Annotated in this window: 53 protein-coding genes, 1 tRNA gene and 1 pseudogene (2 of these 55 running past the window's edge); 11 read left to right on the top strand and 44 right to left on the bottom strand. The window is 59.9% G+C overall.

Features of this window, described 5'->3' with window-relative positions:
* From BLW55_RS17055 to BLW55_RS16980, 16 genes are all read right to left on the bottom strand, one after another.
* A protein-coding gene (locus BLW55_RS17055; RefSeq protein WP_007009465.1) for an ABC transporter permease crosses the window boundary here: on the bottom strand, positions 1–759 show its 5' portion. It extends 63 nt beyond the left edge of the window; the window shows 759 of its 822 coding nt (coding positions 1–759); the start codon lies at positions 757–759; the stop codon falls past the left edge of the window.
* Positions 760–879: 120 nt separating this feature from the next.
* The gene (locus BLW55_RS17050; RefSeq protein ID WP_007009464.1) at positions 880–1,914 is read right to left on the bottom strand and encodes an ABC transporter substrate-binding protein; all 1,035 of its coding nucleotides are present in this window, start codon (positions 1,912–1,914) and stop codon (positions 880–882) included.
* 78 nt (positions 1,915–1,992) lie between these two features.
* Entirely contained in the window at positions 1,993–2,469 is a 477-nt protein-coding gene (locus tag BLW55_RS17045; protein ID WP_007009463.1) for a DUF3830 family protein, read from the bottom strand.
* Between the two features lie 111 nt (positions 2,470–2,580).
* Positions 2,581–3,339: a gamma-glutamyl-gamma-aminobutyrate hydrolase family protein gene (locus BLW55_RS17040; RefSeq protein ID WP_090329588.1), complete on the bottom strand. Its 759-nt coding sequence runs from the start codon at positions 3,337–3,339 to the stop codon at positions 2,581–2,583.
* Positions 3,340–3,688: 349 nt separating this feature from the next.
* On the bottom strand, positions 3,689–5,269 hold the full coding sequence (locus BLW55_RS17035; protein ID WP_090329587.1) for an ABC transporter ATP-binding protein: 1,581 nt from the start codon (positions 5,267–5,269) through the stop codon (positions 3,689–3,691).
* 87 nt (positions 5,270–5,356) lie between these two features.
* Complete coding sequence (locus BLW55_RS17030) at positions 5,357–6,925, bottom strand: ABC transporter substrate-binding protein (RefSeq protein WP_007009460.1); 1,569 nt, start codon at positions 6,923–6,925, stop codon at positions 5,357–5,359.
* 24 nt (positions 6,926–6,949) lie between these two features.
* Positions 6,950–7,786, bottom strand: a complete 837-nt coding sequence (locus BLW55_RS17025; protein WP_025029256.1) for an ABC transporter permease — start codon at positions 7,784–7,786, stop codon at positions 6,950–6,952.
* Positions 7,786–8,724, bottom strand: coding sequence for an ABC transporter permease (locus BLW55_RS17020; protein WP_177175098.1), 939 nt, complete (start codon positions 8,722–8,724; stop codon positions 7,786–7,788). The genes BLW55_RS17025 and BLW55_RS17020 overlap by 1 nt, the downstream gene beginning before the upstream one ends.
* A gap of 53 nt (positions 8,725–8,777) precedes the next feature.
* Complete coding sequence (locus BLW55_RS17015; RefSeq protein WP_090329585.1) at positions 8,778–9,554, bottom strand: helix-turn-helix transcriptional regulator; 777 nt, start codon at positions 9,552–9,554, stop codon at positions 8,778–8,780.
* A gap of 97 nt (positions 9,555–9,651) precedes the next feature.
* On the bottom strand, positions 9,652–10,497 hold the full coding sequence (locus BLW55_RS17010; RefSeq protein ID WP_090329584.1) for a carbon-nitrogen hydrolase family protein: 846 nt from the start codon (positions 10,495–10,497) through the stop codon (positions 9,652–9,654).
* Positions 10,498–10,512: 15 nt separating this feature from the next.
* A complete protein-coding gene (locus tag BLW55_RS17005; protein ID WP_090329583.1) occupies positions 10,513–11,412 on the bottom strand; it encodes a proline iminopeptidase-family hydrolase in 900 nt (299 codons plus the stop codon).
* 105 nt (positions 11,413–11,517) lie between these two features.
* Positions 11,518–12,153: a GntR family transcriptional regulator gene (locus tag BLW55_RS17000; protein WP_007009455.1), complete on the bottom strand. Its 636-nt coding sequence runs from the start codon at positions 12,151–12,153 to the stop codon at positions 11,518–11,520.
* Between the two features lie 33 nt (positions 12,154–12,186).
* Entirely contained in the window at positions 12,187–13,266 is a 1,080-nt protein-coding gene (locus BLW55_RS16995; protein WP_090329582.1) for an ABC transporter ATP-binding protein, read from the bottom strand.
* The gene (locus BLW55_RS16990; RefSeq protein WP_090329581.1) at positions 13,259–15,001 is read right to left on the bottom strand and encodes an ABC transporter permease; all 1,743 of its coding nucleotides are present in this window, start codon (positions 14,999–15,001) and stop codon (positions 13,259–13,261) included. The genes BLW55_RS16995 and BLW55_RS16990 overlap by 8 nt, the downstream gene beginning before the upstream one ends.
* A 65-nt stretch (positions 15,002–15,066) precedes the next feature.
* Positions 15,067–16,161: an ABC transporter substrate-binding protein gene (locus tag BLW55_RS16985; protein ID WP_090330042.1), complete on the bottom strand. Its 1,095-nt coding sequence runs from the start codon at positions 16,159–16,161 to the stop codon at positions 15,067–15,069.
* A gap of 27 nt (positions 16,162–16,188) precedes the next feature.
* The gene (locus BLW55_RS16980) at positions 16,189–16,986 is read right to left on the bottom strand and encodes an alpha/beta fold hydrolase (RefSeq protein ID WP_090329580.1); all 798 of its coding nucleotides are present in this window, start codon (positions 16,984–16,986) and stop codon (positions 16,189–16,191) included.
* A 1,288-nt stretch (positions 16,987–18,274) separates the two neighbouring features.
* Here BLW55_RS16980 and BLW55_RS16970 point away from each other — a divergent pair.
* The 5 genes from BLW55_RS16970 (at position 18,275) to BLW55_RS16950 (ending at position 23,957) form a co-directional block, all read left to right on the top strand.
* Positions 18,275–19,561, top strand: coding sequence for a hypothetical protein (locus BLW55_RS16970; protein WP_090329578.1), 1,287 nt, complete (start codon positions 18,275–18,277; stop codon positions 19,559–19,561).
* A 172-nt stretch (positions 19,562–19,733) separates the two neighbouring features.
* Positions 19,734–20,576 carry a type IV toxin-antitoxin system AbiEi family antitoxin domain-containing protein gene (locus BLW55_RS16965; protein ID WP_090329577.1) on the top strand — a complete coding sequence of 281 codons (843 nt, stop codon included), beginning with the start codon at positions 19,734–19,736 and terminating at the stop codon, positions 20,574–20,576.
* On the top strand, positions 20,576–21,490 hold the full coding sequence (locus BLW55_RS16960) for a nucleotidyl transferase AbiEii/AbiGii toxin family protein (protein ID WP_090329576.1): 915 nt from the start codon (positions 20,576–20,578) through the stop codon (positions 21,488–21,490). Before BLW55_RS16965 ends, BLW55_RS16960 begins: the two co-directional genes overlap by 1 nt.
* An 8-nt stretch (positions 21,491–21,498) precedes the next feature.
* Positions 21,499–22,347: a protein NO VEIN domain-containing protein gene (locus BLW55_RS16955; protein WP_090329575.1), complete on the top strand. Its 849-nt coding sequence runs from the start codon at positions 21,499–21,501 to the stop codon at positions 22,345–22,347.
* A gap of 374 nt (positions 22,348–22,721) precedes the next feature.
* Positions 22,722–23,957 (top strand): hypothetical protein, encoded by a 1,236-nt coding sequence (locus tag BLW55_RS16950; protein WP_090329574.1) that lies wholly within the window; start codon positions 22,722–22,724, stop codon positions 23,955–23,957.
* A gap of 123 nt (positions 23,958–24,080) precedes the next feature.
* Here the strand turns inward: BLW55_RS16950 and BLW55_RS16945 are convergent, their stop codons facing one another.
* The 13 genes from BLW55_RS16945 to BLW55_RS16885 form a co-directional block, all read right to left on the bottom strand.
* Positions 24,081–24,665 carry a hypothetical protein gene (locus BLW55_RS16945; protein ID WP_090329573.1) on the bottom strand — a complete coding sequence of 195 codons (585 nt, stop codon included), beginning with the start codon at positions 24,663–24,665 and terminating at the stop codon, positions 24,081–24,083.
* 13 nt (positions 24,666–24,678) lie between these two features.
* Entirely contained in the window at positions 24,679–25,758 is a 1,080-nt protein-coding gene (locus tag BLW55_RS16940) for a hypothetical protein (protein WP_143038456.1), read from the bottom strand.
* A gap of 1,025 nt (positions 25,759–26,783) precedes the next feature.
* Positions 26,784–27,857: a type II toxin-antitoxin system antitoxin DNA ADP-ribosyl glycohydrolase DarG gene (darG, locus tag BLW55_RS16935; protein ID WP_244509113.1), complete on the bottom strand. Its 1,074-nt coding sequence runs from the start codon at positions 27,855–27,857 to the stop codon at positions 26,784–26,786.
* Positions 27,854–28,363 (bottom strand): type II toxin-antitoxin system toxin DNA ADP-ribosyl transferase DarT, encoded by a 510-nt coding sequence (gene darT / locus BLW55_RS16930; RefSeq protein WP_210184108.1) that lies wholly within the window; start codon positions 28,361–28,363, stop codon positions 27,854–27,856. Before darT ends, darG begins: the two co-directional genes overlap by 4 nt.
* A 355-nt stretch (positions 28,364–28,718) precedes the next feature.
* Positions 28,719–29,327, bottom strand: coding sequence for a VUT family protein (locus BLW55_RS16925; protein WP_244509112.1), 609 nt, complete (start codon positions 29,325–29,327; stop codon positions 28,719–28,721).
* Complete coding sequence (locus tag BLW55_RS16920; protein ID WP_143038455.1) at positions 29,299–29,658, bottom strand: pPIWI-associating nuclease domain-containing protein; 360 nt, start codon at positions 29,656–29,658, stop codon at positions 29,299–29,301. Before BLW55_RS16920 ends, BLW55_RS16925 begins: the two co-directional genes overlap by 29 nt.
* Positions 29,659–29,663: 5 nt before the next feature.
* Positions 29,664–30,443, bottom strand: a complete 780-nt coding sequence (locus BLW55_RS16915) for an FRG domain-containing protein (protein WP_244509111.1) — start codon at positions 30,441–30,443, stop codon at positions 29,664–29,666.
* Positions 30,440–31,528 carry a hypothetical protein gene (locus tag BLW55_RS16910; RefSeq protein WP_143038454.1) on the bottom strand — a complete coding sequence of 363 codons (1,089 nt, stop codon included), beginning with the start codon at positions 31,526–31,528 and terminating at the stop codon, positions 30,440–30,442. The genes BLW55_RS16915 and BLW55_RS16910 overlap by 4 nt, the downstream gene beginning before the upstream one ends.
* Before the next feature lie 68 nt (positions 31,529–31,596).
* Entirely contained in the window at positions 31,597–31,941 is a 345-nt protein-coding gene (locus BLW55_RS16905) for a hypothetical protein (RefSeq protein WP_143038453.1), read from the bottom strand.
* A complete protein-coding gene (locus BLW55_RS16900) occupies positions 31,941–32,543 on the bottom strand; it encodes a 7-cyano-7-deazaguanine synthase (protein ID WP_090330039.1) in 603 nt (200 codons plus the stop codon). The genes BLW55_RS16905 and BLW55_RS16900 overlap by 1 nt, the downstream gene beginning before the upstream one ends.
* Complete coding sequence (locus tag BLW55_RS16895; RefSeq protein ID WP_090329567.1) at positions 32,540–33,721, bottom strand: PfkB family carbohydrate kinase; 1,182 nt, start codon at positions 33,719–33,721, stop codon at positions 32,540–32,542. Before BLW55_RS16895 ends, BLW55_RS16900 begins: the two co-directional genes overlap by 4 nt.
* A complete protein-coding gene (locus tag BLW55_RS16890; RefSeq protein WP_090329566.1) occupies positions 33,718–34,116 on the bottom strand; it encodes a hypothetical protein in 399 nt (132 codons plus the stop codon). Before BLW55_RS16890 ends, BLW55_RS16895 begins: the two co-directional genes overlap by 4 nt.
* A gap of 56 nt (positions 34,117–34,172) precedes the next feature.
* Positions 34,173–34,772 (bottom strand): 8-oxoguanine DNA glycosylase, encoded by a 600-nt coding sequence (locus tag BLW55_RS16885; protein WP_244509110.1) that lies wholly within the window; start codon positions 34,770–34,772, stop codon positions 34,173–34,175.
* 138 nt (positions 34,773–34,910) lie between these two features.
* On the opposite strand from BLW55_RS16885, the gene BLW55_RS16880 reads away from it, so the two are divergent.
* Both BLW55_RS16880 and BLW55_RS16870 read left to right on the top strand, forming a co-directional pair.
* A complete protein-coding gene (locus BLW55_RS16880; protein ID WP_090329565.1) occupies positions 34,911–35,210 on the top strand; it encodes a helix-turn-helix domain-containing protein in 300 nt (99 codons plus the stop codon).
* Between the two features lie 840 nt (positions 35,211–36,050).
* Positions 36,051–36,335 carry a helix-turn-helix transcriptional regulator gene (locus tag BLW55_RS16870; RefSeq protein WP_090329563.1) on the top strand — a complete coding sequence of 95 codons (285 nt, stop codon included), beginning with the start codon at positions 36,051–36,053 and terminating at the stop codon, positions 36,333–36,335.
* On the opposite strand, the gene BLW55_RS16865 is transcribed toward BLW55_RS16870, so the two are convergent.
* The 6 genes from BLW55_RS16865 to katA all read right to left on the bottom strand — a co-directional run bounded on the left by BLW55_RS16865 (position 36,301) and on the right by katA (position 43,488).
* The gene (locus BLW55_RS16865) at positions 36,301–37,557 is read right to left on the bottom strand and encodes a tyrosine-type recombinase/integrase (protein ID WP_090329562.1); all 1,257 of its coding nucleotides are present in this window, start codon (positions 37,555–37,557) and stop codon (positions 36,301–36,303) included. The two genes, BLW55_RS16870 and BLW55_RS16865, sit on opposite strands and share 35 nt — an antisense overlap.
* Positions 37,558–37,849: 292 nt before the next feature.
* Positions 37,850–39,409, bottom strand: a complete 1,560-nt coding sequence (gene guaA, locus BLW55_RS16860) for a glutamine-hydrolyzing GMP synthase (protein ID WP_090329561.1) — start codon at positions 39,407–39,409, stop codon at positions 37,850–37,852.
* Positions 39,410–39,464: 55 nt separating this feature from the next.
* A complete protein-coding gene (locus BLW55_RS16855) occupies positions 39,465–40,106 on the bottom strand; it encodes a 5'-methylthioadenosine/S-adenosylhomocysteine nucleosidase (RefSeq protein WP_090329560.1) in 642 nt (213 codons plus the stop codon).
* Positions 40,103–40,558, bottom strand: a complete 456-nt coding sequence (locus BLW55_RS16850; RefSeq protein ID WP_090329559.1) for a PaaI family thioesterase — start codon at positions 40,556–40,558, stop codon at positions 40,103–40,105. Before BLW55_RS16850 ends, BLW55_RS16855 begins: the two co-directional genes overlap by 4 nt.
* Positions 40,559–40,576: 18 nt before the next feature.
* Positions 40,577–41,863, bottom strand: coding sequence for an RsmB/NOP family class I SAM-dependent RNA methyltransferase (locus BLW55_RS16845; protein WP_090329558.1), 1,287 nt, complete (start codon positions 41,861–41,863; stop codon positions 40,577–40,579).
* Between the two features lie 119 nt (positions 41,864–41,982).
* Complete coding sequence (gene katA / locus BLW55_RS16840; protein ID WP_007009362.1) at positions 41,983–43,488, bottom strand: catalase KatA; 1,506 nt, start codon at positions 43,486–43,488, stop codon at positions 41,983–41,985.
* 139 nt (positions 43,489–43,627) lie between these two features.
* Between katA and BLW55_RS16835 the strand changes: the two genes are divergently transcribed.
* Positions 43,628–44,539 carry a hydrogen peroxide-inducible genes activator gene (locus BLW55_RS16835; RefSeq protein ID WP_090329557.1) on the top strand — a complete coding sequence of 304 codons (912 nt, stop codon included), beginning with the start codon at positions 43,628–43,630 and terminating at the stop codon, positions 44,537–44,539.
* A 3-nt stretch (positions 44,540–44,542) separates the two neighbouring features.
* On the opposite strand, the gene BLW55_RS16830 is transcribed toward BLW55_RS16835, so the two are convergent.
* Entirely contained in the window at positions 44,543–44,962 is a 420-nt protein-coding gene (locus BLW55_RS16830) for an MAPEG family protein (protein ID WP_090329556.1), read from the bottom strand.
* A gap of 104 nt (positions 44,963–45,066) precedes the next feature.
* On the opposite strand from BLW55_RS16830, the pseudogene BLW55_RS16825 reads away from it, so the two are divergent.
* Positions 45,067–45,750: pseudogene (locus BLW55_RS16825) on the top strand (MIP/aquaporin family protein); the annotation flags it as partial.
* A gap of 56 nt (positions 45,751–45,806) precedes the next feature.
* On the opposite strand, the gene guaB reads toward BLW55_RS16825, so the two are convergent.
* Positions 45,807–47,309: an IMP dehydrogenase gene (gene guaB, locus BLW55_RS16820; protein WP_025030622.1), complete on the bottom strand. Its 1,503-nt coding sequence runs from the start codon at positions 47,307–47,309 to the stop codon at positions 45,807–45,809.
* A 294-nt stretch (positions 47,310–47,603) separates the two neighbouring features.
* Here guaB and BLW55_RS16815 point away from each other — a divergent pair, with 294 nt between their 5' ends.
* A complete protein-coding gene (locus BLW55_RS16815) occupies positions 47,604–49,019 on the top strand; it encodes a DHA2 family efflux MFS transporter permease subunit (RefSeq protein WP_090329555.1) in 1,416 nt (471 codons plus the stop codon).
* 17 nt (positions 49,020–49,036) lie between these two features.
* Here the strand turns inward: BLW55_RS16815 and BLW55_RS16810 are convergent, their stop codons facing one another.
* Positions 49,037–49,759, bottom strand: a complete 723-nt coding sequence (locus BLW55_RS16810) for an RlmE family RNA methyltransferase (RefSeq protein ID WP_090330037.1) — start codon at positions 49,757–49,759, stop codon at positions 49,037–49,039.
* A 10-nt stretch (positions 49,760–49,769) separates the two neighbouring features.
* Positions 49,770–51,290 carry a Ppx/GppA phosphatase family protein gene (locus tag BLW55_RS16805; RefSeq protein WP_090329554.1) on the bottom strand — a complete coding sequence of 507 codons (1,521 nt, stop codon included), beginning with the start codon at positions 51,288–51,290 and terminating at the stop codon, positions 49,770–49,772.
* 157 nt (positions 51,291–51,447) lie between these two features.
* Between BLW55_RS16805 and BLW55_RS16800 the strand changes: the two genes are divergently transcribed.
* A tRNA-Gln gene (locus BLW55_RS16800) sits at positions 51,448–51,521 on the top strand.
* A 338-nt stretch (positions 51,522–51,859) separates the two neighbouring features.
* Here BLW55_RS16800 and BLW55_RS16795 read toward each other — a convergent pair.
* The 5 genes from BLW55_RS16795 to BLW55_RS16770 form a co-directional block, all read right to left on the bottom strand.
* Positions 51,860–52,915, bottom strand: coding sequence for a GNAT family N-acetyltransferase (locus BLW55_RS16795; protein ID WP_090329553.1), 1,056 nt, complete (start codon positions 52,913–52,915; stop codon positions 51,860–51,862).
* Between the two features lie 714 nt (positions 52,916–53,629).
* Complete coding sequence (locus BLW55_RS16785; RefSeq protein WP_090329552.1) at positions 53,630–54,475, bottom strand: fumarylacetoacetate hydrolase family protein; 846 nt, start codon at positions 54,473–54,475, stop codon at positions 53,630–53,632.
* Entirely contained in the window at positions 54,472–55,233 is a 762-nt protein-coding gene (gene cnbZ, locus BLW55_RS16780) for a 2-amino-5-chloromuconate deaminase CnbZ (protein WP_025031186.1), read from the bottom strand. Before cnbZ ends, BLW55_RS16785 begins: the two co-directional genes overlap by 4 nt.
* Before the next feature lie 32 nt (positions 55,234–55,265).
* Positions 55,266–56,081, bottom strand: a complete 816-nt coding sequence (locus BLW55_RS16775) for an aspartate dehydrogenase domain-containing protein (protein ID WP_090329551.1) — start codon at positions 56,079–56,081, stop codon at positions 55,266–55,268.
* Positions 56,074–57,315: the 3' portion of an aldehyde dehydrogenase family protein gene (locus tag BLW55_RS16770; RefSeq protein WP_090330036.1), read on the bottom strand. The gene runs 237 nt beyond the window's last position; the window shows 1,242 of its 1,479 coding nt (coding positions 238–1,479); its start codon lies off the right edge, out of view — the gene reads right to left on this strand; the stop codon is at positions 56,074–56,076. The genes BLW55_RS16775 and BLW55_RS16770 overlap by 8 nt, the downstream gene beginning before the upstream one ends.

The following is a 57,315-nucleotide window of genomic DNA, read 5'->3' as shown; positions in this document are numbered from 1 at the left end:
CAGGATGACAGCCTGGGCTGCGGCGAAGGGCCAGTCGAGCGTCTGCGTGACCGAACGGTAGATGGACGCGGCCAGAACCTGAATGCGGGCGCCGCCCAGAAGGTTCGGCGTGACGAACGAGCTTGCCGAAAGCGTGAAGACCAGCAGCGAGCCGGCGACGATGCCCGGCACGGACAGCGGCAGCACGACCGTGCGCAGCGTCTGCAGAAAGGTACAGCCCATGGTGCGCGCCGCCTCTTCGAGTCGGCTGTCGATGCGGGTGATGACGCCAAGGATCGACAGGGTCATGAAGGGCAGAAGCACCTGGACCATGCCTATGACGATGGCGGTCTCGGTCTGCATCAGGCTGAAATTGCGCCCGACGAGGCCGAGATCACGCAGGACCTCGGGCACGAGGCCGCTGCGGCTCAGAAGCACCATCCAGCCGAAGGTACGCACGACCACGGAGGTCATCAGCGGCAGGATCACCATGATGACCAGCCAGAGCCTCAGACGCGGGCTGACATGGGCCATGATATAGGCCATCGGGAAACCGATCAGCGCGCAGATGAGCGTGATGATCGCCGACAGACGCACGGTGCGCCACAGCACATTGAGATAATAGGGATCGCTCAGGAAGCGCGTGAAATGGGCCAGCGTCAGCCCGTTCTCGCCCGAGACAGACAGCATCAGCATCTGTGCAATCGGCACGAAGAAGGCGAGCACCAGAAGCAGGAGGCCCGGCAGGATCAGAAGCGAGTTTTCCGCGCGGTCTGTCATGGCGATCCTTGTGTCGTCTCTTTTTAAGCTTGCATTGCCCCGGAACGGGCGACTGCGCGCAGGCGCACGCGCAGGGCGCGGCATCGCAAATCACTCGCGATGCCGCAATCAGGTCTGGACCTATCGGGCGATGGTGCGGTTCCACGCATCGACCCAGGCCGAGCGGTTGGCCTCGATCTTGACCGGGTCGAAGCGGATGAGGCCTTTCACCCCTTCCTCGCCATAGGCAACGTCGGCGGCAACTTCGTCGGCTAGCTCGGTCTTCGCATTGGTGGGCGAATAACGAAGCTTCTCTGCGAAGCAGGACTGCGCCTCAGGCGAGATCGACATGTCGATCAGCTGGAGAGCGAGATCCTGGTTCGGCCTGCCGGCCACGAGATTGGCCGTGATGAGGCTGGCCGGTGTTCCTTCAGCACCCTGGGTGAAAGCCGTCGGCAGACCGGCCTTTCGCAGCGTGTAGGCGTAGTCGGACGCGTAGGCGGCAATCCATGCATCGTTCTGCGCGAATTCCTGCTGGATCTCCGGCGAGGTGGAAACAACGATCGCGCCGTTGTCGAGAAGTTTGCTTACCGCATCAAGGCCCGGCTGGATGTTGTCGAGATCGCCACCGTTGACCTGATTGATCATCAGGAAGCCAAGCATTCCATAGCCGTTGGAAATGTCGGTCAGGACGATGTGATCGGCATAGGCCTCGTTGGCGAGATCCTTCCAGGCGGTGGGCTTCGGGTCGGCCGCTTCATTGTTGTAGAGGAGACCGATCGCCGCAATCGAATAGGCGGGGCCTTCGCCCCTGGCAAGATTGGCCCGGGCAAAATCATAAACATCGCCGGCATTGGACAGTTTGGCTTCGTCGATCGGCGAGAGGAGACCTTCCTGCGCAGCCACGATTTCCTGGCCGCCGGAAAAATGGATGACATCGAACTGCGGCGCATCTTTCTGAGCCCGCAACTGGGCGAACGCATCAGCGGAGTACGCCGTGACAACTCGCACTTCAGCGCCGGTCTTCTCCTCGAACGGCGTCAGAATGCACTCGCGGTGCGCTTCTTCATAAGCGCCGCCGAAAGAGTTGATCGTGATCGTTTCGGCCTGTGCAAGTGCGGTGCCGGCCATCAGTGCGCTAACGCCGGCAACGGTGAATTTCGAAATCGTCTTCATGGCTGTTCCCTTGCTTTCTTTATATTTGATATCTGGAGGCTGGGCGACCCGCATCGAAATGGGCGGGCCGCCGGATCGTCAAACGTTGCGGCCGATCTCGACCGTCTTAATGCCTTCCCTGCGGATCAGGCGGCACTGCTCGGCAATCGCATCGAGCCCTTCGGACATGTTTCCGAAGTAGGTGCAGGAAATCCAGCCCGTGGGGCCGAATGTGCGGCCGCCCTCGCCGTAGAACATACCGATCTCCCAGAACTCGTCGGGGTCAATCTTGAAGAAGTTCTTCGGCTGGTAGAACCAGAGCATATCACCGGGCTGCGGGAGAACCGTCTGGTTTTCCGGCGGCAGGCTTGTGGGATCGAAGTTGCGGGCCTCTTCCGGCAGACCCATCATGATCTCAGGGCCAGAGAAGATGGCATGGCTGGCGGGAACCTGAATCGGCTTCTCCAGGGCGCCCCAGATCGCCTCACAGGTTTTCGGTGCGGTATCCCAATAAAGAGAAATGATGCCTTTCACGTCCGCTTCGACGAACTTCAGATAGATATTCTTGTCTGTCATGAACCTAAACCCATTAGAGAAGCCTATATTTCAAGGCAAGTATTGGGTTGTGTCCAATCGCAATGCGGAATTCGGGCTATAAAAAAATTCTATTGCCCTGACTTCGTTTCGTCACGCTCCGTTTGATCTCGCCCCAAGGCGTGCCTGCTCACCAACATAGCGCCAGAAGGCGATATCGTGCGGATGCTGATTCACCGGCCATTCCGGATGCCACTGCACGGCAAAAACCGGAGCTCTTGTTCCCGAGGCCGCGACCGCTTCGATCACCCCGTCATCGGCGTGAACCGTGGCGGCAAGCCCGTGACCCAGCCGGTCGATCCGCTGATAATGGACGCTGTTGACCGCGATCTGGCCTGACACGCCCAGCACCTTTTCGAAAGCGGCACCCGGCACGACTGTCGCGCCGTGCGCGTGGGCAAACATGGCCTCGAGAGAAGCGTCGTCTGGAGCGTGATGGGAGAATTCCTGTGTGCCGATGTCGCGTTCATCGGCGAGCGATCCGCCGAATGCGACATTGATCTCCTGAAGGCCGCGGCAGATTCCGAAGAGCGGCGTCCCGCGTTCGACCGCCGCGTCAATGAGCCGGGCGGTAGCGTTGTCGCGCGTCACGTCGAGCATTCCGCGCTGTGCTTGCGTTGAGCCGTAGCGCGAGGGGGCTATGTTGGAATTGCTACCCGTCAGAAGCAGCGCATCTATCCGCGGCAGGAGGTTGATTACATCGTCTGCGTCAAGATTGTTCGGCACGATGAGAGGCAGCGCATCGGCGTTCTGGCGGACTGCATCCAGGTAGCGTTCCTTGACGATCTGGGCGTCCTCTCCTTCCACGGAGCGCCTGCAGGCAATGACGCCAACGACGGGCAGTGCGGGCATTTTCGTGTTCCTTTTGAGTTCGGGCCTGAGGCATATAGAGCATTATGCGGACCGGCAAAGAGATGCAGTGTCCTTCACGCGCCCAGAGGGACGCATGAAGGACGCTGTAGTGTCTGGCACAATGCCACGAAAATGCGGCACGCTGGGAAAGAGACTGGCCCAATAGCACAGTCGTCAGGCGGGGTGACCCTGTTCTGCGGTTCACCTGTGGCCGCTGCACCGCACGCGAACGGTCAGGTTTTCCGAGATGATGAAAGAGCCTAGGAACGGCGCGCCGAATTCGAGCCGGTCAGGAAGATGGTTGAAAAGCTCAAGCCTCGGGGCGTTGCCGTCCACCGGCCTCTCGCCACTACACGCTGCCACCCGGAATCGCCTGCAAGAGCGCCTGCGTGTAGGGGTGCCGGGAATGGGTGAACAGCTCACGCGGCTCCGCCTCCTCGATGATGCGGCCCCGCTGCATCACGCAAATGCGGTCGCAGAGCGAACTGGCAATGCGCAAATCGTGGGTGATGAAGAGCATCGCAAAACCCAGACGCGCCTGCATGTCACCCAGAAGCTCAAGCACCTGCGCCTGCATCGTCACGTCAAGTGCTGAGAGCGCCTCGTCCGCAATAAGCAGATCGGGGCGAAGGGCAAGCGCCCGTGCTATGCAGATGCGCTGACGCTGACCGCCGGAGAACTCGTGGGGAAACCGATCCAGCGCCGAGGGCTGCAACCCGACGGCAGAGATCAACTCGCGCACACGCTCTTCCGCTTCCCGGCGGGAGAGGCCATTGGCCATCGGACCCTCCGTCAATGCAGAGCCGATTTTCTGGCGTGGGTCGAGTGCGGAATAGGGATCCTGAAACACCATCTGGATATGCCGGCGAAGCGCACGCAAGGGGGCACCTTCCTTGCCGACCAGGTCTTCGCCGTTCAGCATAATGCTGCCGCCATCGACGGTTCCAAGGCGTATGATCGCGCGCGCGAGCGTCGATTTACCGGAACCGGACTCGCCCACGAGGCCGATGGTCTCACCGGGTCGGATGGACAGCGACACATCTTCGAGCGCCGGAATCTCGCGCTCAGGCCATCTCTTTTGCAGATTTTCCGCAACGAGAAAGGGCGGCTTTTCGTTCGCCTGAACATCGCGGGGTGCCAGCCTTGGAACCGCAGCAAGCAGGGCGCGGGTGTATGGATGCGCCGGCGCATTCATGATGCGCTCTTTCGTGCCCTCTTCGACAAGATGCCCCGACTGCATGACGGCAACCCGGTCGGCAATTTCCTCGACGACACCGAAATCATGGGTGATGAACACGACCGCCGTGCCGTGCCGGTCGCGCAAATCCCGGATCAGGTCCAGTATCTGCGCCTGCGTCGTCACATCGAGCGCGGTGGTGGGTTCATCGGCTATCAGAACGGCGGGTTCCAGCGCCAGCGCCATGGCGATCATCACGCGCTGGCACTGCCCTCCGGAAAGCTGATGCGGATACCGCTGATAAATAAGTTCGGGTTCCGGCAGAAGAACCTCGGAGAAAAGTTCGAGCACACGCTCGCGGATTTGCGCGTTCGACATATCGGTGTGCAGCCGAAACACTTCCGCCACCTGCTCGCCGACCCGATAAAACGGGTTGAGCGAGGCGATTGGCTCCTGAAACACCATAGCTATGCGCCGCCCGGCCAGATCACGACGGGCCTTTGACGGCATGGTGAGCAAATCCTGCCCTTCAAACAGGATCTTCCCACCCTCCACCGAAAGGCCGCGCGAAAGCAGGCCCATAATGGCCAGCGACATGACCGATTTGCCGGAGCCGGACTCGCCAACGATGCACAGGATTTCACCTGGCGCCACGGAGAACGAAACACCGGCAACAGCATGCGTGCGGTCGGCGACGCCCGGCAGTGCAATCGATAGATTCTCGACGGAAAGCAGCGGTGCGGATCGGGCCATGATGTTTCCTCAGATGCCTGTCGAATGCGTGAACGCGGGATCGCCCGGACTCTCCGCCGATCGGATGAGCCCGGGTGTGTTTGAGCGTCAGAGCTTCAGGTAACCGGCGTGCAGCCGCATTTCGAACTCCGGCACCGGTACAAAGGAAATGCCATCACGAACCGCCCAGTTGGCGAGCGACTTCCACATATACTGCCCCGGCGTCACGCGCTGCCACTCTTCGGAAAGCTCAAGGAACAGCGCCTTTCGCTCATCCGGGTCGGTGGACTTGGCATAGGCCGTGCCGATCTCGACGAACCGTTCCGTTGGATCCCACGTCTTCCATGAAGCCGACGAGATAACGCCGGTCGGGCTCCAATCGAGCCAGAGCGGCTGATAGGGATCGCCGGGAATGAAGCTGGTTCCGCCGGAAACGGCGAGCATGTGAAACGGCCGCTCATAGGCAAGCTGGAAATTGTCGAGAAACTGCGCCTCGACATTGATCCCGGCTTCCCGCCACATCTCCACCATGATCTCGGCTGCGGCATCGTAGTTCGTCCAGAAACCGCGCGTAATATGCCAGATAAGCGTTTCGCCCTTGTATCCCGACTTTGCGACCAGCGCGCGTGCCGCCTCCAGATCGTATGGCAGGCGGGGCTTTGCCGCCGCATCGTAGAAATTGCCGTATTCCGGGAAATTGAAAGGCACAGCGGGGAAGAAGGTATTGCCGCTGAAGAGCGCCTGCACGATGGCGTCCATGTCGATCGCCTGGATCATCGCATAACGCAGGTTCTGATCTTGCAGCGGATTGCCTTCGGGGTCGTTGCGCGTGTTGAAAAGCACGGCGGTGTAGTTGTTGACCTGCTTGCGGATCAGCGTTGCGCCTTCCATCGTCTCGATCTGGTTTTCCTGATCGATCGGTATGGATGCGATGATGTCGAACTCGCCGGTCGCAAGCCCCGCCAGACGCCCCGCATATTCCGGAACCAGCAGGAAGTTCAGCCGCTCAACCGGCGGCGCGCCGTCCCAGTGATCGGCAAACGCTTCCAGTCTGGCCGCCTCGTTGCCGCGATAGTTCACCACCCTGTAAGGGCCGGTCCCGACGGGGGCCTGGCCGAAACCTTCCACGCCGGTCTCAAGATAGTAAGCCTTGGGAACCACATAGCCGATGAAGCCCGAGAGCTTTCCGGGAATGTTGATGTCCTCATCCGCCGTTTCGATCTCGACGGTCAGCGGCCCCGTGGCCTCGACCCGCACGAAGCCTGCGGTATAGGTGCGGCCACGCGGCTCATAGGGCTCGTCGCCCCAAAGGCGTTCGGCAGAAAGGGTGAAGGCAACGTCTTCGGCGGTCATCGTCTCGCCGTTGTGGAATTTCACGCCCTCGCGCAAGGTGATAGTCCAGACCTTCCCGTCACGCTCCCAGCCGGTTGCAAGGCGCGGTATCAGCGTCTGGCCCGACGGGTCGTTGAGATAGTCGATCTCGACAAGCCGGTCATAGATGTTTGGGAAGATGCGGATCGAAGCGTTCGATATTCCGTTGATCGGCGCGATGTTGTGCCAGAGCGCTTCGACGGCAACGTTCAGCTCGGTGGTGTCCGATGCCAGAGCAAGGCCCGGCATCATGCCCGCCATAAGGCTTGTGCCGGCGATCAGTTTTCCGAATTCACGTCTGTTCATGTCGGTTCTCCCATTGGTTTTGTGTTATTGCCGCACACGTTGCAGTGCCGGATCGAGACGATCGCGCAGCCAGTCCCCAAGCACGCACATCGCCAGAGAAACGAGAAAGATCGTCAGGCCCGGCAACACGGATATCCACCAGGACGTGGACAGGTAATCGCGCCCGTCTCCCATGATCTGACCAAGGCTGGTCATGGGTGGCTGAATGCCTAGACCGAGAAAGCTGAGGGCGCTTTCAAGCAGGATGATCTGCGGAAAGTTCAACGTAAGCTGGACGATGAGAATGCCCGCCACATTGGGCAGCACATGCCGCAGGTAAAGCGCCACTGGCGGCACACCGAGCGTGCGGACCGCTTCCGCCCAGGGCTGGCTCTTGGCAGACAGGACCACACCACGCGAAAGGCGGGCGTAAGAGTCCCATCCGAACATCGCCATGAGAAAGATCAAGAGCCCGAACGAATTGCCGAAGAAGGCGAGCAGCGTCAGGGCGATCAGGATGAACGGCAGGGACGCCTGAATGTCCACGACCATCATGATCGTCTCTTCGACCCAGCCTCTGAAATGCGCGGCGACAAAGCCGAGCGTGCAGCCGAAGAGCGCACCCAGAACGGAACCGAGAAGCGCAATCAGAAGAGATATGCGCAGCCCTTCGGCCATGCGCGCGAGCAGGTCGCGGCCCAGCCTGTCGGTGCCCAGCGGAAACTCGAAGTCGCCTCCGAAGAGCAGCGGCGGCCGCATGCGCGCAAGCAGGTTTTGCTGGGTGGCGGCATGGTCCGAAAGCCAGCCGCCAAACAGTGCGAAAAGAAGGGCGCAGAGGAGTGTCGCGATCGACAGCCATGCAATCGTTGGAATATGGCGCATCATTTGCTCACCCGAATTCGCGGATCGATCAGGGAATAGGTGAGATCGGCCAACAGGTTTGCGAGAACCATGAATGCGGCCATCATCAGGACGAGCCCCTGCACCACCGCCAGATCACGCGAGGCGACCGTCTGCACCAGAAGGCGCCCGATGCCCGGCCAGCCGAACACCGCCTCTACCACCACCGTGCCACCCACCAGCGCCCCAAGATTGAGGCCTAGAATGGTGACGATCGGGATCGCCGCATTGGGCAGCGCATGGCGCAGCACACCGTAAAGAAAGGGCGCGCCCTTGGCCCGGATCGTGCGCATATAAGGGCGCTCCAGAACCTCCAGCATGGCCGAGCGGGTGAACCGCGCGAGCGTTCCCGCAACGTAGAACCCCAGCGTCAGGCCTGGCATGATGAGATGAAGCGCACTGCCCGCTCCCGCGCTCGGAAGCCAGCGCAGATGGAACGAGAAAAACAGGATCATCAGAATGCCGAGGAAATAGTTTGGCAGCGCGAAACCCACGACGGCAAAGGTCATGACGCCCCGGTCGAGCAGGCTGTCGCGCTTCAGCGCGGCGAGAATGCCTGCGGGAATGCCGATGGCCAGCGCCCAGAGATAGGCGACCGCGCCCAGTTGCAGCGTGTTCGGCAGGCGCTCGGCTACTATCGTCGTGACGGCTCGCCCATCCTGATAGGAATGCCCGAAATCTCCGGAGAAAAGATTGAGCATGTAAGCGAGGTATTGCTCGAAAAGCGAACGATCGAGATTCCATTTCTGACGAAACTGTTCGATCTCGGCCGGCAGGGCGTCAGGGCTTAGCAGCGCGACAACCGGATCACCGGATGTGCGCAGAACGACGAATGTGAACGTGACCACGGCCCACAGCGTGATCAGCGTTCGCAATAGCCGCTTTAGCCAAAAGCGTCGTCCCAAAGTCTCCCTCCTCATCCTTCTCAGGGAAAGCCTAGGAAGGGATGGCGAGACAGCCTAGCTGGAAGAACTTACAGGTTGGACTGGTAGGAGGGCGCAGGGTCGAGCAAACCGTAATGGGCGGCGCGGGCCAGTGTCTGGGCGCGGTTGCGGGCACCGAGCTTCTTCATCGCCGACTGCATGTGCATGATCACGGTCGAAAGCGAGCGGTCGAGCGCATGGGCGACCTGCTTGTCGGGACGGCCTTCCGCACAAAGGCGCAGGCATTCCATCTCGCGCGGCGTCAGGCGCACCGCGGTCGTCATCATCGCTTCGTCGTTGATCGAAGCCATGATCTCGTCCTGCAATTCATGCGCCATGAGCGTGAATGCAGCGGCCAATTCATTGTCGAGACGCCTCTCCGGCGGGCGTTCGTTCCAGATGCCCGTTACCGTCGCAAGGCCGCGCGTGCCCCCGCGCACGGCCACGGTCATACCGCGCGCCAGCTTGCGTTCGCGCAGGAAACTGGCCACCTCTGCGGGAATATTCCTGCGATCGCTCAGTTCCGAAGACTCATCTGCATGATAGGACCAGTAGACGGGGCGTGCGCGACCCAACGCAATCTTCTGCACCGGATCAAGCTGGTAGAAGCCGCCGCTACACCAGAGTCTCTCCATTTCTCCAGGAATGTTCCGGGAGGCAAGGACAGTGGGTGTGATCAACTCCCCCTCAGGTGTGAAGGGCACGGGAGAAAAGTCATAAATCAATGCCTGCATTCCGAACTTCGCCACCGAGCGGGCAGCCCGATCGAGCTTTCGATCCAGTTCAGCGTTCGATGGCGTTTTCGGCTTTGTATTCATCACCTTCATCTATTCGGATCTGTCGGGCATCCCAGGCCAGCACTCGTAAAGGCTAAGCGCTGATTTTTGTAGAGGCAAGCCCGATTATCCCGAATACGGCGCACCGCTACGGCCGAGCCATGACGACCCGGGGCGTCCCGATTTCGCGGCGCTGCAACAGCGTTGGCAAGCGGTGACGGGTCGCTGCAACAACCGCGCTGTCGACTTCAGCCATGATGACACACGGATCGTCGCCCGCCGCAGCGATGACTTCGCCGAATGGCGAGATGATCCGGGATTGACCGTAAACCCGCACCCCCTCCCGTTCACCACATTGCGCTGCAGCAATCACATAGGAGCCGGTTTCAATCGCACGGGCTTTCAGCAGGGGTTCCCAGTGCAGCGGCCCCGTCGCCGTGGAGAATGAAGCCGGGATCATCATCACATTTGCACCGACCCCGGCCAGCGCATCGAACAGATAGGAAAAGCGAATGTCGTAGCAGATCGACAGACCGAGCCGGAAATCGCCCATGTCGACGACCACGGCGCCACCCTCACCAGGGGCAACGGCGGCGGATTCCTGGAAATCGGCCGCGCCCCCCAGCTTTACGTCGAATGTGTGCAGCTTGTCGTAGGTTGCCACAACATCGCCCGATGGAGCGATGAGATAGGCTCTATTCCAGATTCGCTGCCCGTTTTCATGACGCACGAGAAGCGAGCCGGCATGTATCCAGATGCCGAGTTCCCGGGCAAGGCGGAGACAGAGCGCCAGTGTCGTATCATCCGCCTCGGGCACACACACCGAAGGGTAACGCAGATTGTCGCGCAGAAGTATGTTGGCTGCCTCCGGAAGGCTGACGAAGGACACGCCCTCACCTGCCACCTGACGAACCATCTCTTCGATCTGGGCATTGTTGGCCTGCACATCACCCGTCGTGTTCAACTGGATCGCAGCAACGTGAAGCTTGCTCATTGGAACCCTCCCTCTCTAATCCAGCCGCGCCAGAAAATCGGCGACGACAGCCATGTAAGAACCGCGTTCCTCGACATGCGGCATGTGGCTCGACGCCTCGAACACCTCCCAGCGAGCTCCCGGAATACGGTCAGCGAACTCGCCCACAGTTGCAGGCGAGGCCTCGTCATACGCTCCCGAGATAACCAGCGTCGGCGCCTGCACCCGATGCAGACGTTCCACCACTGTCCAGTCCTTCAGCGTGCCGACCACATGAAACTCCGTAGGACCGTTCATCGTGTGGTAGACGGTCGGGTCACGGTCGATCCAGTCGAAGGTGCGCTTTACGAAATCCGGCATGGGCTGCAGACGGCAGACATGGCGCTCGTAGAAAACCTGCGACGCCGCCTGATAGTCGGGATGATCATAGGTACCGTCCGCTTCGTGACGGGACAGGGCATCCTGCGTTTCCTGCGGCAGTTTCTTGCGCAACTCAAGACAGCCCTCCACCCATGCTTTCATGGAGCTGGGTGAGTTGGCGATGATGATGCCGTTCAACCCTTGCGGCTGGCGCACGGCGTGCTCGGATCCAAGCATTCCGCCCCAAGACTGGCCCAGAAGATTGTAGCGCTGACGAATGCCCAGATGATCGAGCAGATTGTCGAGCTCTTCAAGAAACAGGTCGACGGTCCAGAAATCGGGACCGGCCTCCGGGAGATGCGTCGAACGCCCGTTTCCGATCTGATCGTAAAAAACGACTGCGCGGCCTGTGGCTGCGATATCTGAGATGCTCTCAAGATAATCATGCGTGCACCCGGGGCCGCCGTGAACAGCCACAAGCGGCACCTTTACGGATTTCAGATCTCCGATGACCCGATACCAAGTCTTGTACTCTCGGAAGGACGCAAAATCTTCAACCACATCGACTGCTGGCATGTGAAAACTCCTTTGGGATTTTAGCAGAGCCTTCACCGCCATCCGCAGCGGCGCAATCTGTAATAAATAGCAGGAGAGAAGGATAACGGGCGCGGAGCTGCGCCGTCATCGCTGCTCTGAAGGCGCCTCGCGCCAGCGTGTCAGATGACGGGTAACGACTTCTGTCATGCGCTCGCGGTCATGCGTCTTCAGCGCCTCAACCATTTCGAGATGGTCCAGACTGCTGGACCTCGCCTTTGCCGGCATTGCCCACTGATTCCACTCACCAGGCAGATTGCGCTCGCGCAGTTCATGGATGAGATCGATCAGCGTGCGATTGCCACAGCAGGCGTAGAAGGCGTGGTGAAAAGCGTGGTTCAGCTTCTGTGCTTCAGGATAGGGAACGGCCTCGAGCGCATCATCGAAAGCGAGCGCAGCGGCTTCTATGTTTGCCACATCCTCTTCGCTCGCCTGCTCGATCACCAGCAGCGCTGCCGGCACCTCCAGCATCAGCCGCGCATCTGTAAGTTCATCGCGCTGCCTGCGATCGGTTTCGGCAACGCGATAGCCGCGATTGGGCACATGGCTGACCATATGCCCCGATGCAAGCCGGGCGAGCGCCTGACGCACGTCAAACCGCCCTACCCCATAGCGTTCTTCAAGATCGACGAGCCGCAGCCATTCGCCCGGCCGATAGAAACCAGCCGCAATATCGGCGCGCAGGCGCTCGCTCAGCCCGTTTCTGATCTCCCTCTTGCTCATCGCTGCCTTCCCCAAACCTTTCGAGGGTTCCCACTACTCTGCGGCAAAGACAAGGGCATCTCCCTCCGCAATGTGTATTTTCCCCGCCCTTTCAGGCACAGGAACATTCACAAGCATGCGAATTTCCTGCCCCGCCAGGGTTAGCTTCTGCTCATAGTGATTGCCCAGATAGCTGGCGGTGGTGAAGTTGGCATCCAGCGTGTTCGCATCACTTCCTTTTGCAACCCGCATACGCTCGCCACGTACCGCCAGCCTGGCTTTGGCCCCGGCGGCCATCGGCACCGCGCTGTGACCGTCGAGCTTCTGACCATCCGCCAGACGCAGGCGCGTAACGATTGTGTCGCCCCTGCGCGCGCTTTGCTCAACGATGCCTTCGATAAGATTGGCGCTGCCGATGAACGTCGCCGCAAAGGGATGCTGCGGACGCTCATAGATTTCCTGCGGCGTTCCAAGCTGAACGATCTTGCCCGCCCGCATGACGGCAATGCGGTCACTCATCGCCAGCGCTTCTTCCTGATCGTGGGTCACATAGATGGCGGTCAGACCAAGCTCGCGCTGAATTTCCTTCAGCCACACCCGCGCACTCTGGCGCAGCTGCGCATCGAGGTTGGAGAGCGGTTCGTCAAGCAGCAGGAGCGGCGGCCGAAACACCACTGCACGTGCCAGCGCAACACGCTGTTGTTGGCCTCCCGACAACTCACCGGGATAGCGCTTGCCGTAGCCTGAAAGCCCGACCAGATCCAGCGCCTCGTCGACGCGTCGCGCGCGTTCTGCCCGGTTCACCTTGCGCAGCTCCAGAGGCATGGAGACATTGCGCTCAACCGTCAGGTGCGGCCACAGCGCATAGGACTGGAACACCACCCCGAAACCGCGCTTTTCTGGCGGCGCAAACTGACCGGTCGCCTCATCGAAAAGCACATGGTCGCCAAAGCGGATGACACCGGATGTTGGCCGGTCGAGACCGGCAATCGCTGCAAGCGTGGTCGACTTTCCGCAGCCGCTCGGCCCAAGAAGCGTGAGGAACTCACCCTGCTCCACCGTCAGCGAAATATCGTTTACGGCGTGAACGTCGCCATAGCTCTTTGTGAGACTTTCCAGAACGAGCTTATTCATAGAGCTTAACTCCAAACACGAGACGGGCGGCGATCAGAAGAATTGCGATCATGACGATCTGCAGGGTTGCGAAGGCGGCGGTCACGCCGGCTGCTCCGTTCTCCCAGAGGCCGAGCATGGTCACACCCATGATTTCCAGTCCCGGCGCCATGAGGAAGATGGCGACGACGTAAGACTTCAGGTGCACGACAAAGAGCAGAATGAAGCAGCCAAGCAGCGCCGGCTTCATGAGCGGGAGGAGAATGCGCCGCATGCTGGTTATCCAGTCTGCGCCCACCGTACGCGCCGCCTTGTCGAGATCTGCGCCGATCTGCACCACCGAAGGCTGCACCGCGCCAAGCCCCAGCGGAATGGTCGCCATCACATAGGCGACAACGAGGATCCAGATGCTGTCGCGCAGCCAACCGAAGGGCGCAAAGACGATCGCGGCATAGAAGACCCCCAGACCAGTGATCAGGCCCGGCACCATGCGCGGCGAATAGGCCAGTGCTTCGAGCGTGCGGCGGAACGGGAAGCTCGACCGCTGGATGACGAGGGCAATCAGCGCAGTGAGAAGCGTGCCGAGACCGGCCGCTGCCACCGAGATGATCAGCGTGTTCCAGAGTGCGCGCATATAGGCGTCTGTCTGGAAGACGTCCTTGAAGTTCTGCAGCGTCAGCACCTGCCAGACCGGAATGAGCGGCGTCAGGTAGCTGGTGAAGGCACGCAGGACCAGCCCCAGGATCGGTACGAGAACAACGAACACGATATAGAGAGCGGCGAGCGTGAAAAGCGGCCATTTGAGCGCGCCAAGCTGCAGCGGCGCGGGCCGTGTGCCCTTCCCCTTCACCGTCTCATAACGATGCCCGTTGGACAGAAGCAATCGCTGTAGCATCAGCGTTGCGCCGACCAGAACCACCAGAACCAGAGCCGAGGCGGCCACCATGCCATGCTGCGGATTAGAGGCCCCGATCCCCTCCAGATAGAGATAGGATGACAGCGTGTCGATGCGCGCCGGCCTGCCGAGAAACAGCGGGATCGAGAGCATTTCCACGGCGATCACGATGTTGAGCGCGCTGGAAGTAACGATGGCCGGCAACATCAGCGGCAGCGTCACACGCCGCATCACGGTCAGCGGTCCTGCACCGCAGGTCCGGGCAGCACTCTCCAGCGTCGGGTCAATGGAGCGCGCCACGCCGTAAAGGCAATAAAGATAAGCCAGCGGAGCCTGCGAGACACCGGCAACGATGGCCATGCCCGGAATGGAATAGAGGTTCCACGGGGCGTCACCGAACATCCGCGCGAAAGCCTGCGTCAGAAAACCGGAGGGGCCATAGACGATGAGCCAGCCGACCACCATGATCAGATGCGAGAGATAGAGCGGCCACATCATCATGTCGCCCATCACCCGGCGACCGGGCATGTCCGTGCGCCCGAAGAGAAGGGCCGCTGCCACGCCGAGCACCTGCGCGATGACCGTCGTCAGGCCCGCAAAGGCCAGCGTCGTCAGCGCAATCTCACCAATGGCCTCATTGCCCAGAAGCCGACCGATATTAGCAAATGTGAAGTGCCAGTCCCGCTCATAGAGAGGGCCGGCGACAAACACCTGAAGCAGGATTGGCAGCGCCGGCGCAAGCACAAGCACCGCCGTGATGATGAAGATCAGCCACTGCGCCATGCTCGAACGGCTGAGAGGCGCGATTGCCGGGCCGACGCGGGGAGGCGTGAGCGTGGTCTCGGCGGATTGCGTATTCATGATCTGGCTTTCTTTCTCGCCATGCGGCGGCCGGCAGCTTTCGAGCTGGCCGCCGCATTGATCGATTACATACCGAAGGCCTTGGCCCAGCGTGCGATGAAGGCTTCATGCTCTGTCAGCATGTTCGGGTCGTAATCGATGAGGATCATCTTGTCCTCGCCGCCAATCTCCGCGATCACCTCGTCAAGAGAATAGGACGTTTCGCCCTCCGGCTTAACACCGGGGCGATAGGCTGTCAGCTTGCCTTCCGCCACCGCATACTGCCCCTCTTCCGAGAGGATGAAGTCGAGCATGAGTCGCGCTGCCGCCGGATGCGGTGCCTTTTCCGTTACGCCGACACCCCGCAGAAAGACAGGCGTGCCATCGGAAGGAAATTTCCAGTCGATGATCTGTCCGACGCCCTGGTTCAATCGCGGGAAGAGAACGGGGCCGGATGCGAAGTAGGACGCCGTGTTTTCACCGCTCACGGTCTTCTCGATCATGCCGCCGGTGCCGCCACCGGGTCGCGTCGACGGGCCGATTGCGTCAAACCATTCCCATGCCTTGTCACCATGGTGACGCACGAACGCAAAGTTGATGGATTCGCCAAAAGCGAACTGGCCGTCATAGGTGCCGATCTTGCCCTTGAAGACGTCCGGGTGCGCGGTGATGTTGGCGAAGAACTCTTCCATCGAGGCCGTGCGCAGTTCCTCGGGAACCAGAACCTTGTTGTACATCAGGATCATCGGGTCGGCGGAGAAGGTGTAGACGCCCGGCATCGGAAGGCTCCACTCCGGCAGGAACCGAGCTTCCGGTGACTTGTAATCAACGACGAGACCGTCATTGGCGGCCTGAATCCAGTCACCGATCGTGCCGGCGGCCAGCATGTCGGCTGTCGCCACACCCGTGCCCGTCTCGGCACGATAGCGCGTGAACACCTCGCCCGGCCCGAGGTCGAGCGTTTCTACCTTGATGTCCGGATAATGCTCGTTGAAGGCGGCGATAAGCGGCTCCCAATTCTCCGGCCCCATGTTGGAATAGATCAGCAGCGAGCCTTCTTCATTTGCCTGTGCGATCAGGTCGGCATAGTCCGCCGGATAGTGGTCAGGCAGCGCCTGCGCCGACGACACGCCGGCAGAAAGCGTCAAGAACGCGGCGGATAGAAGCAATGTGCGAAGCATGGAGATTCCCCTTTTTTGTGTATGCATTCAAAGCCACTTTTCGATGGCGCCGGCTGCGGCCACGGCAACCGGGCCGAGCTCGTGTCCAACACCATCCAGATACTCGAAACCCGGCTTCAGCCCCGATTTCTCAAGACTTTCTTTCAGGGCTTCCATGCGCTGATGACGGTTCGCACCGGCAATGTCGGCGTAAGGCGAGTATTCGGGATGATCCGGTCCCCGCGTCACGAGGCCCTGATCGCTGTCGTTTGCACCGATGAGAAGATGGAGCGGAAGCCCTTCGAGCCCCTTCCTGTCAACCGAACGCCCAATGGCCCTCTCGATACCATCGACGCCGGGCCACCAGGGCAGTTCCGTATCCAGCAATGTTACGGCGCCGGGCGCTGCGATAACCGCGCCGGACAATTTGCCCGCTGCCACCAGAGCATACCGCAGGGCAAACTGGGCCCCGCCAGAAAAGCCGAACAGATAGGCAGGTTGAGACCCTAGAGCGAAGCGCGCCCTGAAAGCTGCAGCCATGCTTTCCAGCAGCATCGCATAATCGATGCCCGGCTCGCGGAGAAATTTGTAACCGTCGGAATAGCCGGGGCGCGTCACGTCTGAAGGGAAGAGTGGCGCAAACACATTGATATCCTGCCGAGCAGCCAGATCGTCAAATGCGTCGCGCGTTTGCAGATGATCGCGTGCACTGCCGTGAACGGCGATCAGCAGGGGGCGATCAGGCCTGCGCGAGGGAGCCAGCGTCCACGCATAAGCAAAACGCGAATCTGCCTCATGGTCGGCCACCCCTTTTTCAAGCGCAATCGCATCTCCCCCCAGTCTCATGCGCGCTCCTCCGAACGGCTTGCAGGAAAAGCATCGGAACGCCTGCAGCTCGATGCCCCTGCTGATCGCAGAACCAACGGCGCGACAGGAACATCACGTCCCCGTGGACTCGGGTCGAAAAATGCCGTGTTCAATGAGGCTGACATTATATGCTCATAAATTTGCGCAACTTTATGCGCAATTAATGCGGCATTTGCCCTGTGCCGTCAATACAGCTTTTTGCAAAGCGCTCGTTGTGTCCGGGTTCTGTACAGGCAACGACAAGCTGCCGGCCCGCAGCACCGGCGCGGGTCTTCCCGCCTCAGTCCGCAGTCTTCGAGAAACATGAGGGAGTGGCCCTTTGCTCGATCAGGTCACCCTCACGGAAAACAGAGCGGCACACATGCCCGTTCCGACATTGACCGACAAAGACTTCCCGCACTCCGCTGGCGATGGAAATCCGAGCGCCGCGGTCGGTTGACCAGCGACCAGCAATGGAAGGCACGGCAGGAAAGAAAGTCCACGTCCCGATTGAGGTCCGCGGCTTCCAGTACCTGCCCGGCATTGCATTTCACTTCGCAGCGGGAAGGTCACGCGAGATGGCGACTGGTGCCGTCTGGCGCTGCCACAGGCTCCTCAATGATCAGGCGTCGCCCTTCCGCAATGGCATATAGGCCGCACTTCGGCAGTGCCCACGCATCGCGAGCTGCGCGCTAAACAGATCAGCAGGCCCCGAAAATACGTCCAGCAGGACCGAATGGCTTGACGGCAATCGCTGGTGGGCTGGGCTTCAGGTCTTCGGCACATCGCCAGACATACCGTCGCGGTGATTTTGATGCCAATCTGGTGCGCGCTGGTCAAAACGGGACCGAGCTGGAAAGGCTTTTATTGAAAAAGGGCCGGCGGAATTTTCTTCACGCCAGCCCCGATTGGAAAACCGCTATTCCCACTCTATTATTTTTTTCGCCCTAAGTATCTGATATGTTTGCGAAAAATAAATTCAGCGGTTGAATATACCGTGAAAGGTACCGTCAGAAACCTAGCCTTTTGATTTTGCTTGGTTTTCAGGGGCGAGCCTAGCTGGAAAAATTCTGTGAACTATCGGCATCTATCGGCCGCTTCGCAGTGAGGCATAGATCGCAAACGTCGAATCTGATGCGCGGATAAAGTACCGTCAAAACCGGTAAAATCAATACTCCCACCTCGATCCCGGATCGCCGGGATCGAGCACATTGCATGGACGACAGAGGTTGAGAGGGTGAAGACAGTTTCTCGGGAAGAGCTCTACGAGCAGGTTTGGTCCAAACCCATGACCAAAGTTGCCGCAGACTATGGCGTTACGGGTACGGCGTTGAAGAAGACCTGCGATCGCCACCACATTCCAACACCTGAACGTGGGTACTGGGCGAAGCTGGAATACGGCAAGCGGGTCAACAAGGAAGCACTACCGTCACTGACCGAACCCAACCTGGCTACGGTCAGGATATCGGGAAGCTCCGAGCAGCATCTGTCTCCTTCGGTCCGCGAAGCCAAGGAAAAAGCTAGAGACAGGCTTCACAAGCATGCCGCGGCTAAGCCGCTTCTGGTCCCTGCATCGCAACCGACGCTGAGCATCGATGAACCGCCGTGTCTCGCTGCCACAAGGCGCGCGATTTCAAAAGCGCGTCCTGACGACCAGGGTTTCGCCGCAGCTCGGTCGAAAGGCGTTGTCCCGCTCAAAAATGCTCCGGCTTCCATTGAGCGGGGAATTCGGGTTCTAAGCCAGTTGTTCGCTCTTGCGGAAACCCAAGGCTATGTGTCCAAGGCGACCGAACACGGGTTGGTCCTCATTGTCGAGAATGAATCAATTTCGTTCGGCCTAGAGGAACAGCCCGAGAAAACCTTGCACCAACCGACATCCGCAGAACTGAAGCGGCGGGATGAAAGGATGCGCTGGGGCTACACCACCGACCCTTGGCCCAAGTACGACCAAGTTCCATCCGGCCGGCTCGCTATCGTTATTCACACCAACCCATATTCAGGTCTTCGCCGCACTTACTCAGACGGAAAGACGCGAGCCCTGGAAAGCATGCTACCGGACATATTGGCAGGTTTCGTCGGGCACGCCGCGTACATTAGTGAGCGCAGGAGAGAATCCGACGAGCGGGAACGCCGCCACCGAGAGGCTGAAGCTCGACGCCAGCGTGAAGAGGCATTCAATAGTCGCGAGAAGCGCCGCATGGAGTTTGTGGATGCGGTCCATGAACAACTGATCCAAAGGGATAAATTGAACGCAGTGCTCCGTCATCTCGAAAAAGCGACGTCCGAGGATGCTGCAAGAGTGAGCGCAATGACGACTTGGGTCCGGCAGCATCTGAAACAGATCGACACCCTGATCAGTCCCCTTTTCCTCGACATTTCGGCGAGATCGTCAAAAGTCGATTTCGCCGAGCCAGACCCTGAACAGGAAGCAGAAAGGGGCAGCTTTTATTATTCGCCCCCTATCACCCTCCAACTCTGGTCTATCGACGACGCAAAGGGGCAAGCCACCTCGTGCTCGCCGCTGGAGTGGACAGACGCCTTGGCCTTGCCGAGTGAGGGAGCCGAAACCGGTTAAATCTCTGAGACAGACTGATACGAAACCTCAGTCTTCAGCCATCGGAATTTGAGGATTTGTATCAAGGCGAAGACCGTGGGTTTGCCATATGCCGCATTTACTAACCGACGTGACGCTAATCGGGATATTTTCAAACTAGTGTCGGGTTTGAATATGAGCTAAAAGGTTCACCATGAGTGAGCAAAGCACAGGAAAGCTGAAGCAGCTTGAGCGCCTCCTCCCGGAGGGCTTGCTCGTTGATTCCGCGTGGCTCTCCGCGCGCGACTACTATGCCTCCCTGCGCACCAAATATGTCTCCTCAGGCTGGCTCGAACAGCCGGCACGCCGGGTCTATCGACGCCCCCGCGGACAGTTGAGCTGGCAGCAGGTCGTTATCTCGCTCCAGACGCTCCTCGACCATCGCCTTGCCGTTGGTGGCCGAACATCTCTCGAACTGCAGGGCTATGCCCATTACCTCTCGCAAGTCGGTTCTAAGGTCTATCTTCACGGTCCAACGAAGCCGCCCAACTGGCTCACCACGCTGCCACTCAAAGAGGAATTCGTCTACCGCAACAGCACACCGCTCTTTGGGAGCGACCTGAACGAGGTTGACTTCCCTCCCCTCGTTCCGGGTGCCCCCAAGCAAGGCGACCGGCCTCTCCAGAATGCCGTATTACGCTCCCTTGCCTGGGGACAATGGGAATGGCCGCTGACGGTTTCAGCACCTGAACGTGCGATCCTCGAGCTTCTCGACGAGTTGCCCGATCATGAAAGCTTCCATCAGGTCGATGTGCTGATGGAAGGACTGAGCGATCTTGCTCCGCGGCGGCTGCAGAAGCTGCTTGTCCGCTGCCGAAGCGTGAAGGTGAAGCGCCTCTTCTTCTTCTTTGCCGATCGGCATCGCCACGCATGGCTCAAACACATTGAGCGCGCTGCAATCGATCTTGGCTCGGGCAAGCGCATGCTGGTCAAGGAGGGGCGCTACGATCCCGCCTATCAGATCACCGTGCCGAAAGAACTGGATGAGGTACCCTGATGGCTTTTGCTGATGCCTACCGCAACCAAGTCGCGCTCCTAATCCGCGCGCTGCCTTCAGTCGCAGCGGAAGAGTGTTTTGCGATGAAGGGCGGCACGGCCATCAATCTCTTCATCCGCGACCTGCCACGGCTTTCGGTCGATATCGACCTCACCTATCTGCCGGTTCAGGAACGCGCGGCCTCGCTAGCTGCGATCGATGCGGCGATGCTGCGCATCGCAGAGCGCATCACTGAAGCGGTTCGTGGCACCCGCGTCGCGCCATCGCGCTCACGCGAAAACGTCGTCACCAAGCTCGTGGTTCGCAGCGACAGTGCGCAGATCAAAATCGAGGTCACGCCGGTCCTGCGAGGCTGCGTATTCGAGCCCGAGATACGTCCTGTCTCATCCAGCGTCGAAGACGAGTTCGGTTTTGCGGAAATGCGGATTGTCTCCTTTCCGGATCTCTATGCCGGCAAGATCGTCGCCGCGTTCGACCGGCAGCACCCACGTGACCTCTTCGACGCGCGCGACCTCCTGGCGAACGAAGGCGTCGACGACGCGCTGCGGCGGACCTTTCTTGTCTACCTCATCAGCCACGACCGCCCCATGGCCGAGGTGCTGACGGTACGGCGCAAGGACATCAAGGCTGAGTTCGAGCGCGGCTTCATCGGCATGACGCGGCAGCCGGTCGAACTCGACGACCTTCTGGCGGCGCGTGAAGCGCTGATCAGCGAAATCGTCGGCTCAATGCCTGATGCTCACCGCCAATTCCTCTTGGCGTTCGAACGAGGCGAGCCCGATTGGTCAACAATCGGCTTGGAAGCGGCCGCTGATCTGCCGGCCGTGCGATGGCGGCAACACAATCTCGATAGCCTGAGTGCCGAGAAGCGGGGGACGCTGGTGAAACAGCTTGAAGAGGTCTTGGAAAAATAGGCGAAGCGATGGCGGAGATGGCTGGTGTCTGGACCGAGGAGCAGAACGACGCGATCGTTGCGGACTACTTCGCAATGCTCGCCGACGACATCGCCGGCCGCGCATACAGCAAGGCCGAGCACAATCGGCTCCTGCAAGCGGTCATTGGGCGGCCTAGGGGTTCCATAGAATATAAGCACCAGAACATCAGCGCAGTGTTGAAGGGCCTCGGCGAAGATTGGATTCCTGGCTATAAGCCGGCCTTCAATTTCCAAGCGTCGCTCGTCGACGCGGTGGTTCGCTGGCTGGATCGTCATCCGGATTGGCTCGTATCCATCGCACGGACGGCCATGAATCCGTCGCCGACAGCGCTGAGGGAAGAGGCGATCCTATGGATCGGCCCGCCACCGACGCACAGCAATGCGCCGCCGCCCAACGAACTCGAGCAGATGACAGCCATCGCCCGGAAGTACGATGTGGCCGAGCGTGATGCCCGCAATCGCGCACTCGGTCGCGCAGGCGAGGAGCGGATTCTCGCCCACGAGCATGCCAACCTGCTTGCCGCCGGCCGAAGCGATCTCGCAGGCCGCATCCGCTGGGTGTCGCAGATTGATGGCGACGGTGCCGGCTACGACATCCTTAGCTTCGATCCCGACGGCCGCGATCGCCTGATCGAGGTGAAGACGACCAAAGGCTGGGAGCGAACGCCGTTTCACATTACGCGTAACGAACTGACCGTTGCTGAGGAACGCCGCGCTGATTGGCGGCTGGTGAGGTTGTGGAATTTCGCGCGGGAGCCACGGGCATTTGAGTTGCGGCCGCCATTGGAGGCGCATGTGTCGCTAATGGCAACCAGTTATCAGGCCGATTTCTTATAAGGGCCGACTGCGGAATGTCCGGGTCGGACGGAAATTGAAAGATAAGCTGCAGTTCGGTTGGTGACCCCAATTCCCGATTGAGAGCACTCCGGTATTCGCTCGAAAGCGGACTGGCCTCCATTTGTGTGCAGCGTTCGGAAGCTGCTATCGTGCATGGGCTAGGGTAGAGGAAGGTAATAACGACCTTGCGAAGTTCCCCCTACGAAGAAATAGGGGAGAAGGCCCCTGCTCCGCAACTCCGACCATCTGCGCTGCGGGCCGCAGCAAACGAACAGATCGCAATTTCCTCGCCAATGAACTATGAGAAACGACGCGCTTTGGCCGAGATCGAATGCCGGCGAATGTTTGCGGATCGCAGGGCCTGATAGAGGAGCATGCTTCGGCTGCCGACGAAGATTATGTCGAATGAAATCTCGAAGAAACTGATCGAGCAAATCGACCTCGCACACCGAGCGGATATTTCGCGCGTCCGCGATGCTGCAATGGGTATCAGCGGGCTGACGGCCGATCGACTGGCGAGCGCTGCTCTCGGCGACATTGTCACCAGAAACAGCGTCTTGCAGGACACGTTGAAGGGCATCTACGGCGTTGGATCAATCCACGACGTTATCTCCGGCAGGATGCGGGGCAGCGATGCTTTCGCGACCATCAACGACAGCCGTTGGCGCGAGGCGGTGCTTGGCACCTTTCCGTCCGGCACCGCTGCGGCTCTAGCCCAAAGTCTCCACGGCCAGTTTTCGTTGCCGGACACCACCAAGATTTCCGAGTTGCTCTCGGGCATCGATCGCTATCCCTCGGCGATGCGGGACGCATTTGGCGGCATGCGCGAGCTGCAGGAACGCTTACGCGTGATGCAGTCGCCTTGGCTCGATCTCGAACGGGAATCCTTATCAATACGGGCCTTCGCCAATATCCAGGCGATCGGCGGCCTTGCGACCTCAACAAATTCCTACAGCAAGTCGATCACGGCAGCGCTGCGCTCGCAGCTAGGCGACTGGCGCGATCCGATCACCTTCGACGTGCCCAAGCTAGCTGATGCATTCGCACGCATCGAACTTTATGACAGTCGCGGCTTCAATCCGGACCTCACGCATTTCAGCGAGGAAGCCTATCAGGAGACGGTCGAGGTTTCCGGCCTTGTCCTGGATGACGCGGACGTTGAGACAGTCGATGGTGATGATGATCTTGAACTCAACTCGAGGGCATATCAGACCTTACTTCGCTTTGAGCGTGAAATCCGCGCCTTTATCGTGACGGTCATGAGCACTACCTTCGGACCGGACTGGATGAAACACCAGTTGCCTCCGACCATCCACGATCAATGGCAGGCAAAGAAGACCGCTGCGCTCAAAGCTGGTGCGGACGATCTGCCGTTGATCGAGTATGCTGATTTCACCGATTACCTGCCCATTATCGAGCGTAAGGACAATTGGGTCAGTGTCTTCAAGCCCGTCTTCGGACGGCCCGAAGACATCCGGGAATCGCTTCAGCGACTTTATCCGGTTCGACTGGCAACGATGCACGCTCGCATCATCACACTCGATGATGACTTGCTGCTGCGCTCTGAAACCACGCGCATGTTCACCAAGCTGCGCCGTCACAAGAGCTAGTCGGGGCGCCGCGCTACGCGTAAAGAATTCCAGAACGCGGTTCCGCGCGCGATCACCGGCCACATCGATGACGGCAGGGCGTGGAATGCGACCGATTGAGCAGGGAATTAGTCTAGTTTATCGCTATCCCTTCAGCTTGGCGAGCAACTGATCGTGCAGCTCTGCAATCCTGCGATTGAGGCCTTCGATCGTTCCAAGCGCGCCGATTGCGATCTGGACCGCCTCGGCGGGTATTGCCCGCTGTCCCTCGCCGATCTTCACAATGCGGCCAAGTGAACGGCGCAGCCCGTCTTTGCCGAACTTGCCGTAGATGATTTCGTCGAGCGCATTGGCGGCCTCCATGCCGCAACTCTCTCTTAGTGTATCGCGATAGCCGCGCAGGTCTCGCATGCTCCGTTCCACGTCGTCCGCCGTGGCTTCGAGCATCGCGGCAATGCCCGCGACGTCATCCCTTGTACCGGTGCCATCGGCAATGCGCTCGAGATACTGGCGCGAGCCGGCCGGTGAAAAGACAAGCGTATCGAGATTACGGGCGGCACCTCGCGAACGCCGGTTACGAAACGTCCCTGCGACCGCTTTCCCCCCATCGTCAATTAATGCTGCAACATCCCTCAGGCACGCGATCAGCTCGCGGAGCCCTTTGGCGAGATCGGTGACCGATCCTGGAATGGCAACGACGGTGCCTTCAGATGTGATCCTTTCGTTCATGGTCCCCTCCCATCTATGAATTTGCGCGGTCGTAGCGTGACAAAAACAGCCTGGCCGTTAGCAGCACGATGTGCAGACGGAACGTGCTGTCATCTTCGTCAGAGAGACCAGGGTGCGAGCCGTGCGGATGCAGTCGTGCCATCAGTCCGTTGATGAAACCGACGCCGTTATCTCCCCACTCATTCAATGCACGATCGAATAGCGGAGGGGTCCAATTGGCGAGGCGTGAGCGTCTTTCGTGGCCAGATTTGACCGATGCGGCGGCCGCATCGAGCTTCACAGCCAACTCGTCGAACAAGCCTTCGACGAAGGAGCGAATCTGGCTATTCGCTGCTGCCCAATTGCCTGCTGCGTGATTTTTGAATGCCTGATCGAGATGGCCCTTGGCCGTTGCGAGGCCATGCTTATCCAACAGCCTGACGAGATCGGATTCTGCCTGGGGCAAGCCGATGTCGGCGGGGAGCTCGCGTCTGAGTTCGCCGTCCGTCACGATGAAGCCATCCTGACTCAGCGCTCGGCGCAGCCGGTCAAAGATCGGATTTGGCGCCGGTGGCGAAGACCATTCATACTCAGGTTCGATCGACGGCAGAAAGGCGATCGCGCGATGAACAAGGACATTCTCGAGCAGACCTTCATCGGTCTGCCGGAGCGGATTGCGATCGACGTAACGCTTGAGATCGACCATCCGGCTTTTTGCGCTACCGCCGTTGGGAAGATGCTCGTAAACGTTGGGGCCAAAATCGGTGAACAGTGAGCTGATCTCGGCTTGGGTGAGCTTCACCTCCACGACATCGATTGCAGCGATGACAGATCGGCGCGAGAACAAGGAACGGCTTGCCTCGGGCATGGGACCAAAATAGCGCTCGACCAATGAGTTTGCATTCACCTCAAGGAATCGTCGCGCCTGCTGATCAGTCAGTGGTTCAAAGCTCTCTATGATCCCGTCGTGGCCGGCTGCGACCTGGAAGAACACGCCAGACGGCGTTCGATAGAGACGCCACCACGCATCCGACATTTCGTGGTTGTGGCTGCCCATTGCCACTTCTACAGCGGTGTCGGTGTCATAAACCAATCCTCCGATCACTCGTTTCACATACGCCCTCCATTACCTATGGTAAAAAAGATGATCAGGCACAATCGCAATGGAAAAAGATTCCGTCAAATGCTCGATGTATTGTTGGTCGCCATGTAGGTGCTTTCGTATTTTTTTCGTCATTAGGCTTATTGGGAATGCCGACTGCAGATTTGACCAACCGGAATATCATTTCTACGATTGCGATGTCCGCTAGCTTGGGTGGACGTCCGGAATGAGGGCGCAAAGCACCCACCTTTTGCGCGCGCTATTCTACGCCAGAGCACCCCTCTCATTGAACCGGCGCTACATCATCGTGAGAATGCGCGCAGACCTCTCATCCGATACGGAAATGGAGTGGGCCTGCTCGGTGGAGGTGAAATACGGACGAGAGCAACAACCAGGCGATGGGGAAATTGCCACCGAAACCACGATATTGCCGCCGTTTGTACCCCGCCGACCCACTCGATTGTTAAGACAGGGTGTAAGTATTTGAAATGAAAGCAAAATAAATTCCTCGTTGCCGAAATTTCCGACATAGAGGCCGTCGAATTTCTATACTTTTGATTTTAAAGGGAAAAACATCCCAATCTTTTTTGAGAGGTTTCCACAGCTATCGACACCTATTGGTCGAACTTTACGCTTTCAGGCACCTGTCTCCAAATCAGCATCCGCTGGAAAAGTACCGTCATCACCTATATCAGACGGGGCAAGTCGAGACCACCGGGTTTAGCCAGGATCGGCGTTGCGTTTCACATACGATTGCCCGGCGTGACGCCACGTCATCGGGGCTATCGGTCGCCGTCTACTTTGCCCTCAACAGACAACTTCCCCCTCTGCGCCCACCTGGCCGACGCTGCAAGCTTGGCGATTTCCGATCGCCGCTGCGCAGTCAGGCGCTCCGCACGCTTTCGCCGCCCTTCGAACCTAGAGCCTGCGCGGCAGGATCCTTGGTAGTTTCGTCCTGTACAGCAACCTGACCAGGCTTTTCCGCATCACCCGCACTACGCGGGCCGCTAAGCTTCATATTCCTGTCCGCGACCAGACTAGGGAGTGAGTTCCGCTTGCTTGAGCGCATCCAGCGCAATGTCAATGATACGATCGTCGAAGAGACGCAACTTCCGCTCTGCCGGTTCCTTCCCACCCGGCCAGGACTGGAGCTTTTCGCGGATTGCCGGAACGGTTGGCTGTGCGCCCATCTCGACAACAAGCCAGTCGACCGTCGCGAGCAGTTCCATGCCTAGCGGTGACTCAAAGCCGTCGATGAGAGCTGACGTCGCTTCGACGGCTGGCAAGTGGCTCTTGCCCTCGGTCTTCATGAAGAGGGCAACCAAATCGCGCTTGGCCCCATCGAACCGTATCGGCTCGAACGGGCCGGCATCCGCGAGCCGCTTGTCGCAGTGCAGGTAGCTGCCATCGAGCCCATTGAGCATGTGCTTCAGCTTATCGGAATATGGTCCGAATTTGTTGGCGCCGAAGTCAAACTCGAACTCCGGCAGCGACAGCTTGCGATTGAAGCGCTCAAGAAAATAGCCGAGCTTCTGGACCTCCAGTAGCGAGCACTCAATACCCAGAATCGAATACCGTCTTATCAGCTCCGCGATCGATGCCCGTGGGGCGGTAAGCCTCTCGACTCCAGTACGTTTGGCGACGTTCTGATACTTCTTAGTCGGCTCGTAGATGACGATCTGGACATCCTTCAGGTCCGCCAGCTTCTCGATCATCAATTTCCGGACTTCCGCCCAATCCAACCCGCCGTTGCCAGCCCCGAGCGGCGGCAGGGCGATGGATCGAATATCATTGCGCACGATCACCGCCTTGAGATCATCGAGACCGCGCTCGACCCATTCCATCTTTGACGGGTAACGCCAATGCGCCTTCGTCGGAAAATTGACGATCCATTTGGGTCCGAGGAACGACTGCCGGCGCGTGACGAACATCTTCCCGACGTGCAATTCCTTCGCACGGCAAGCCGCCTCATATTCCTTGAAGTTTTCTGGGAAAGCTTCCTTGAACATCAGCGCCACGCCCTTGCCCATCACGCCAACCGTGTTCACGGTGTTGACGAGTGCCTCGGCATCGGACTCCAGCAGATTTCCTTCGGTGAACTCGATCATCATAGAAACCAGCTTCTCTGTGCGACGATCTCAACGGCTACACCATAGGCAGCAGCCAGCTGCTGCATCTCATCGCGGGTTTCGGTATCATAGCACGCAATTCCGATCAGCGCGCTGACAGGAACATGCCAATGCACAAGTGCCTCGGCCTGATATTTCTCGAACTTGTCCAAGTCGTCGCGCTTGAAGTCGCGCACCTGAAGCACGGGCCAGATGATCCGGTCCAGATCAGCTAGGTCGTTCGAGAACTGCGCTGTCTTCAAATAAGCATGCCGGTCGCTGAACACAAATGGCCTTTTCTGCTGTTGCAACCGGGGCAACGACGAAACGAGGATTACGATATCCTTCAATGGCTTTTGCGGCACACCGTAGCCTGTCTTGATATTGTAGATCATCGGCGTGTAGGGCGTGAAGTAGAACGGAACATAGTCGCTCAGAGTTCCACCCGGCGGACATGGCACGAGGCGCTGCGTCCGCTTCTGGATAAGTTCCTGGTTGCCAATCTCCACATAGCCGGCCTGCGCTTCTGCACTGGCAACCGGATTGAAGCACCTGTCCGATATTGTCCTTATGGACTATTCGGAAGATCAGCGCTTTTTCTGGATTGAGCAACTCCTTCGACATGGGCACGAAGCTAGCTGCTTCGATGCTCAGCGGCAAGCAGGCCAAGAGCGTGCCAGCCCTCCATGATCCCATCGCATGGCGCGGCAACGAAACCAGGCACGCGATGGCCAGGAGGCTCATCTCCTGCACCACAGTCAGCAGCTGAGCCGAGCCGCGTCGCGCCGCTCGACCGATCAGCGACGCCGGTCGTATGGACGCATACATGCGCTAGATCGCGTAGCGGACGTAACCCGCTTCTCCTCAAAGTTTCGGAACCTCTACCGCAACAATCGGCAGTACGGCGCGCCCTCGCGCTCGCTGGATCGCGATAAGTAGCGGTAACGCAGCCAGAACCATCCAAGCTTTCCCGATGGACTGCCCGACAATGTAGGCCGGATTTCCGAATGCGATCTGGACAAAGATCAAGCTGTCGAGGAGCAGGCCGATGACGCTGCTCGCGACGGACGCGAGCACCAGTCCCCGCCGACGCAGCCTTGTAAAGACGAGCAGGTCGACCGTTTCCGCAATCAGGAAAGCCACCACGGAAGCCACCGCCAGGACTGGCGACGCGATGATCGCTGCGATGATGCCACCGATTAATACCGCAGCGATCGCCCAGAGGATTCCAAGCGCCTCCTGCACGAGATCACGAAGAACGAACGAGAGGCCTGCAAGAAGCACCCCAGACGGCGCCAGGATACCCAGCCAGACCGGAATAAGGCACGGGCCGTCCGAAACACAAACTGTTCCGAAGTGCGCAATGAGCCAGTTCGCCGCCGGCACGCAGCCAATGAAAGCTGCAAGACTCACCCAGCCGAGAGCGCGGTTCATGCCGCCGAAGTTAGAAATCGGAGGCATCGTGATCGGCAATCCCGCCATGGAATGACGACGTATCGACCGTCATGTCATCGATGACTGGCTCGGAGTCGACGACACTGCCGTGGAAGGTCCCCGGAAAACTCTCCGAAGTCTCCAGCGGGTCATCCGTGTTCATTCCGTAGCGCAGGACAACATACCAGGTCAGAGGGCCCTCAAACTGATCCCCCTCGAACCGGATTTCGTTCTCGAAGGTTTCTACCGTGTCGATCTGAGTCGATGTCGAAAGCAGGTCGAGATCCGACCAGGCCTGCGTGTCCTGATAGTCTATCGCTTGCACCGCCTCGACGATCTTCTGGCGCAATATTCTGTTCTTGTCATCCATGTCCGTCACCCGATCATCGGAGTGCCAATGCCGATCCTTTCGATGTAGCGCCACTTCAACGTCTCGCAGAGACCGCCGATATCCGGATAGATGTGACTTTGATCGATGCCCATCTTGAAAAGCGTTCGCCGAAACCTCGACCTCATACTGGCTGGAATGATGAACTTGTCAGCATTCTCAGGCCGCCATGGCTTATCCGGCCGATTGTGGACTGAAAACAAGCCACGCTGATTTACGATCCGCGGAGCCGATTTCGTTGGAACGAGGAACATCACGCGATCGATCGAGAAGGGATCCGGACTCTTTACCGGATCTACGATGTCCTCGGACGGGATATTGACCGCATGGACGACGGCATTTTCGGTTTGCTTTCCACTTGAGATCGCGAAGTAGCAGGCAACCAGGGGGTTCGTGGTCCAATCCAGCAGGCGAGTTGGAAGTCCATGGTGCTGGGCGACCGCAAGCCAATTCCAGTCACCCGTTACAGGAAGTTGGAACATCGGTCCCGCGGATTGCTGGAAGGCTCGAAAGACCCTTTCCTCGTGCAGGGCCGAGTATACCGCAGGCGGTCGTCCCACGGTCGGAATGAACTCGTGCGTTTCCGACCCACACCCCCGAAAGACCCGCATAGGATGTGCTTTTGCATCGATAAACTCGATGAACTTGATCCAGCGAGCCTGCGTCTCGCGGACCATCGCCTCATATTCCGCCGGTCCTGGCCCGCCATGCGGACGCTTCTCGACCGCGCGAGGCAATGGTTTCCGGGGTGGTCGCGTCGTCGTCATGGTGATGGACTCCGCATCGCGTGATAGAGAGCGCTGGGGAAGTCACCTGCTATGCGCGATGCGGGAAAGCGCCGCTGGACCGTCCGACGATCGCGCTCTGGCCAGAACACCACCTTCGGCTCCCCTACTCGCTCGCGAATTTCGTCACTGATCGAAGGCCCCTCACTCGATCCGATGATGAGCAGGTCGATCGGTCCCTCCGCGTGGATCTCCCCGTCCCAGTCTATGTACGTAAAGGCCGTCGAGCCACCGAAGTCGCTGATCAGGATTTCAGTCTGCATGACGAGCGATTTCGCCTCGAAACGTCCGACACCGAGGAGCCGCAAATGATCACCATCCTTGCGGCTATGGCGAAGATCGGACAGCTGCGGCGGTGGAAGGAGCGGTAGCCGAGCATCCTCAACGAAATAGGCGATACTTCGTGCCGCGAAGTCTGCAGCTTCCATAGGCTCCATTCCAATCTCGCCCCATGCATGCGCGAAAGCCGCGGCGAGAACATCCCCCACGCCAATGCGGAAATAGCTTTCGGCAGCGTAGCTCTTTATCGAGATCGGAGACTCACCGAAAAATACCTGAAGCCCTCCCAACCGGTCCTTGGTCAGGATGATCTGCGGAGCAGGCTTGCTCTCGAAAACATTCTGCGCTGCCGCTGCGAGGTTATCATCTGTCCGGGATGCATCGCCCAGGCCGCCGAAACCGAGAAGTTCCTCCTCCGAAAGGATCATCGCCAGTCTGTCAGCGGTCGAGCCGTTCGCGTGGAAATTCGCGTAAGAGTTTTGTGGGTCGTAAACAACGGTACGGCCCGTGACCTTGGCGCTTCCCTCCATGAACCCGAAACGCAGAACGACGTCGCCGTCCAAAGTGAGGGGCTTCTCTTGCTCCTTATCGTCGGGCACATCTGGAACAAACGACTTCTGCAGTGTGTCGAGATACTCGAAGATCAGCTCGTGTCTGGTTGGCACCAATTTCCCGACAATTCCGAAACTGGAGAGGGTCGCCTCGGCGTCGCTCTTCCAGACGGTCGGCACATAAGTGTGAAGCACCGTGCCCTCCGACAGCCCGCTGACCGCGATGGCTGCGCGCATTCCCGATCCGAACAAGCGCTCCCATCTCGGGTACTGGCAACGTTCAAGATACGTACCGCCGGCGATAATCATGCTCGTATGACCTCGACCGAGCAACGTGTGGCTGAAGCAAACTCGACAACCGCGATGTAACGTGCTCCGATCTCCACGCAGGCGATCAGCTGCGCGAGTCCCTGAAAGGCTGCCAAGGTTCCGACGACCCCGCCGTCATTCGCCACGCAAACGAGGCTGCGCCACTTTCCATTTTCAGAGATTTGGACAAGCAGTGCGTCGCCCGTCTCAAGACCCTTCACCTGGTCTGGTCTGACCCCGACAAGATCGACATTGAAACGAAGGTCACAGCCGTCCTCCAAGACGACCGGCCTCCGGCTCGTCGCGGCCTGGCGGACGCCTTTAGGTGCATACCCTCCCATCAGGCAGCTCCTCTCTTTGAACCGTGATAGGTCATCTCCACGCATTCGCGGTGCTTCAGGCAGCCGTTGCACTGACCGCATGCATATTCGTGGACGTGGCAGGAAAAGGTGAGGCCGATCAGCTCGTATGGAAAGCCTGATGTGCGTAAAAGCGTCCTTGTCGACATCCGTCGAGCCGGCGCCGTGACCCGCACATGTCCTTCCTGTAGCGAAAGGGTTCGATCGAGGGATTTCAGAAAGGGTGCCTTTCCGTCAGCGTGCTGATCCGTCGACACTGAACCAAGGATGATCTCCGTGACCCCCTCAGGCATGAGTTTCATGGCCGCAAGAGTCACCAGCATCTGATTTCTGTACGGCCAGAATTCCTCGGCTGACGCGCCGTCCGCTGCCGCTTTTGCCGCCATCGAGCCCGATCCGAGAGACGAGAGGTTTGCGTGGATTGTGCGGTGTTCGAGACCAATCTGGCTGCACAATGCCGAAGACGCCGCGATCTCGCCTTTGGCGGCGCGCTGGCCGTAGTCAATAGTGACGCAGACCTCCGGCCTCAGCCACCATGCCAGCGCAGAAGAGTCTAGCCCACCCGAGAACAACAGCGCCCTCACCTCAGAGAACTCCAAATCGCGCCGTAAACTGCCGTAGTGAAATCGTCGGTTATCGTGCAGCCGGTTCCCTCCAGCATCGTCAGACTCTCCGGTCGCGGCGCCTCCGCGAGAGCCACAACCGGAATTCCGAAATTTCGAGCATATCCAATCTCGAACAAAGTCCCTGCGTCCTCTCCGTCGATGACGGCGAGAACCGTGTTGCACGACCGCAGTCCATCCAGGTCTTTACCCGCGATGTAGTCGGAGCCACCGTAAGCGCCCACATCGTGAATTGGCGAGAACGTATCTCCACCGAGCATCGCCAGGCAGCCACGCATCTCGTCGACGAGCCATCTTTGCGATAGCGTGAAGAAGGGAGCGGCGATGTATATTCGACCAGCTGCATCTCCACCCGCATGCGGAGCCAGATCCTCAAGCCCCTCAAGCGAAACTTGGGTTCCGCGCGTCGACACATAGCGGGCAACTGCGCGCGAGGCGAAGTCGGCGGCCTTCGCCGCCGGCCATTCGCGTTCGCCCCAAAGGTGAGCGAAGACGGCGCTGAAGATGTCGCCTGAGCCCAGCTTGAAGACGGCTTCCGATCGATAGGCGGGAATTCGTATGTTGCCGCCAGGCTGCATGACCACAGCCCCAAGCGGGCCGCGCTTGACCACAATAACGTCGGCATTGAAGCGATCGCGCGCGATTTCGTAGTTCCAGATGTCACCGCTGTCGGCGCCATACTCAAGCTCCACCTCATTGAGTACCACAGCAAGTTCTTTCGCTGTGGAACCATTGGCGTGAAAAAGGAGGGCAGCCGAAGGGTGTTGGGGATCGTAGACCGCGCGCCTAGCGCTTACGGCAGCATCGCCCTCGACCATACCGAACCGCAGTATGACATCGCCACTTGCAGAAAGTGGAGGCAACGGACTGTCGGGCGCTCCGACGAGTTCCGATATGGAAAGGGGATGGAAGTAGTGGAATGCAACATCAGATATGATCTCCCTCAGATCCGTCGTTACTCCGAGTCCGTGCATGCTCTGTCGCACATCCTCTGCCCATCCGGTATAAGCGTGGGCCACGAGGTGGGAGCCTGGTGAAAGCGCGGACAGTGCCACGGCGGCGCGCCCGGCCGACCCAAAGATCCGCGACCAATGAGGGCGTACGCATTCCTCACGATAGACGCCGCCGACAATGATCATGCTGTACGTCCACCAGTAACGTGACAGTGGCCTGAGCCGAGTTGTGTGACTGTTACGGCGTACTTCACCCCGCCTTGGAGGCATTCCAGGAAATTTGCGTAGTTCTGGAATGCGGCGAGCGCGCCAACGATCATCCCGTCGGATCTGATCGCCACTGCAATTGGATGCTGATCCACAAATTCCGTGCCAATTCGGAGAACATCGCCCTTTGCAAGGCCGGAAAGCGCAGGAAGGCGTATTCCTTCTAGGTCCGTATCAATGCGGATATCGCATCGATCAGCGCCCTCAAATCCGCCCAGACCAGATCCCGCAGCATCCTTGCCAGCCTTTGGCTTTGGCGCGCTCAAATTCTCGGCGTGTTGCTGAATACTCTTTGGTTTGCTTTTACCAGCCATCGAATCAAGCCTCCCAATTCCAATTTTAGGAGATCGCCCGATAGAAGGTAATCGGGTCATCTGAACAATATGCGCATATCCCGCCACATAATGGCGTCAAGAAGCGACGCCCTCACCTGAATCGCCCTCGCGAAATCGAGAAATTTCTTTTCAAGGGCTTCGTAGTCTTTCGGCAGGCGATAGTTCTCAGGGAACAGACCCATAAGTGTACCCGCCCGAAGAACATGAATATCAAGGATGGCGACATCATCGCTCCCCAACCAGTTCCTGACTATCCAGGACGCCGTCTTCGGTCCAATGCCGGGTAACTCCATCAGCTGTTGGCGAAAGATCTGGTGGTTGTCGGTCCGCGGTGGGCGCTCGCGGATTGCATTCAAAGCAACATGGAGCCGATCAGCCCGCTGCCGAGGATAGCGATATTTGTGCCGCCTCCCCTCTACCAGCAGCGGCATGCTGAGCAGCTCCTCGATCTCCTGGCGAGAAGGGACCGGATCAGAGGAATAAACCCCGGCCTCATAAAGGTGCTCCCATGCAGCACGATTGAGCTCCATCTTCACGCCGTATCCGCCTAGTAGGCAAAACGCCAAATCTTCGGCCAGCGGCGTGCCTTTTGGACTGACGTAGTCTTCGGGGTCCTCGGCTTCAAACTCTGCCATCTTAGCCCAATACGCTGGGCTGCCTGCCCAACCGCTCAGACCAAAACGTACACCTGGCACGACTTCGTCATCGGGGAGGAAACGGGGACTGGAATTCGATGTAGCGAGCATAGCCAAGATTGTATATATGCAATGCATATGCATGGCAAGATTCCCGAGATTGTTCGCAAGGTCGAGAGCAAACGGCGTGAGACACTGATGTCTCAGGCCGAGCTATCGAGCCTGCTGAAAGTCCACCAGGGTCATTTGTCGAAAGTACTGACCGGAAAAGCGCCGGTTTCAACGAAGATGCGCCTGAAGATGTCAAGCCTTCTGAGCGCTTGGCCGCCTTCGGCATCGAGCGATCCCGCCCTGGAGCAAGAACTTCTTACAGCTATGCGCCGCTCGACGGAATTTCAGGAATTCATCCGAGCAGCTCTCAAAATGCATAAATCATAGGGTTGTGAGATGCTTTTTTTACTTGACCGCCTCGGCAACAAGGCATCCCGCAGCGATCGGTGTCCAATTCAGCACACTAAGTCGCAGATTTCGGCTATTGTAGGACACCGTAGCGTAGGAAGTGGTTGCGGGGGCCAGATTTGAACCTGCTGTTGCTGTGCCACGGTTCGTAAACCGAGCTCAAATCTTCCTTAGAAGGCCGGTGAGTTCCGAAAGCAGATATTTTCTTTCGACCAGAAATGCTCGCCGATCGCCTGTCCGAACCGTTGGCCGAAACGCTCATAGCGATCGACCCCAGCAACAGATGTGTGCCTAACCGCCCTCTACGGCCTTCTTCCGCTTGTCACCAAACCGGCCTAGACATCCGTAGGGTCGAGGTAAGTGGTAGTTGACTTCCGCACCCGAAAACAACGGCCGGAGGTTATTGAGATGATTGATTATGAGAAAGAGCTCGAGCTCTTCCGAAAATACGCAGACGTGTTTCACCAGACAGAGCCAGAACCAGAACTGAATTTTACACCTCGGGGCAACCCCGATCCACGCCTTGTTCAGCTTGCGCGTTTGCTCGGAAGACAGGCTGCGCGAGAATATTTCGACGCAGAAACGAGGGCACTGAAAGAGCGATCATCCAGATCAGAGTGAAGTTTGTTTTTCGTGATCGTCCCCAAAACGCATTTAACGCAATGGATTTCTCACCAAGGATTTGCCCCTTGCCATGTCGCCGATTGTCCCATGTACGCGAAATGACAGCCGACAATACTACGATCTAATTTCTCGACTTCCATCATACGGCAACTATCGAATTCAATCCCCTCTGCATAATGCAGCGAGGAGAAGAATATGGCTCAATTTAAGGAAACACTCATCAGACGGACCATCCGGAGGAAAGAATTACGCGAAATCATCCCCCTGGCGGACAGCACCATTTATGAGATGGAGCAGCGGGGCGAATTCCCCAGACGCTTTGCTCTATCGCCCCGCTGCATCGTATGGGACCTTGCCGAGGTCCAGGCTTGGCTGGAGAGCCGTCGCGCAGTTCCCGTCAAACGGGCAAAGCACCCGGACGTACGGCAGCGGAAAACCCGCCCTGTCAAAGCGCCGGATCAAGCTCAAGCAACGTCATAGTGGGTGGCACGAGAACAGGTACGCGCTTTCTCCCTTCGACCCATGCATCAACGATGTCCGCCCATTCTTGCAGCATGTGGCGGCGCTGAACCTCATATTCAGCCTTGTTGTAAACTCCACGAGATGACCGGCCGTCCTCGTGGGCGAGGCACTTCTCGACCCAGTCGCTGTTGAAGCCGATCTCATTCAAGAGCGTCGATCCGGTCCTCCTCAGATCGTGAACCGTAAACGGTTCAAGAGGGAGTCCCTCCTTCTTCGCCTGCTCGACCACCGCGTAGGTCACTCGGTTGAAGGTCGCTCGCGACATCGGCGCGTCAGCGTCGTAGCGCGAAGGCAAGAGGTACCGCGAATTGCCTGCACAGGTCTTCAGCGCGATCATGATGTCCAGGGCCTGCCGTGAGAGATAGACGTTGTGAGGCTTCGAGCGCTTCATCCTCTCCTTCGGGATGGTCCAGACAGCATTCTCGAAATCCACCTCCCCCCAAACCGCATCCTGCAGTTCGCTCTTCCGCACCATCGTCAAGAGGTAGAGCTTCATACCCAGCCGGATGGTCGGCAGCGTAGGAACGTGCTCAAGTTGCTTTAACATAATGCGAATTTCCGCCGGCGACAGTGCGCGGTCCCTCGGCGCGAACGTCGCGATGGCGGCGGGTCCAACCTCATCCGCGGGATTGGGCACCTTCTCTCCATGCAGGATCGCGAAGCCATAGATCTGCTTCAGTATGTCCCGCACATGGATCGCTGTGGCCGGGGCACCTCGTTCGACGATCTTGGCGCAATGCGCTCGAAGATCGTCCGGCGTGATTTCCGTAAGCAGGCGATTGCGCCAGACAGGGAGCAGCTCACGCTCGAAGATGGCGCGGCGCATTGCCCGGGTGCTATCCGCCATCGGGGCATTTACCAGCCACTTCTCACCAAACTGGCCGAAGCTCTTGGCCTCTTTCAAACGCCGCTTCTCACGTTGCTTTTCAATCGCCGGTGAACGTCCCTCTCTGACCGCCCGTCTAGCATCCAGACACAGCTCCCTTGCCCGTGCGAGCGAAATGCCATCACGCCCGTACTTGCCGAGGTAGACCGTTTCGCGTCGCCCGTTCAGCCGATAGTCCAGCCTGAAAGATATGTGCCCCGACGGCATGACGCGGACATACATGCCGTCGCGATCCGCGACCTTATACATTTTGTCTTTTGGCTTCAGAGCCTTAATTGCGGCGTCCGTCAGCATTGCCGTATCACCTCCAAAAGTACCGTCACACGGTTTTGGGGCGCTCGTGTCGAAAAAACTCGTCTTCTTACAATGGCTTAAGCCAAAAAAAGTACCGTCACGAGCTTCATTTCCCGTGACGGTACTTTCAAAATTAGCAGGGATCAATATGGGCAAGGACCGTCAGCCGTGACGGTAAACGCGATCTATGCCCACCGATAGATATCGATAGGCACAGCCGATAAAATTATTTTATTTCAGTTGGTTATGTCGAACTCCAGCGCAAAATCGGCGACGTTCGGATGGGCCTGAATCATTCCCACTCGATCGTGCCGGGCGGCTTGGACGTCACATCGTAGACGACGCGGTTGATGCCCTTTACCTCGTTGATGATGCGGGTTGCCGCGCGGCCGAGGAACTCCATGTCATAATGGTAGAAATCGGCCGTCATGCCGTCGACAGACGTCACCGCCCGCAGTGCACAGACGAATTCATAGGTGCGCCCGTCGCCCATCACACCCACCGTCTGCACCGGCAGGAGAACGGCAAAGGCCTGCCAGATCGCGTCGTAGAGACCGGCCTTGCGGATCTCGTCGAGATAGATCGCATCGGCGGAACGCAGGATCTCCAGTTTCTCGCGCGTCACGCCGCCGGGGCAGCGGATGGCGAGGCCCGGTCCCGGGAAGGGATGACGGCCGATGAAGCTGTCGGGTAGGCCGAGTTCCTTGCCGAGAACACGCACCTCATCCTTGAAAAGCTCGCGCAGCGGCTCCACCAGGCTCATGTTCATGCGCTCGGGCAGGCCGCCCACATTGTGGTGCGACTTGATGGTCACGGAAGGACCGCCGGTAAAGGAAACGCTCTCGATCACGTCGGGATAGAGCGTACCCTGCACCAGGAAGTCGGCGCCACCGAGCTTTTTTGCCTCTTCCTCGAACACTTCGATGAACAGGCGACCGATGGTCTTGCGCTTCTTTTCAGGATCGCTCTCGCCTTCCAGCGCGCCGATGAAGCGGTCGGAGGCATCCACCAGGATCAGCGGCAGGTTGTAATGCTCGCGGAACATGGCGACCACTTCTGCCGCCTCGTTCTTCCGCATCAGGCCGTGATCGACAAGAATGCAGGTGAGCTGATCGCCCACAGCCTCATGCGTCAGAAGGGCCGCCACGGAGGAATCGACACCGCCCGAAAGCGCGCAGATCACCTTGCCGCCGCCGACCTGTTTGCGGATCGCCTCAATCGCCTGCTCGCGATAGGCCGCCATCGTCCAGTCACCCGAAAGACCTGCGATCTTGTGCACGAAATTGGAAAGGAGCTTTGCGCCGTCGGGTGTATGAACCACCTCGGGGTGGAACTGAACACCGTAATAATTGCGCTCCTCATCGGCGATGGCTGCAAAGGGCGCGCCCGTCGAGGTGCCAACCACCCGGAAGCCGGGCGGTATCGCCGTCACCCGGTCGCCATGGCTCATCCACACCTGATGGCGGGTGCCTTTCGCCCAGACGCCCTCAAACAGCGGGCAGTCATTCTCGATCTCGAGGAAGGCACGGCCAAACTCACGATGGTCGGACCCTTCGACCTTACCGCCAAGCTGAGCGCACATGGTCTGCTCGCCATAGCAGATACCAAGCACGGGAAGGCCGGAATCGAAGATCACCTGCGGCGCGCGCGGGCTGCCGATATCGACAGTAGAGGCCGGGCTGCCGGAAAGGATGACCGCTTTTGGCGTAAGGCGCTTAAACGCCTCCTCGGCCGACTGGAACGGAGCGATTTCGCAATAGACTCCGGCCTCGCGCACCCGCCGCGCAATGAGCTGCGTGACCTGGCTGCCGAAATCAACGATGAGAACTGTGTCGGGATTGGATGTCGTCATGGCGAGCCTTTAGAGAAAGATGCGTTTCGGTGCAAGCGGCGAGGCCGTTTTTTGACTACAGCAGGCCATCGGCAATGGCCCGTTCGAGACGGTCCACCGCGTCGGCAAGCTTTTCATCGATGACATGCAGATATTCAGTCCAGTCGTTCACGCGCTGCAGTTCCGCCGCCCCGTCGGAGATGCCGCGCAGCGTTACCAGGTCGAGACCGAATCGCTGGCACGCGCGCAACGCCGCGAAGGTTTCCATATCCACCATATCGGCGTTGATGCCGTCATAGGCGGCACCGGAAACGATGTTGCCGCCGGTCGACAGCGTCGCCTCGGGGATGCCTGGAATGCGATGCGTCAGCGGCATGATCGCCGGATGATCGAGAAAAGGCGTCACACCTTTCTCAAATCCAAGCGGTGAAGCATCCATGTCGCGGTAGGAGACCGAAGTCGCCTGATAGACTTCCGTCTGCTTCAGACTGCGACTTCCGGCGGATCCGAGAGAAACGAGCAGATCCGGCAAATGGCCTTCGGCATCGAGAAGCGCCAGTTCCGCACTAAGGACCACCCCCGCCTCCACCGGACCCACACCTGTCATCAGCGGCGTGAAACGCTTTTTCAGATGCGGTCCGTATTCGGCATCCGCCGCCATGACGAAGAGAACGCGCTTTCCGGCGAGCACCGTCGGCTCCACTGATGCCCGCGTCATCCTTCGATACCCTCGCGTCCGATGATGGTCATCATGGTTCCGGTCATGGTGGCGATCAGCTTGGCGTCCCCCTCGGACGAATAGGCATAGGCCTGCCCGTCAGCCACGATTATGGTGCGACCGGGCTTGGTGACGGTGCCGCGAAACAGGAAGCGCTCGCCGCGCCCCGGGGCAAGCAGGTTGACCTTGAATTCGATGGTCAGCACCGCCGCGTCCTCGGGCATCATGGAAAAGGCCGCATAACCGCAGGCCGAATCGAGCGCGGTGGAGATCACGCCCGCATGGAGAAATCCATGCTGCTGGGTCAGCGCCTCTGCATAGGGCATCTCGATCTCGACAATGCCCGGCGTCACCAGCGTCAGCTCGGCGCCGATGGTCTGCATCATTTTCTGACGGGCGAAGCTCGCGCGAACGCGGGCTTCGACATCAATGGGGTTTACTGCCTTGCTCATTGTCTCGCCACGCCTGCCTCAGACGCGCTCCAGTGCGGCAAAATGAAAGCCGTCAGTCGCCGTACGGCCGGGTGAAAGGGCGATGCCCGTGGTTCTGTCAATTCTCGCCTTCGCGGCCTTTCCGGAAAAGTGCCTTTCGCACAGTGCCTCATGGTCCACCGGGCGGAAGTCCGGATTGGCTTCAAGGAAGGCCCGCACCTGATCGTCGTTTTCCTCTGCAAACACCGAACAGGTGATATAGGCAAGTCGCCCACCGGAACGCACGAAGCGCGCCGCGCGCCGCAGAATTTCGGCCTGCTCCGCCTGCCGCTGCTCGAGCTGTTTTTCACCGAGCCGCCATTTGGCATCTGGCCTGCGCCGCCAGGTGCCTGCCCCCGTGCATGGCGCGTCGACAACGACCAGGTCGAGCCGTCCCTCATGCGCGGCGAGCACTTCCTGATCGGCCACCGCCTGCACATTGCGACAGCCCGCCCGCTTCAGGCGCTCGAAAATGGGCGCAAGCCGCTGTTTCTCGGCGTCGAAAGCCTGAATCTGGCCGGTGTTCCCCATGGCCGCTGACATGGCGAGCGACTTGCCGCCAGCGCCAGCACAATAGTCCAGCACCTGCATGCCTGCTGCGGCTTCGGTGAGAGTGGCAACGATCTGCGAACCCTCGTCCTGAACCTCGAACCAGCCCTTTTGAAAAGCGGGCTCTGCCTGCACATTGGGGTGCCGCCCCTGCCCTTCGATCGGGCCGATGCGCAGCCCCTGCAGCGCAAGTTCACTCTCGTAAACGCCGGTGCGCGCCAGCGCCTTGGCCACCTTTTCGCGCGTGGCTTTCAGCGTGTTGACCCGCATGTCGAGCGGCGGGCGCTCCGCAAGGGCCGCAGCCTCGGCCACCCAGTCGTCACCCCAGGCGCGCCTGAGAAGCGGCTCGCACCATTCAGGGCATTCCGCGCGCACGCCGTCAGGCGCCTCGCCCAGAGGGTGCGCGGCGATGCGGTCTGCTTCCTCGCCTGAAATCAGTGCTGGTGCAAAATTGTCTTCCGCCAGCGCTCCGTTCAGCGCTTCCGGGTCATGTCCCGCCTCGATCATCAAGGCTCCGAAGGCCAGCGCACGCGGGCTTTCTTCCTGAAACATCCAGGCCGCCGAGCGCTTGCGGCGCAGCGCATCATAGACGAGGTTGCCAATGGCGGCGCGATCCTTGGAGCCGGCGAAACGATGGGATAGGCCCCAGTCTCTCAGCGCTTCCGCAGCCGGGCGATAACGCCGGTCAATGTCTTCCAGAATTTCAATGGCCGCAGCCAGCCGTCCGCCAAGTCGCATATGACACCTTTGCCGGTTACCCGAATGGCGCACAGCTAGCCGGAAGCAGGCCTTTAGACAAGCAAAACGGGCGTGGATCGCTCCACGCCCGCACTTTATCAAAGCCTTTTCAGCCTTGCCTATTCGGCAGCGCGCTGTGGCGTCTTGCCGGTCACGGGCACGGCGTTGGCCTCATATCCATGCTCTTCCTTCAGCGCCTTGCGCACGCCATTGCCATAGTCCGGGTGGATCTTGTCGAAATGGGCAAGCTGGCGTTCGATGATTTCACTGGGCACGCCACCCATCGCAGCGGCAATATTGGAGAACAGCCTGTTCTTTTCTCCCTCGTCGAAAAGGTTGAACAGCGCGCGAGGCTGGCTGTAATCGTCATTGCCGATGCGGTGATTGTAGCGGTCCGCATCGCCCGAGATTTTGAGTGGCGGCTCCTTGGCAGCCGGGTTCTCGACCGGACCGCCAAAGGAGTTGGGCTCATAAAATGCGTCGGGGTTGCCCGTCTTGATACCTCCGAACGTGTTCATCTCACCATCGCGATGATAGTGGTGAACCGGGCATTTCGGCTGGTTGACCGGGATCGTCTCGTAATGCGTGCCGAGCCTGTAGCGGTGTGCGTCCGCGTAGGAAAAGATGCGCGCCTGAAGCATCTTGTCGGGCGAATAGCTGATGCCCGGCACGATGTTCGACGGCGAGAAAGCCGCGTTCTCGATCTCGGTGAAGTAATTGTCCGGGTTGCGGTTCAGTTCCATCACACCAATATCGATCGGCGGATATTCCGCGTGCGGCCACACCTTGGTCAGATCGAACGGATTGTAGGAAGTTTTCTCCGCATCCGCCTCGGGCATGATCTGAACCTGCACCTTCCACTTCGGAAAGTCGCCATCCTCGATCGTGCCATAGAGCGCTTCCTGATAGCTCTCGCGGGTCTTGCCCACCACCTGCTCGGCCTCCGCATTGGTGTGGTGTTTATGGCCCTGCATGGTCTTGAAGTGGAATTTCACCCAGAAGCGCTCACCCTTGTCGTTCCAAAGCGAATAGGTGTGTGAGCCGTAGCCGTTCATGAACATGGGCGCCGTCGGCAGACCGCGGTCGGACATCAGGATCGTGACCTGATGAAGGCTTTCCGGCGACAGCGACCAGAAGTCCCACATGGCCGTGGGCGAACGCATATTGGTGCGTGGGTGACGCTTCTGCGTGTGGATGAAGTCCGGGAATTTGAGCGGATCGCGGACGAAAAAGACGGGCGTGTTGTTGCCCACCAGGTCCCAATTGCCGTCCTCGGTGTAGAACTTCAGTGCAAAGCCGCGCACGTCGCGCTCGGCATCGGCCGCGCCCTGTTCGCCGGCAACGGTGGAGAACCGCGCAAGCATCGGCGTTTCCGCGCCCGGCTGCAGCGCCTTGGCGATGGTGTACTTCGAAATGTCGCCGGTGATCTTCAGCACGCCATGCGCGCCCCAGCCCTTGGCGTGAACCACGCGCTCGGGAATGCGTTCACGGTTCTGGTGAGCAAGCTTCTCGATGAGCTGGTAGTCCTGAAGAAGAACCGGACCACGCTCACCCGCGGTCACGGAATTCTGGTTGTCGCTGACGGGGGCGCCAGCAGACGTGGTCATCGTGCGTTTGTCTGCCATGAAAGAAACTCCCTTGCTTGCTCTCCGGTTTGCCCGGCTGCCGGTCTCACCTGCGGCGTGGCTTGGAACAGTTCTAAGGTATCGGCGCCGCTCGATAAATTCCAATTGTCTTTGATATTCGATGCGATAATCTAAGCTTATGATACGCCTCACCATCAGACAGATGCAGTATTTCGAGCGTCTGGCCGAAACGCTTCATTTCGGACGCGCCGCCATGAGCTGCGGCGTCACGCAGCCGGCGCTTTCGGCACAGATTTCTGAAATGGAATCCCAGCTTGGCTTCAGGTTGTTCGAGCGCGGCAGCGGCGCCGTGCGGCTCACTGCCGAAGCGCAGACGATGCTGCCGCGCGTGGCACGCATCCTCTCCGAGATTCGCGATCTGGAGGGCGAGGCCAGACGGGACCGCAAGGCGCTTGAGGGTCGCTTCCGGCTTGGCGTCATTCCCACAATCGCGCCCTATCTGCTTCCCGAGCTTCTTCCACTCCTGAAGCAGAGATTTCCGCAGTTGCGGCTTGAGGTGCGCGAGGCTGTTACAGCCGCTCTGGCTGAAGACACTGCGTCCGGTCGCCTCGACGCCATGATCGCGGCCGAACCCGTCGAAGACAGCCGGCTTGTGCCGGATCTCCTCTTTGCGGACCCGTTCTACCTTGCGGTCCCGACCGCCGACGCAGCACGCATCGCCCCGCCCGTGGCGCAGGAGAGCATGGCGCTGGAAAGGCTGATGCTTCTGGAAGACGGCCATTGCATGCGGGGCCAGGCGCTTGAAATCTGCGGGCGGGTCAAACCAGTGACGATGGGGACCTTTGGCGCAACGAGCCTGACGACGCTTTTGCACATGGTGTCGCATGGGATGGGTGTTACCCTCATTCCGCGGATGGCGCGCGCCTCGGCGAATCTTCTGCCGTCCGTCAGCGTGCTGCCGTTTCTCGACCCCAGCCCTTCCCGCAGCATATGCCTCGCGGGCCGCAAGTCCAACTCGCGAAAAGACGATTTCGCGGCTTTGCGCGAAACCGTTCTTCAGGCGCACGAGGCTCTGCTCGCACGCGGGTAATCTTCAGCCCGCATTCCACAGCGTCAGCGCAAGCAGCACCCACATGGCGCCCAGTGCGAGAAACCCAAGCGTGAACATCGGCTGACGGAAGCGTATCCGGTTCGAGGTGACGTGTACCCAGGCGTGTGCATAGCGCGAGAGCACGAATGCCCAGGCCAGCCAGACTGCAATCGGCCCGGCCCCGCCCGTTACAAACAGTGCCAGGCACGCCGCGTGGAAAAGCACCGGCAGTTCAAACTGATTGGCGAGATTGTTGCGCACAAACAGGCTTTCGGCCGGCTCGTCACGGTTCTCCCTGAACTGGGAAACGCGTGCACTCCCCGTTTCCACAGCCTTTTTTCGACGCATGCCGATCAGCACATACACGGCATAAACGAGCGCGACATGGGCGATAATCGGCCAGAAGATTGCGTGTTGGGACATACCCCTCTCCTCCCGGTTTCCAGGCTTCCAACGCTGATTCCTGATTTTACCATCAGCGTTGAAACGCCGACGTTTGGTAAGGGTGGCGCTATCGCAAGGACAAAACCATGAAAGCTTACGTCGCCGAGTGTTTTGGAACGTTCTGCCTGGTCTTCCTGGGATGTGCCAGCGTCACCGCCGGCGGGTTCGGAAACCTCCTGCCGCTGGGAGGTCTCGGCATTGCCGTTTCATTCGGCGTTGCGGTGATTGCCATGGCCTATGCCGTTGGCCCCGTCTCCGGCGCGCACCTCAACCCTGCCGTGACCGCCGGCGTTTTTCTGGCCGGTCGCATGCCTCTCAAAGACGTGGTGCCCTATATGGTCGCGCAGATCGCCGGAGCCGTGATCGCTGCCGCAGCACTGTGGGGCATGGCGAAGGGTTCTGATGCCGTCGCCCCCATATCCCGTGCAGCCAACGGCTGGGAGGGCGCGGGGCTTTCCCCCATGCCCACCGCCTTCGCACTCGAAGCGCTGGGAACTTTTATATTCGTGACCGTTATCCTGGGCGTAACCGCGAAGAAGCACCGGACCCCGCTGTCCGGCATGGTCATCGGCCTCACGCTGATCGCAATTCACCTGTGCCTGATCCCCGTCACCGGCACCTCGGTCAATCCCGCACGGTCCGTTGGCCCCGCGCTTTTCTCTGGCGCACGCGAAATGAACCAGCTCTGGCTCTTCATCGCCGCCCCCTTTGTCGGCGCGGGCGTTGCCGGCATCGTTGCCAAGACGACACTGATGGAACGAACCTGACCCATGAAAAAGGGCCTTGCGGCCCTTTCTCGGAAAGCAGGAACTGGAGTACGCCTTCAGGCGCCGCCGGGGTAGTTAGGGCTTTCACGCGTGATCGTCACGTCATGCGCGTGGCTTTCGCGAAGACCGGCGCCCGAAATACGAACAAAGGTCGCCCGTTCGCGGAATTCTCCAAGATTTGCCGCGCCCACATAGCCCATGGCCGCCTTCAGGCCACCGGTGAGCTGGTGCAGGACACCGCCGGCCGGGCCTTTGTAAGGCACCTGCCCTTCAATGCCCTCGGGGACCAGCTTCAGCGTATCGCGCACCTCAGCCTGGAAATAGCGGTCGGCCGAACCGCGCGCCATCGCCCCGACCGAGCCCATGCCGCGATAGGCTTTGAAGGAGCGCCCCTGATGCAGGTAAACCTCGCCCGGGCTCTCATCGGTGCCCGCGAGGAGCGAACCGACCATCACTGCCGATGCACCGGCTGCCAGCGCCTTCGCCAGATCGCCGGAGAACTTGATACCGCCGTCGGCGATCAGCGAAACGCCTTCCCTGTCGGCGACCTCCACCGCGGACATGATGGCCGAGAGCTGCGGCACGCCGACACCGGCGACAATGCGCGTGGTGCAGATGGAGCCCGGCCCGATGCCGATCTTGACGCCATCAGCGCCCGCATCGATCAGCGCCTTGGTGCCATCCGCGGTTGCCACATTGCCTGCGATGATGCGCACGGTGTTTGAGAGCTTCTTGGCCCGCGCAACGGCGTCGAGCACGCGCTGCGAATGGCCATGGGCGGTGTCGATCACCAGAAGGTCCACACCGGCATCGATCAGGCGCTCGGCGCGTTCGAAACCATCATCGCCGACACTGGTTGCCGCCGCCGCGCGAAGTCGCCCCTGTGCGTCCTTGCTCGCATGTGGATTAAGCTGCGATTTCTCGATGTCCTTGACCGTGATCAGGCCAACGCAGTTGCCGGCATCGTCGACGACCAGAAGCTTCTCGATACGGTGCTGGTGCAGAAGTCGCTTGGCCTCGTCCTGCGCGACACCCTCTTTGACCGTCACCAGATCCCGATGAGTCATCAATTCGCGCACGGGCTGTGCGGGATCGGAGGCGAAACGCACATCGCGATTGGTCAGGATACCGGCCAGCCGCCCGGTCGCATGGCCTCCCGCGCCGCCATTCTCCACCACCGGAATGCCGGAGATGCCATGCGCGCGCATCAGGGCCTGTGCTTCGGCCAGTGTCGCATCCGGGCCAATGGTGATCGGGTTTACCACCATGCCGGATTCAAACTTCTTCACCTGGCGCACCTCTTCGGCCTGCTCGACCGGTGTCAGGTTGCGGTGGATGACGCCGATACCGCCTGCCTGTGCCATGGCGATTGCGAGGCGCGATTCCGTCACCGTGTCCATCGCCGCGGACAGGATCGGAATGTTCAGGTCGATGTCGCCGGCAATGCGCGTGCGCACATCCGTCTGACCGGGCATCACCTCGGAGTGGCCGGGCTGGAGGAGCACGTCGTCGAAAGTGAGCGCCTGGGCGCCGGTTGCTGTCTCGATGATTTTAGCCATGGCCGACCCTTTGGAATGAGAGGACGCGCGACCCCGCCACGAAATGGCACGGCCCCGCTTATGTGATTCCCTTTCAGGATTGGCGCTGGCTGGTACCACGTCAGCGCCGGCTTGAAAAGGTGGTGCTTTTTCAATGCGTGAGAATTGTTTCGTCCACACGACATGACAGCACCAACACAGCCGCAGCTCTGCCACAGGACAGACGCGCTTCCCGGTGCTATAGCCCGGACGCTGATCCGGACTGCCCATTCCCCCACATCTTCACCCGGCAGACCGGCACAGGAACAGAATGCCTTGAACCGCACACTGCCGCTCATACTCGCCGTCGCGCTCTTCATGGAGCAGATGGACTCAACCGTCATCGCCACGTCGCTGCCGGCCATCGCTGCCGATATCGGCACCAGCCCGGTAACGCTGAAACTCGCCCTGACGAGCTATCTCGTTTCTCTGGCGATTTTCATTCCGATCAGCGGCTTCATGGCTGACCGCTTCGGCGCCAAGCGGGTTTTCCGCATAGCCATCGCGGTCTTCGTGATCGGTTCCATCGCCTGCGCCTTTTCCAATTCGCTGGGGGCGTTCGTGCTTTCGCGGTTTCTGCAGGGCATGGGCGGCGCGATGATGACACCGGTCGGCCGCCTGGTTCTCGTGCGCGCGGTGCCACGCGAGCAGCTTGTGAAAGCCATGGCCTGGCTGACCGTCCCCGCTCTGATCGGTCCGATAGCCGGCCCGCCGCTCGGCGGCTTCGTCACCACCTATTTTTCCTGGCACTGGATCTTTCTGATCAATGTGCCGATCGGGCTTCTGGGGATTGTCATCTCCGGTTATGTCCTGCCCGATTTCGCAAGGGAAGAAACCGGGCGACTGGACCTTTCCGGCTTCCTGCTGTGCAGTATCGGCGCGTCGGGACTGGTGTTTGGCCTCTCGGTCATCAGCCTGCCGGCGCTGCCGCCCGTCATTGGCGTTGTCACCGTGGTGATCGGCGTCCTGGCCACGGCGCTTTACATTCGCCACGCCCTGCGCACCCCACGTCCCATTCTCAATCTCGGCCTTTTCGCCAACCGTACCTTTCGCGCGGCGATCATCGGCGGCTCGCTGTTCCGCATCGGCGTCGGCGCCGTGCCATTTCTGCTGCCGCTCATGTTTCAGGTGGTGTTCGGTCTCACCCCGTTTCAGTCGGGTCTTCTGACGTTCGCATCGGCATTCGGTGCCATTGCCATGAAATTCATAGCCACCACGGCGCTGCGCCGCGGCGGGTTCCGGGTTGTTCTGGTCGCCGCATCGTTGCTTGGCGGCGCGAGCATCGCCGTTAACGCGCTTTTCACCCCCGCGACACCGCACTGGGTGATCATCACCGTGCTGATCGGATCCGGCCTTCTACGCTCCCTGTTCTTCACATCGGCCAACGCTCTGGTCTTCGCCGAGCTTGGCGACCGGGAGGCAAGCCAGGCCTCCACCATCTCAGCGGCAGCCCAGCAGGTAAGCATCGCGCTTGGTGTCGCTGTCGGGGGAGGAATCCTGGAGGCGTCCGCCTTCATTACCGGAACGGAGCTGGGTATCGACGCATTCGTCAACGCATTCCTGATCGTCGCAGCGCTTTCGGCGCTGGCGGCCGTACCGTTTCTCACCCTGCCGCCAGAAGCCGGCAGCCGGGTGTCCGGCCACAGCAGACGCCGAAGCAGGGGCACGGAGCCGGCTCCGGCGGGCGAGTAGCTGGTCCGCTCCTGCCCTCACCCGTCGTTTTCGGGATCGGCTTCGGTGCGGCCCTTGAACCCCTTGGCCAGAAGATAAAGCTCGACCGATTCGGCGCGAGAAGCCTGGGGCTTCACGTGGTGGACGGATTTGAAATTGCGCTTCAGTTGATCGAGCAATCCGGTTTCGGCGCCGCCCTGAAAGGTCTTCGCCAGGAAGTGCCCGCCAGGTTTCAGCACGGAAAGCGCAAAATCCGCCGCCGTCTCGCACAGATGCATGGTGCGCAGATGGTCGGTCTGGCGATGCCCGGTGGTCGGCGCAGCCATATCGGAGATGACCAGATCCGGCGCTTCACCAAGCGTCTCCAGAAGGCGCTCCGGCGCATCATCGTCCAGAAAATCCATCTCCAGAACGATCGCGCCCGGCACGGCATCCATGCCCAGATAGTCGATGCCCACCACGAGCGGGTTTTCAGGCGTGGATCCAACACGCTCGGCCGCGACCTGACACCAGCCTCCCGGGGCCGCACCGAGGTCGATCACCCGTGCCCCCGGAAAAAGCAATTTGTGGCGGTCGTCGATTTCCGTCAGCTTGTACGCCGCTCGCGATCGCATGCCCTCGGCCTGCGCGCGATGCACGTACGGGTCGTTCAGATGCCGCTCGAGCCAGCGGCGCGACGAATTTTTCAGGCCGCGCTTCTTCTTGACCCGTGTTTTGAGCGCGCGTGCACCGCCGCCCGCCTTGGCCGGTTTCTTGCTCATCCGCCCAACCTCATGTCCCTCGTCCCATCCGCCGCCGGCGCCGCCAGGCACCATCGGCGGCCATCATTTCGTTCAGCATGCCTTCGCGCAGACCGCGGTCGGCCACCCTTAACCGTTCCGAGGGCCAGCGCCGGCGGATCGCCTCCAGGATGGCACAGCCGCCGAGCACAAGGTCGGCGCGATCCGCGCCAATGCAGGGATTGGCCTTGCGCTGTTCGAAATCCCACGAGAGCAGCGTGTCGATCATGCGATCGACATTGTCCCGCTCCATCCACAGCCCGTCGACCTGTCGGCGATCATAACGCGCCAGTCCCAGGTGAACGCCGGCAAGCGTCGTGACCGTTCCAGACGTCCCAATGAGATGAAACCGCCCCCCTGCAGCGATCTTTGAAAGCCGCCCGCCATCATCGAACCGGTCGAGCATCTCGCCCACGGCGTCGACCATGGCGGAGAAGGTTTCGCGCGTCACATGGTGGCCGCCAAAGCGCTCGGCAAGCGACACCACGCCCACGGGCAGTGATGTCCATGCGACGATATGATCGGCGAGCCGTGGCGTGCGGTGCCGCGAAATGTCCACGAGGGCGATCTCGGACGATCCGCCGCCAATGTCGAACAGCACCACGCCCTCCGTGCCGCGTTCCACCAGCGTGCTACAGCCGGCAACCGCCAGCCGGGCCTCGGTCTGCCGGTCGATGATCTCCAGCGTCAGCCCGGTCTCGTGTTTCACGCGTTCGATGAAGGCTTCGCCGTTATCGGCCGAGCGGCAGGCTTCCGTTGCGATCAGCCGCATGCGCCGGGGCTTCCGGTGCCCGAGCTTTTCCGCGCAGATGCCAAGCGCCGTGACAGCCCTGTCCATCGCCGCTTCGCTAAGACGGCCTTCAAGGCTGAGCCCTTCTCCGAGGCGCACGATCCGCGAAAAGGCGTCCACCACGCGAAAGTGCCCGGGCCGCGTCGGCACGGCCACCAGAAGCCGGCAATTGTTGGTGCCAAGATCGAGCGCGGCATAGGACGTGCGCTGACCTTCCTGCGCCGATTCGCGCCGCCTTGCCGGCTGAGGCCAGCTGGGCTTCCCGGTCTCCGGCTGAGGCGGGGCCTCCTGCTGAGCAGCGGCCTCTCCGGCTGCACCGCGCACGAAGGCGCGGCGCCTGCGCCGCTTTCTGCGCTTTCGCTTCGGGGGCTCCCCATCCGGGCGCGAAGAACCATCCGCATGGGCCGCTTCGCCCTGCGCACGCGCCTGCGAAGCGCCTTCGTCAGGCGATTCTCCAGAGGATGCGTCCTGCACCGGGCCCTTTGCCGCACCGGGGCGCGTGGGCCCGTTCCGGCGCGACTTCTTTCGCCTGGGCGAGGCAGCCGTCTTGCCCATATGGGCAGGCTGTCCGGCCGACCGATCGTCGAAGCCGGGGGAAGAGCCCCCATCCGACACGGCATCCCGGACGACCTCCTTTACCGGCGATACCTCGCCGTGGTCGTGGTTTTCCACCGCTATTCCTTCGCCGCCGCGCAAGCCCATTGGGCGCAGCAGGCAGCTCATATCGTTTAGTTGGCGGCAGAGTATCAGCCATAGCTGGTTTCACCAAGAGCGGTGTTGGCCGGAAATTTTGTCTTTGTCAGAATTGAATCCGCATCTGCCCTTGACTATAAAACTCATATCGCTAAATAGCGTGGCGAAAGCGGCCAGCGCCGCCTGCTGGGGAATAGGTTAACGGTAGACCCACGGACTCTGACTCCGTTAGTCCTGGTTCGAATCCAGGTTCCCCAGCCAAAAATTTCCAGGCTTTTACAGACACCATTTTCTTTCGCAATTTTGCGCGACATTTCAGAGGCTTGTGCGACCGCTGGGCTGACGGAGACAGTGTTCCCCGTTTAGTTCGAGGCGGGAATGGCCAGCTTGGCGACGACACTGGGCATTGGTCCTGTAAGGCAGGGCGCGGCAAGACAATGCGCTGTCCCGAAGCATCGCTCAAAACCGCGAAAACGCTTCCGGTCCTTACGAACCAAGCATGCCGCCACGTTCGTGCTGACGAAATCCCAATTGCGCGAATGATGAAGACGGCGCCAATCTGGCCGCACCGGACGATGCGGCCAGAGAGTTCTGGATGGTTAGAGTTCCAGTTCACGCTTGCGCGCGAGCAGCGCCTTGAACTCCGGATCATCTGCAAGGGTTTGCAGTGCCCAGAACTCTTCGAGCCATTCTGCTTCGCCCTCCCAATCGCCTTCGATCAGGAGTCGTACATTTCCCAGGGCGCCTTCACGGTCTCCGGCAAGTGCCCGCGCCCCGGCTGCATGGAAGCGGCTCCAGTTGATCTGCTCACTGGCTCGCTCGAAATGCGAGGCCAGCTCGCGGCAATGATCGGGGTCGAGATCACCGATGTTCTCGGCAGGCAACCGGCAACTATAGGCGACATGTCGATCCAGTTCTGAAAGGCCGATAGATCTACCGATGGCGATAGAGCCCCTGTTGGACGCATGGCTGTGCCATTCGACACCGGGAAGGTCGCGCCGGACACATTCGGCGATGGTCGTCGAAGCGACCAAGCGCCCAAGCCCCAGGCGCCGGAAATCGGGTTCCGTGCCGACACCGACTTCGCACCGTTCACCGCTGACGCTGTCCGTCACGCTATGGCTGACGATCTGCCCATTGTGCAGAGCGCAGTACCCGACAGCGAGGTTGAAGAACACCTCCGGAGAAGCCCACCCTTCAACGCAGTCCTCCAGCACTTCAAGGTTGCCCGGATTGCGGTCGAACAGCGCACGATCAATCGGCAGGATTTCAAATCCTGGACCTGGCTGGCTCACTACCGGCAAGGCCGTGCCCGCAATATACCCCATGCGAACACGGGGGTGCGGGATTGCAAACGCATTGCGCCACGCCTTGGAAAGGTGTGGAGCCCACCGGATTTCGGCAAAGAAATAGGCCCAATCGGGGATTATTTCCTGCAGGCTAGCAAGAGTTTCGGCCTCGGTATCCGGGTTGCCCGCCAGATAGTAGGCGTCCCCGTTGGCAACGAGCGCTACCTGAGGGCTGGCTGGATTGTCTACCCAGACCTCGCCATCGATCGTACCGTCAAGGACGGATGCGATAGCGACATGGATCGACGAGAGTTCAGTTAGAATAGTCTGAGCGACCGAATAGGTCTCGTGCTCGATTTTTTGCATTGATAAGCAATCCTATGGATGCAGCGCCTTGCGCCTGCACCATCGATGGTAACAAGTGGAACAGATCATCTGCTCCGTAGGCAGCCGGCATGCGCCCGCCGGCACTCGGCATGGTGTTGGCTGCCATCTTGGTACCCCGCTCATCAATATAGGCTACTGCGACTGGTTCGCAGGAGGCGTTCCTGTAACCTGTGGGCTGGCACCGCGCAATTGGTCCACCGCGAGAATTGTCGTTCTCCCTGCGGGTAGGCTGGCTGGCTCATGGCCCCGATACGAAACCCACGCCATGATACTGTTGGCCCAAGCGCAATGCCGCACTGCCCTGTTCGAGCATATTTTTCTAGAGTGGCCCATCGTTTCATGGAAACGTTGCCTCGCTCTATCTCCTTGTTCTTCCGCATTTATGCGGGCGTCAAATGTTTCCATCTGACTGCAAAAGGCTCTAGTGAGTCAAAGAGTTAACTTAAATGAACCTTCCACCGAATAGCCCATAGGCAACGTTTAGGCGGGTCACTTCCGCAAGTGTCTCTGAAATTTGCGAACTGAGCGAAACCCTGTCCAACGGACAGAGGGAGTTTAACGCGGACAACGGGGCATCGATTGCGGAGGGATTTTGCGCGCAATAGGCCTGGTCCACGGAGTTTGAATGCGGCCCAGGCGCTAGTCGTGCAAAGCGGTTGATCTCAGGTGATTTCACCCTACCGCAAAAACGCGTCAACGGTCGTCGGCTAGTTTCTGACGCTGCGTGCCCAACCCTTCAATGCCGAGTTCCATCACCTGGCCCGCGCGCAGGTAGACGGGCGGCTTCTGCCCCATGCCGACGCCGGCCGGCGTACCCGTCGAGATGATGTCGCCAGGAGCAAGGCTCATGAAGCGGCTGACATAGCTGATGAGATGCGCCACCCCGAAAACCATGTTGGCGGTGGTCCCGTTCTGATACCGCTTGCCGTCCACATCCAGCCATAGCTTCAACGCCTGCGGGTCAGCAACTTCGTCGGCCGTGACCAGCCAGGGACCGACAGGGCCGAACGTGTCGGCACCCTTGCCCTTGTCCCATGTGCCACCGCGTTCGATCTGGAAAGCGCGTTCGGAAACGTCGTTGATCACACAATAGCCGGCCACATGCGACAGAGCATCTTCCTCGGCGATATATTTTCCGCCCCTGCCGATGATTACGCCAAGCTCCACTTCCCAGTCGGTCTTTTCAGAATCACGGGGAATGAGAACCGTGTCGTTCGGCCCGCAGATCGCGCTGTTGGCCTTGAGAAAGACCACAGGCTCCTTGGGCAGGTCGAGCTTGGATTCCGCCGCGTGGTCAGCATAGTTGAGACCGATACAAACGAACTTGCCCACTCCGGCCACGCAGGGGCCGAGGCGAGGCTCCCCGTCCACAAGCGGGAGGGAAGACGGGTCGAGTGCAGCCAGCTTCCGCAGGGAAGCAGGGGCAATTGCCTTGCCATCGATGTCACCGATCACACCAGACAGGTCGCGGATACGCTCCCCCGCATCCAGCAACCCGGGCTTTTCAGCTCCGGGTTCGCCGTATCTGAGAAGTTTCATGCATTTCCTCCGGGCAGGACCGTCTCGTCGAAGATTCGACGGCAATCCATTTCATACTCAAGGTCGACCACCGGCGGGCGGTTGAAATGCCAGGTCATGCCGTTGCGGTGGGCACCGCGCGGACCGATCTCTGTCGCAATCAAAGGCTGAATATCGTGAACCGAATAAATCTGCACCCCGGTCGTGTCATTCCATGAACCGCCGAAATGAGCCATGCGGCGCTCCATCTCGCCAAGCACGTAGGCGGCTTTCTCGCGAAGCGCGTCCGGCGAGGTATCGCCAAGGCGCACGATGTGATCGCGGTAGTTACCCTTGCCTTCCGGGGCTTCGCCGGAACCGGCGATTGCGAAGGTTTTCGGCGCTTTCTCGTCTTCAACCGTGTAGATGAAAGCGTGGAAACCCGGCTCGGCAGGGGCTCCGATCTCGGGGCAAACATTGGAACGGCCAACTGGATTGTCGCTTCCGGTCATGATGCCCCAATCGCGAAGCGTGCCAGTGTAGACGCGGTTGAACTCCTCGAAACCTTCCTCGGTGAACTGGCCGGGAGAGCGCAGTTCGCAAGCGCAGAATGCCGTCAGCGGACGCCCAACCGCTTTCAGATGGGCAGCAATACGCTCGAAACCCTGCTTCAGCGGCACCACCTCGTCGAAGCGAACGCGCACGAGGCGATATCCGGGAAGTGCGGAAACGCCCGCCGAATATTGCATGACGCCGGGAATGTATTCATAGCCACCGGCTTGCATTGTCTTGGTCTGCATTCTCACGTCCTCTGTTGAAATTGTTGGAGAAATCACGAGCCGACCGTCAGCGCCGCATCGAGGCGGCGCAGCGCGGCAATGATGCTGAATGCGGTGATGGCGCTGCTTCGGGGATTGGCTTCGTCCGGAAGGTTGGCGCAGACAACCTTCATCTCGCCTGCCCGTGAGCGCACGCACAGCTCGTGCGTGTTCACCGCAACGGATGGATCGGCCCAGAGTTCGACCGCCGTCGCCTCGGGTCCCGCACCGGCGAGCGCGATTGTCGCCGCCACATTCACATTCTTCGGAAACGCCGCAACGGATTGGCGGGCATTTCCTGAAAAGAGCTGCACTGCGCGGTCGATCGATGCCGTGGGCATCGCCACCCCCTCCACCATGACGGTCTCACCAAAGGAAGCCGGCGGCTTGCGGGTCGTCAGGCGCACCGATTCAAGCCCGATCTCACGCGCCGCGCGCAACCCATCCATACCCGCGACCGCGCCGGAGGGCGCTATGAGCCGGGTCGCCGAAGCCCGTGCCTTTTCCAGAATGCCCGGAACCGTCAGAAGACATCCCACGCTGGCAACGACCAGTGTCCGGCCCTCTCGGCCAAACACGCCTTTGGCAAGCTCCGTGAAAACGGCAGGCGGCAGGCACTCCACGACGATATCCGCTTCGTCCGCCACCCTGCCGAGAGAGACGATGTCAGGTGCGGGGCGGAAATCGCGAATGCGACGGGCGGCACTTTCGGGGCTGCTTGCGGCAACCGCGACAAGGCGCAATCCATCCATTCCCTCGTCAAGCGCGCGGGCCACACGGAGCCCGACTGAGCCGAGCCCCGCCACCGCAACCCTGCGGATGTCAGCCATAGTTGAACACGAGGAACTTGATGTCGCTCATGCTTTCCATGGCATAGCGCGTTCCCTCGCGCCCAAGGCCGGAATCCTTCCAGCCCCCGAAGGGCATGTTGTCGATGCGATAGATCGGCACGTCGTTGATCATCAGGCCGCCGACATCCCAGGTCTCCAGCGCGCGGAAAGCGGCGCGCATGTCGTTGGTGAAATAGCCGCCCTGAAGCCCGTAACGCGAACTGGCCGCGCGCTGCACGCCCTCCTCGGCGCTTGCCACCTTGTTGAGCGTCACGACCGGGCCGAAAATCTCTTCGGCCTCGACCTTCATATCCATCGTGGTGTCGGTGAGCACCGTCGGCTCGATCAAGGCGCGGTCGCGCTTGCCCCCGGTCAGGACGCGCGCGCCCTGCGCGACGGCTTCGTCGATCCAGCTTTCGATGCGGATCGCCGAACGTTCGTCGATCACCGGCCCCACATCGATGCCCTCTTCCAAGGGATTGCCGACTGCGCATGCCCGGACGCGTGAGACAAGTTCTTCCTCGAACCGGTCATAAACCTTTTCATGTACGAGGATGCGCTGCACACCAATGCAATACTGGCCGCCATAGACAACACCGCCACGCACGCAGCGTGCCGCCGCGAAAGAGATATCAGCGTCATCTGACACGACCACGGCGCCATTGCCGCCCAGTTCAAGCGACACCTTCTTCTTGCCGGCGATGGATTTGATGTGCCAGCCTACACCAGCGCTGCCGGTGAAGGTGACCATGGGGATGCGGTCGTCGCGAACCAGCTTTTCGGCCAGGGGCACATCGCAGTGCACGACCAACAACGCATCCTCCGGCAGACCGGCCTCCAGTAGCACCTCTGCCAGAAGCTTGCTTGTCAGCGGAGTCTGCGGTGCGGGCTTGAGGATCACGGAATTGCCCACGGCAAGCGCCGGCGCGACCTTGTGCAAGACCAGGTTGAGCGGAAAATTGAACGGCGTGATCGCCAGGATCGGGCCGATGGGGAAATGCCGTGCAATGCCAACCCGGCGGCCGAGATTTGCAAGCGTGTCGAGGTCGGCGCGATCGAGCTTCAACGCCCCGCCGTCAGCATTGCTCGTCTGGTATTCGAAGACGGCGCTATCGACGTCGAGCGGCACCTCCTTACCGGAAAATGCCCGGGCCTCACGGGCCGCATTGCGCAGGTTGAACAGGGAGCGCGAGACTTCGCCGCGCGCATCGTAGAGGGGCTTGCCCGCCTCGGC

Origin of the sequence: Nitratireductor aquibiodomus, assembly GCF_900105565.1 — a bacterium.
Lineage (GTDB): Bacteria > Pseudomonadota > Alphaproteobacteria > Rhizobiales > Rhizobiaceae > Nitratireductor > Nitratireductor aquibiodomus.
The sequence above is the reverse complement of the archived record's forward strand: the minus strand, read 5'-3'. Positions and strand labels throughout refer to the sequence as shown.

Coding starts and splice junctions, on each gene's coding strand:
- BLW55_RS17050 (WP_007009464.1), bottom strand. CDS start 1,914: ATGAAGACGATTTCGAAATTCACCGTTGCCGGCGTTAGCGCACTGATG.
- BLW55_RS17045 (WP_007009463.1), bottom strand. CDS start 2,469: ATGACAGACAAGAATATCTATCTGAAGTTCGTCGAAGCGGACGTGAAA.
- BLW55_RS17040 (WP_090329588.1), bottom strand. CDS start 3,339: ATGCCCGCACTGCCCGTCGTTGGCGTCATTGCCTGCAGGCGCTCCGTG.
- BLW55_RS17035 (WP_090329587.1), bottom strand. CDS start 5,269: ATGGCCCGATCCGCACCGCTGCTTTCCGTCGAGAATCTATCGATTGCA.
- BLW55_RS17030 (WP_007009460.1), bottom strand. CDS start 6,925: ATGAACAGACGTGAATTCGGAAAACTGATCGCCGGCACAAGCCTTATG.
- BLW55_RS17025 (WP_025029256.1), bottom strand. CDS start 7,786: ATGCGCCATATTCCAACGATTGCATGGCTGTCGATCGCGACACTCCTC.
- BLW55_RS17020 (WP_177175098.1), bottom strand. CDS start 8,724: ATGAGGAGGGAGACTTTGGGACGACGCTTTTGGCTAAAGCGGCTATTG.
- BLW55_RS17015 (WP_090329585.1), bottom strand. CDS start 9,554: ATGAAGGTGATGAATACAAAGCCGAAAACGCCATCGAACGCTGAACTG.
- BLW55_RS17010 (WP_090329584.1), bottom strand. CDS start 10,497: ATGAGCAAGCTTCACGTTGCTGCGATCCAGTTGAACACGACGGGTGAT.
- BLW55_RS17005 (WP_090329583.1), bottom strand. CDS start 11,412: ATGCCAGCAGTCGATGTGGTTGAAGATTTTGCGTCCTTCCGAGAGTAC.
- BLW55_RS17000 (WP_007009455.1), bottom strand. CDS start 12,153: ATGAGCAAGAGGGAGATCAGAAACGGGCTGAGCGAGCGCCTGCGCGCC.
- BLW55_RS16995 (WP_090329582.1), bottom strand. CDS start 13,266: ATGAATAAGCTCGTTCTGGAAAGTCTCACAAAGAGCTATGGCGACGTT.
- BLW55_RS16990 (WP_090329581.1), bottom strand. CDS start 15,001: ATGAATACGCAATCCGCCGAGACCACGCTCACGCCTCCCCGCGTCGGC.
- BLW55_RS16985 (WP_090330042.1), bottom strand. CDS start 16,161: ATGCTTCGCACATTGCTTCTATCCGCCGCGTTCTTGACGCTTTCTGCC.
- BLW55_RS16980 (WP_090329580.1), bottom strand. CDS start 16,986: ATGAGACTGGGGGGAGATGCGATTGCGCTTGAAAAAGGGGTGGCCGAC.
- BLW55_RS16970 (WP_090329578.1), top strand. CDS start 18,275: ATGACCAAAGTTGCCGCAGACTATGGCGTTACGGGTACGGCGTTGAAG.
- BLW55_RS16965 (WP_090329577.1), top strand. CDS start 19,734: ATGAGTGAGCAAAGCACAGGAAAGCTGAAGCAGCTTGAGCGCCTCCTC.
- BLW55_RS16960 (WP_090329576.1), top strand. CDS start 20,576: ATGGCTTTTGCTGATGCCTACCGCAACCAAGTCGCGCTCCTAATCCGC.
- BLW55_RS16955 (WP_090329575.1), top strand. CDS start 21,499: ATGGCGGAGATGGCTGGTGTCTGGACCGAGGAGCAGAACGACGCGATC.
- BLW55_RS16950 (WP_090329574.1), top strand. CDS start 22,722: ATGCTTCGGCTGCCGACGAAGATTATGTCGAATGAAATCTCGAAGAAA.
- BLW55_RS16945 (WP_090329573.1), bottom strand. CDS start 24,665: ATGAACGAAAGGATCACATCTGAAGGCACCGTCGTTGCCATTCCAGGA.
- darG (WP_244509113.1), bottom strand. CDS start 27,857: ATGATGATCGAGTTCACCGAAGGAAATCTGCTGGAGTCCGATGCCGAG.
- BLW55_RS16920 (WP_143038455.1), bottom strand. CDS start 29,658: ATGGATGACAAGAACAGAATATTGCGCCAGAAGATCGTCGAGGCGGTG.
- BLW55_RS16915 (WP_244509111.1), bottom strand. CDS start 30,443: ATGACGACGACGCGACCACCCCGGAAACCATTGCCTCGCGCGGTCGAG.
- BLW55_RS16910 (WP_143038454.1), bottom strand. CDS start 31,528: ATGCGCGCAGCCATCGCGGTCAGCGGGCTGTCGGAGGGCACGGTGCTT.
- BLW55_RS16905 (WP_143038453.1), bottom strand. CDS start 31,941: ATGGGAGGGTATGCACCTAAAGGCGTCCGCCAGGCCGCGACGAGCCGG.
- BLW55_RS16895 (WP_090329567.1), bottom strand. CDS start 33,721: ATGATCATTGTCGGCGGCGTCTATCGTGAGGAATGCGTACGCCCTCAT.
- BLW55_RS16890 (WP_090329566.1), bottom strand. CDS start 34,116: ATGGCTGGTAAAAGCAAACCAAAGAGTATTCAGCAACACGCCGAGAAT.
- BLW55_RS16885 (WP_244509110.1), bottom strand. CDS start 34,772: ATGGCAGAGTTTGAAGCCGAGGACCCCGAAGACTACGTCAGTCCAAAA.
- BLW55_RS16880 (WP_090329565.1), top strand. CDS start 34,911: ATGCATGGCAAGATTCCCGAGATTGTTCGCAAGGTCGAGAGCAAACGG.
- BLW55_RS16870 (WP_090329563.1), top strand. CDS start 36,051: ATGGCTCAATTTAAGGAAACACTCATCAGACGGACCATCCGGAGGAAA.
- BLW55_RS16865 (WP_090329562.1), bottom strand. CDS start 37,557: ATGCTGACGGACGCCGCAATTAAGGCTCTGAAGCCAAAAGACAAAATG.
- guaA (WP_090329561.1), bottom strand. CDS start 39,409: ATGACGACATCCAATCCCGACACAGTTCTCATCGTTGATTTCGGCAGC.
- BLW55_RS16855 (WP_090329560.1), bottom strand. CDS start 40,106: ATGACGCGGGCATCAGTGGAGCCGACGGTGCTCGCCGGAAAGCGCGTT.
- BLW55_RS16850 (WP_090329559.1), bottom strand. CDS start 40,558: ATGAGCAAGGCAGTAAACCCCATTGATGTCGAAGCCCGCGTTCGCGCG.
- BLW55_RS16845 (WP_090329558.1), bottom strand. CDS start 41,863: ATGCGACTTGGCGGACGGCTGGCTGCGGCCATTGAAATTCTGGAAGAC.
- katA (WP_007009362.1), bottom strand. CDS start 43,488: ATGGCAGACAAACGCACGATGACCACGTCTGCTGGCGCCCCCGTCAGC.
- BLW55_RS16835 (WP_090329557.1), top strand. CDS start 43,628: ATGATACGCCTCACCATCAGACAGATGCAGTATTTCGAGCGTCTGGCC.
- BLW55_RS16830 (WP_090329556.1), bottom strand. CDS start 44,962: ATGTCCCAACACGCAATCTTCTGGCCGATTATCGCCCATGTCGCGCTC.
- guaB (WP_025030622.1), bottom strand. CDS start 47,309: ATGGCTAAAATCATCGAGACAGCAACCGGCGCCCAGGCGCTCACTTTC.
- BLW55_RS16810 (WP_090330037.1), bottom strand. CDS start 49,759: ATGAGCAAGAAACCGGCCAAGGCGGGCGGCGGTGCACGCGCGCTCAAA.
- BLW55_RS16805 (WP_090329554.1), bottom strand. CDS start 51,290: ATGAGCTGCCTGCTGCGCCCAATGGGCTTGCGCGGCGGCGAAGGAATA.
- BLW55_RS16795 (WP_090329553.1), bottom strand. CDS start 52,915: ATGCAAAAAATCGAGCACGAGACCTATTCGGTCGCTCAGACTATTCTA.
- BLW55_RS16785 (WP_090329552.1), bottom strand. CDS start 54,475: ATGAAACTTCTCAGATACGGCGAACCCGGAGCTGAAAAGCCCGGGTTG.
- cnbZ (WP_025031186.1), bottom strand. CDS start 55,233: ATGCAGACCAAGACAATGCAAGCCGGTGGCTATGAATACATTCCCGGC.
- BLW55_RS16775 (WP_090329551.1), bottom strand. CDS start 56,081: ATGGCTGACATCCGCAGGGTTGCGGTGGCGGGGCTCGGCTCAGTCGGG.